We start from the raw sequence: 55,710 nt of genomic DNA on the forward strand, positions 1-55,710 counted from the left end.
CCACCGGCACATGGGGATCGGCGAGATAGCTGCTTTCGCCCATCACCAGCAGATCGGACAACAATGCGATGGAGCACCCGAGGCCGACCGCGGCCCCGTTGACCGCCGACACCAGTGGCTTGCCGAAATTGATGACCGCCTGGAAAACCGTTCGCGCCTCGGCGATCTGGAATGCTCGCGCCTCCGGGTCGTCGATCAGACGGCCGAACATGACCATGTCGCCGCCGGCCGAGAACGCCTTGCCCACGCCGGTGGTGACGACCGCCCGGACGTCATCGTCGGCCTCCAGCGCCTGCCAGATGCCGGCGAAGGCATGGTGCAATTCCTCGTCGACGGCATTGAGGGCGTCGGGGCGGTTGATGCTCACGACGTGTACAGCGCCGGCCTTCTCGACCAGCAGCCACGGGGCGAAGTCTTCGTAGCCGGACAACGTGGAGAGGGCAGACGAACTGGTCATTTCTGAGTTCCTAGCCTTTGTCGTTAGAGAGGATCGTCACGGCCGAGACAGCAGTGGGTCCACCGACGTTGTGCGCCAATGCTATTCGCGCGCCGTCGACCTGATTCTCGGCCTCACCCCGCAGCTGGTTGAACAGTTCGTAGCACTGCGCGACGCCGGTCGCGCCCGGTGGATGTCCCTTGGCCTTGAGCCCACCGCTCGGATTGACCGGGATCGAACCTCCGACGCAGTGTTCACGACCCTCGACAATCTTGTACGCCTCGAACCGATTAGCGAAGCCGAGATCCTCGTAGCTGATCAACTCCACCCCGGTGAAGCAGTCGTGGACTTCGGCGACGTTCACATCGCGCGGGGTTGTCCCCGCCATAGCCATCGCTGCTTTGGCCGCCCGCACCGTCGGCGGAAACGAGGTCATGTCCGGCTTGTGCTGGTGCATCACCCGGTCCATACCCAGCCCGACGCCACGAACCCACACCGGCCGATCGGTGTAGTGGTCGACGACGTCCTCGGCTACCAGGATCACCGCGGCCGCGCCGTCACTCTGCGGCGTGCAATCGTAGAGCCCGAACGGATCCACCACCATCGGAGCGGCCAGCGCCTGCTCGACGGTGATCTCGTAGCGCAGCTGGGCTTTCGGGTTCGACACCGCATGGAAGTGATTCTTGACCGCAACCATGGCCATGTGCTCCTTGGTGGCCGGCGATTCGTGCAAATAGCGTGCGACGTGCAAGGCGAAGTTGGCCGGCGCCACCAGGCCCAGTGGATAGTCCCACGCCGTATCGCGGGTCATGCCCGCCCATTCCCAGAACGTGGTGTTCGAGGCCGTCTCACGCACCTTGTCCGCACCCGCCACGAGCACCACATCGTAGAAACCGGATGCGATCGCCAAGGTGCCGTTGCGGATAGCGTCATTACCGGTGGCGCAGGCGTTCTCGACGCGGGTCACTGGGATGTCGGTGAGATCGAGGGTGTCCGCCAGAATCCCCGATGGGAAACCGTCGGTGGTCGACAGCTCGCCGAACCAGGCCGCCTCAATGTCAGACTTGTCGATGCCGTTGTCGACGTGTGACACACAATCGGCGTAGGCCATCGGGATCAGATCCTTGATACCCAGCGCAAAGTGTTCGGCGAAAGGCGTCATGCCCGCGCCGACCATCGCCACCCGCCTCACAGCGATGCACCTTGCGATTCGCGGCCCGGCCAGAACGCGTATCCGTAGTCGGGGATGCCCGCACGGGTGGCGATCCTGCGAAGGACGACCGAACCTGCCTGGCCGATACTCGACTCGCCGGCGACGGCGCCGGTCACCTTCAGCAGCACACGTACCGGGCTGTCATCGAGTTGGACAACCGCCAAAGAGTACGGGCTCGGCAGATCCGGAACCGGAATACGGATCGTGGTCTGCGTGTAGATGGTTCCGGTGCGGGGCAACGGCTCCAACCGGTACTCGGTGGCCAGTGCGCCGGCCGAATCGACCCGCGCGCGCGGTGGGAACACCGGCGCCGAGTCGATGCCCGGTCTCTCGTCGAATATTGCTGCCTCCCAGCGCAATTTGGGTTCAAATGCGCGAGCGTAGGCGGCCAACGAGATGGGAATCCCAGTGCCCTCGGCGGTGTTGGTTTTGGGCAGTTCACCCACGAGCGTCTCGTCACGCCTCACCACGGGCGCGATCACGGTGTTCGTCAGGTGCGCGACGGTCACCATCGACTGCTCGATCGCGAGAATCAGTCCGTCGGAGCGACTTTCCAACGCAGCCGCGATTAGCCGGATCACTCCGGCGGCTGAAGCGCTCGGGTCTTCGTGAGCGGCAACGGTATCGAAGCCCAACCCGAGTTCCTTGAGAGTCACACCAGCAACCACCGCAACGACTCGTGAGTCGGCGAGATTGAGGCGGGCCAGCGTCGATTTCACACCGACCTCGCGTTGCAACCGCGGATCGGCATAGGTGTGGCGGGCGCCGTCCTGGCCACGAACCAAGGTGGGCAGACTGCGATTCTGCCGGGCGACGGACGTGATGGCGGCACCGCCATCTCCCAGCAGAGCGGCCGCCGCACCTGCGGCGTTGTCAGAGTCGTCGGCGGCGATGACAAGCGTGCCCGCGTCGCCGGCAACAAGCTGGTCCAGCACCGCCGGAGCACCACCAAGCACCTCGGTGACCTGTACATCGGCAGGCAGCGATAGGCCGGCCAGCAGGACCGCACCGTTACCGCCCTCCAGTAACGGGAAGTCCCGCGACACGATCACGACACGATGCGCGGAGGCGTTTGGATCGGCGGCGCGCCCCGCTGCCACCGCCATGGTGAGAGCGTCTTCATCCGGACCCGGCACTCGCCGGTCGTGCTGACGCCATGGGGGCAAGTAGGTGCCCACAGATTGGATCTCACTCACAGCCGTCAGCCCTCGCTCGCATGCTATTCGGTATCCTTAATAAGGTATATAGTTATAGCATTCTGGGCAAGCACGGGCCGCACTGCATCAGGAATGACGAAAGGACCGCGGACCTGACACAGGACTTCTATCTGCCCCGTGCTGCTGCCGGCGTTACCGTCGACCCCTTGAGCGTGTTCGAGAAACTGACCCTCAGCGAACCCGAACTGACGGCACTACGGGCGTCGGTTCGGGACTTCTTGCGCAACGACCGCGCTGAGTTCGGCTGGCAGCCGACGGTCGACGCATGGATGACGCGATGGGACGAGGCCATCAGCGCCAGACTCGGCGACGCCGGCTTCCTGGGTTTGACCATCCCTACCGTCTACGGCGGACAGGGACGCAGCCACCTCCAGCGCTACGTCGTGACCGAAGAGCTGCTCACCCACGGCGCTCCGGTGGCTGCGCACTGGGTGGCCGACCGCCAAGTTGCGCCCGCAGTGATGATCTACGGCACTGACGAACAGCGACAACGGATTCTGCCGCGGATCGCGAAAGGACGCTTGTTCTCGGCGATCGGGATGAGCGAGCCGCAGGCCGGCTCCGACCTCGCCGCAGCTTCGACCAAGGCCAACCGCGTCGACGGCGGCTGGATACTCACCGGCAGGAAGATCTGGAGCAGCGGCGCACACCGCGCCCACCAGATAGTGGTGCTGGCTCGATCCAGTCCGGTCGAGTCACAGCAGCGGCACTCCGGCTTCAGCCAGTTCATCGTGCCGACCGATGCGCAAGGGGTACGCATCGAGCCGATCGTCTCGATGGACGGCGACCATCATTTCAGTGAGGTCGTATTCGAGGGCGTGTTCGTCCCCGATGCCGACGTGCTCGGCGAGATAGGGAACGGCTGGCTTCAAGTGACGGCCGAGTTGTCATTCGAGCGCAGCGGTCCCGAGCGGATCCTGTCCACCGCCCCTCTCATCGGGGAGTGCCTGTGCGCACTGTCGGAATCCCCATCGCCGCCGGACCGCCGCACCGTGGCCGATGTCGGTCACCTGCTGGCGCGCCTGATTTCCCTTCGCCAGCTGTCGATCTCGGTCGCACGCTCCCTGTCCGATGGTGTCGACCAGACCAACCGGGCGGCGCTGGTCAAGGATCTCGGTACCCGCTTCGAGCAGGAGTCGGTGGAGGCGGTCGCCGGTCTTGTCGACGGCCTTCCTCTGGAACCGCGGCTTCGCGCCATGCTCGACGCCGGCCGGTTGCACAAGCCGATGTTCACGCTGCGCGGCGGCACGAACGAGGTACTGCGGGGCATAGTCGCGCGAGGGATGGGATTGCGTTGAGTACGTGGCTCTCCGGTGGGGTGCTCGACAATGCACCAACCAACGATGACTCAACCGAGCTGCGTCAGCTCGTCGACGACATCGGTCGCCGGTCCTTCGATGCGCGCATCGGCCACCGGGGCCACCCCGACCACTTCGACGACGCCCTCTGGCGCGCACTGGCCGAGACCGGCCTGGACCGGCTGACCAGCACACCCGACCTCGGGGCGACCCCCGCCGACGCCGCGGTGGTTCTCCGCGGGCTGGCGCGCCATGCCGGGGCGGTACCGATCGCCGAGACCGACCTGATGGCGTGCTGGCTCGCGGGCGAAGCGGGGTCCGAGGCGCCACCGGGGCCGTTGACGGTCGCGATCGCGCGGGGCGCCATGTCGAACGGCACAATCGCCGGAACAGCGGCCCGGGTGCCGTGGGCGCAGCAGGCGGCCGCCGTCGTTCTGGCAGTGCGCACCTCGGACGCGCTGCACGTGGGGATCATGCATGAACCCGAGATCGAGGCCAGTCACAATCTGGCCGGCGAACCCTGCGGGACAGTCGAATTCGCCATCTCGACCGATCAGTTGATCGCGCTGCCCACGCCGATCGCCGACGAGTTGTCCTGTCGCGGTGCATGGGCGCGCTGCTGCCAGACGATCGGCGCCCTAGACGCCGCCGCCGAACTCACCGTTGCTCACACCCGGGAACGATCGCAGTTCGGGCGTCCATTGAGCGCCTTCCAGGCGGTGCAACATGCCCTGGCCAACATGGCCGGTGACATCGAACGCGGACGCGCGGTAACGACAGTGGCTGTCGCCGCAGCCGACGAATACGGTTTCGCCGCTCCGCAGACCCGCCACGCCGTCACGGTCGCGAAGGTCGTGCTCGGGCAGGTGGTCGATCCGGTCACCACGATCGCCCATCAGTTACACGGCGCTATCGGCGTCACCGCGGAACACCCACTCTGGCTAGCGACCTTGCGCGCGCAGGCCTGGATCGACGAGTTCGGTAGCACGACCGAGCATGCCCACCGCCTGGGCGCTGCCGGCATTGCGACGCAAGCCCTGTGGGACATCGCCATCCAGTGACGAGAACTCGAAGAACTCGCGCACTTCGTGCGACTTGTGCTGTGGTGCACGGGGACGCGTCGTCGAACGATGCCGCCGCCGACTTCATCTCAGCCTTCGGCGCGACCGTGTCTCGAAAGTGTCAACAAGAGTGTGACGGAAAGGAACCCGATGTCGTCCGCGTCCCGACCGACCGAAGAACCGTCCACCACCGCGGTGGTTTGTGTGGAGTGTCAGAACGGCGTGCTGGGACCCAACTCGGTGCTCCCGGCGCTTGGCGCCGAGACCAGAGATTTGGTAAGCAACATCGGTCGGGTGCTGACCGCAGCACGAAGCAGCGGGGTCGTGGTTATCCACGCCACCTTCGAGGGCCTGCTCGGAAGTGACCATGTCGGCTCGGCACGGATCTGGCGCGCCCTTGGGCCGGCCACCGAGGGGTGGACGCCCGGCAGCGCACCCACCCAAGTCATCCCGGAACTGCTGGGGCCCGACGACCTCGTTGTCGCCCGCCATCATGGGTTGTATCCGACTCTCGACACCGAATTGCTGCCAGTACTGGCCAGCCTCGGAGTGCGTACCGTCGTCCTTGCCGGGGTGTCACTGAATCTCGCGCTACCCTTCACCGCGGGCCACATGTCCCAGATGGGGTATCGGGTGGTCGTGCCCCGCGATGCCGTCGGCGGCACTCCCGCCGTCTACGCCGACTTAGCAATCACGCACACGATGGCGATGCTGGCCACGATCACGACGATCGAGGCGCTGACCGCGGGCTGGGCGTCGGGATGACATTCAAAGACGGAGCGCTTAGCACGGGTTCTGATCGAACGGTGCCGATTGGCTGGTTAAGCCGCCCACGGTTGCGAAGCAGATGTCCGCGTCGGGAAGTCGGCTGTGCGGGTCAGCTCCATCCGGCCCTCGAGCTGGAGGGACTGCACCGTGGAAAGCCTGAATGGCGTGCCAAAGACTGAGACAACTCGGGATGATGGGCCAAGGTCGGCATCGACACCAGGGACGTCCGGCGAGCAACTCGCGCTAGCAGTCCAGTGAACGGAGGACACCGTGAACCCAATCGACCTGAGCAGTTACGTTGTGGTGGACGACTTTTTCGGGGCACCCTACATCGACGTCGACGAGTGGCGCGAGTTACCGGTGCCGCATGGGTATGTGCACGGTGGGTTCACCGGCACCGACACCAGATTCGCGTTTTGTTATCCGCCGGCCGAGCTGTACCGGGGTCGGCTCTACCAGCCGTTGGAGGGCGCCAACGCCGGGCACGAGGATGTGGCGTCCCAGCCGCTGGGGGCGGTTACGGGCGGGGCGGAAATGGTGTTTCGGCTCGGCGGCTACATGGTCGAATCGAACATGGGCCACATCGGTGACGTGAAGGATGCCAGGGCCGGGGACGATCCGACGATCTATGGATGGCGAGCCGCCGCGGAGTCGGCCCGGTTCTCGAAGTATGTCGCCACCCAGGTCCTGGGCGCGGCGCCACGGCACTCCTATGTGTTCGGTGGCAGCGGCGGGGCGCGACGGTCACCATTGTGTCTGGCCTATGCGCCAGACGTCTGGGACGCGGCGATGCCGTTCATGGGCGACGACGTCGACGGTGATTACGGTGACTGGTCGCGGCCGCGGGATGGGACGCCCAACTTCGCGGCGATGTTCAACGCGCAGCGGGTGCTGGGAGACAAGATCGGCGACGTCGTCGACGCGATGCGGCCGGGCGGCAGTGGGGACCCCTTCGCCGGGTTGAACACTCACCAGCGGGAACAGCTCGCGACGCTCTACAAGCTCGGGTTCCCGCGTGGCGACGAGTTCATGATCAGCCAGCCGATGGGGCAGCTGTGGTTGTGGTGTTCGATGGCCGAACGGATGTCGCGTGAGGACCCCTACTTTGGGCGGTTTTGGACCGAACCCGGCCATGTCGGCTTCGACCAGCCTGAACTGCTGCAGGCCGACCTGATCGACACTCAAACCACCGTGACACGGGTGTTGACCGGCAATGACTTGGCCAATGACGAGCAGTTCGCGGGACCCCAGTTCGCTGCGCTGCGCATGCTGACCACGGTCTTCGGCACGATGCAGAACGCGATGGACTCGCCGCTGGTGATCCAGCTCGGCGACACCACTGGCGGCTATCTGCCCGGCGCCGGGGTCCGGTTCCTCGACGGCCAGGCGGCGGGTCGGCAGCTGTACTGCATGAGCGGCGTGGGCAACTCGCTGCTGCTCGACGGGGAAGGCGAAGCCAGCAACCTGCGTCTGACGGGCGTCCAACCCGGAGACCGGGTGCAGTTCGACAACCGGGCTTTTCTGGCCTACTGCTACTACACGCGTCACCACATCTGGGAATCGTTGGGCGCCGAGCAGTTCCGGCTCCGCGGGCTACCCATCTACGAGCAGTACCAGCAGCCTGAGTTGTCGCCGTTCATGGGTGTGCGCCATACCGGCCGTTTCGACGGGAAGATGCTGTGGATTCAACACACCCACGACTCGTCTCTGTGGCCGTCGCAGGGTGTCGGGATGAAGAACAACATCGAACGCGAGGTCGGCGCCGCGCGCTCGCGCCAGTGCTTCCGGTTGCGGTGGCTGGAAAACGCCGAGCACGTCCCGCCTTTCATGGCCGCCGCGCCGCCCAACAGGGCCAACAACACTTGGCTGGTCGACTACAGCCCACACGTCGAGCAGTGCTTGGCCGACCTCACGGCCTGGGTCGAGGACGGCATCGAGCCGGCCGAGACCGCCTTCGACCTCGCGGACGGGCAGATCATCCTGCCGCCGTCGGCAAAGGAACGCGGCGGCATCCAGCCCGTCGTACAGGTGACGGCCAATGGGGCGAAGAAAACCGAGATCTGCGCCGGGACGCCGATCAACCTCGAGCTGCACGCCGAGGTGCCCCCTGGCGCCGGGACCGTCATCTCGGTCAAGTGGGACCTCGACGGGTCAGGTGCATACCCGGTCACCCAAGAGGTCGACGGCGAGTCCGCCGAACTCACCCTCACCCTCGAGTGGACATACTCCAAGCCCGGCACGTACTTCCCCACAGCACTCGTCGAATCCCACCGCGACGGCGACATTGACGCCGCATCGCGACGGATCCCCAATCTCGACGCCGCCCGGATCGTCGTGACGGACGGTGGGGTTAGCACCTGATCTGAAAGCGCGGGCGGCAGCCCAGCTTCTCCCGATGTCAGCGCCCCTCGAAGTCTGGCCCGGCGGTGAAGAAGTGCCAGAAGGCCGACGAGTCGTTTCCGTCGATCACCCCGCACGACCTACGGCACAGTGCCGCAAGCCTGGCGGTCAGCGCAGGGGCGAATGTCAAAGCGGTGCAACGGATGCTCGGGCACGCGAAAGCGTCCATGACGCTCGATGTGTATGCCGACCTGTTCGATGAAGACCTGGACGATGTTGCCGCGAACCTCGACGTTGCGATCCGCAATGCTGCGGTCCGACTGCGGTCCGAAGGTCCAAAGGCCAGCGGCCAGCTAACCTGCGAATGATGATTTACATGCTGAGAATCGTTGTGGAGCTAAGGGTGGAGCTAAGGGGATTCGAACCCCATAGAGAAGCTGGAGAAATAGCCTGTGAGCTGCGGTGGATGTTCGATGGCGGTGTTACGCGACATGTCGGTGTCCTGCGGATATGCGTTGCTGTGTTACGCGACGTAACAGTGCTGGCCTACGGTCAGATGCCGGGCGCGGACCGCATGAGCGACCTTCCGCCCTTCAGGCGGAGGCGAAGTCAGGTGGAAGACGTTTATGCTGGTCAAATTGGACGAACTCGACCAATTCCGACGGTTCAGAGCACACAATCCGAACCGCATGGCGGATGCAGAGCGGATAAAAACCAACCCCCACACTGCCAGGAGCCGGCAGAATCCTTGAACAGGCACGACGCCGCCGTTTCGGCGGTGTGGGGGCGGTGGTTGAGGGAGCGGCTGTCGTCGCGGTTGTCGTCAAGATTGTGGTCAGTCAAACTCCGTCACGGTCGACTCCCCGCCCGGCGGCTCAGCCCTCCTGATAGCTCCAGCTGCGCAATCGTGCTGAAATCTCGTCGACATCTGCCATTGCGCCGGTGGCCACCTCGATCACAAAGTCGAAGCGCTCGTCTTCCGGCGCACTAATCCACTGAGCGTTGATGGCCAGGAATGTCCGGCAAGCTGTCCACGCAAGTCGTTTGTTGCCGTCCACCAGCGTGTGATTCCGTGCCAGCGAATGCAGCAGCGTGGCCACCTTAAGGTGGAGATCTGGGTAGGCATCCTGGCCAAACACCGAGGCGCGAGGCCGCGCCAGAGCCGATTCAAGCAACCCGTAGTCCCGGACGACGACATCCCTTCCAACGGCCTCTCGGGCAATTTCGAGCAGATCCTCGAGATCCAGGTAGTCAGTCACGCGTCCTTAAGGCGCTCCAAGAGCCCGGCCTCCTCGCGGACCACGCGCTGCAGCGCCGCGGCGACTTTGGCCTTGTGCGCCCGCCGGGCGATGTACTCGTCGATGGCCGACAGCGCAATAGCTTGCATCGATCGGCCTTCGGCGGCGGCCTGCCGGCGCAGCGCTTCTGCCTGCTGCTCACTGGGGCGCAGAGTCAAACCCATGACCTGGATGATGCCAGATTGATACCACCGTGCGCTGCGCGGAGGCACTCACAGAACTTGCAATGGCTTTGCACCAGCCTAATGCCCGTAGGTCGAGGCGATGTTGACGATGCTGCCGCTATATATTGGGCCGCCAGCACGCGCAGTTCGTGCTTCATGCTCAGGAATACCCCGACGACGTTCGTGGGGGCGCGAAAGAGCGGACCCGTGCTCCTTCATACCCGGCGATCCAGCCGTTAGGTCCGCAGTACCGCTGTACCAGTTCGATGGATGTGGTAACGCGGCCCGCGATCGCCATGGGGACCAACGGGTCTCCTGCGACAGAGCTGGCGTACCACAGCGACGTGAAACCTTCGGCTTCAGCCTGCTGTGCTTGCTGCACGATCTTGTCCGCGGACGAACCACCGCCGGTCAATCCGATCCGCATCGCCGGGGCTCTTCGCAGTTACCGCATCACGTGGGGGTACTGCTGGTGTGGATGCACATCGAACAGGTCGCGGTAGGAGGGCGGTTGGCGATCGCCCTCGTCCGTGATTCCGTACTTCATCGCCAGTTCCGCTCCGATCAACGTCTGGCCGGTGAGGTCTATGAGGTCTGGATCGTTGTACAACGCCCAGATCACATGCCCGGTCAGTTCAGGGGTCTCCGCGGTGTCGAGGATCCGACCGAACTTCTCGGGATTGCTGGCGATGATCGCGCGGACGCGATCCGTCAGCAGCGATCCCATCCAGATCGAGACTGTCGCGATTCCGAACTCTTTGAAGTCCAGTGCCATGTCCGCAGCCATCTTGTCGGTGCCCGCCTTAGGGACTCCGTAGGCCGGGCCGAACGCGTAATGGACCGCTCCCGATGACGACGTGAAGACGACCAGGCCCTTGCGCTGCGGAAGCATCAGCGGCGCCGCATACACGGTGGCGACGTAACTGCTGCGCAACCCGACGTTGAGAGTGTCAACGACGCTGAGCGGTTCCTCCCAGAACTTGGTCCTTCCCATCATCTCGTCGCGGATGGTGGCGGCGTTGTTGACCAGGATGTCCAGCCGGCCCTGTTCGCGCTCGATCTGCTCGAATAACGCCTTCACCTGCTCGTCGTCGGCATGGTCGACCCGTACCGCGATTCCCTTGCCGCCGGCTTCGGTGACGCTCTGCGCGGTCTGGTGAATCGTGCCTGCCAGTGGGGACTCGCCGGCGCTTTCAGTGCGACCGGTGACGTACACCGTGCAGCCATGGCTGCCAAGAGCATGTGCAATCCCAGCTCCGGCACCGCGACTGGCCCCGGTGACCAAAGCAACCGGTCTGCGCTCCGACATGCGTGCCCTCTTCGTCCACTCTTGACCGCACCCCCGCGTCTGCCTTGAATGCTATACGTACGTACAGTCCTTGCCCACCCCGACATGTGCTATACAGTTGTACAACGCATCGGTCTCGACGTTTCACGGGAAAGGCAATCTCAATGACGGACTCCGCTGTAGAACAGCTGCAGAAGCGCGTGCAATACCTCGAAGACCGCACGGCCATCCTGGACTGCATCATGAACCAGTCCCGCGGACACGATCGGCACGACTCCGAGTTGATGGGCAGTGTCTACTTCGAAGACGGTATCGACGAGCACGGCCCGGTGGTCAAACTCGGTCCCGAGTACGGCGAGTGGGCCAACCACGCCCACAGCCACGTGTTCGAGGATCACCTGCACAACATCACCACTCACACCTGTGAGATCAACGGCGACGAGGCCCACGCCGAGAGCTACGTCATCGGCGCCATGCGCGCGAAGGGCGGCAAGATCGTCTCGCTCATGGGAGGCCGCTACCTCGACCGCCTGGAGCGCCGCGACGGCGTCTGGAAGATCGCTCTGCGCCGATGCACGCTCGAGTGGATGATGAGCGGCGACTCCTCCGTCATGGCGTCCGGTGCCGTCAAGGGCTTCATCAAGGGCAAGTGGGACCGCACCGATCCGTCCTATACCCGGCCACTGAAGCTGGACGGCGAGCCGGTCGATCGGTGGTGACCGATCGACCCGTGGGGATAGCGGGGAGCCGATGAACCTCGAGGGCCGCGTTGCGCTCGTGACCGGCGGAGCCTCGGGCATCGGCCGCGCGACCGCACAGCGGCTCGCGGACGAGGGCATGCGCCTCTGCGTGGTGGACATCGACAAGGACGCCGCCTCCACGGTCGCCGAATCCGTCGGTGGGATTGCCGTGCAGTGCGACGTTTCCGATCCCGAACAGGTCGACAACGCGTTCGCTTTGTGCGTCCGGGAGCTTGGCAGCGTCGACCTGGCATTCCTCAACGCCGGCATCACGATTCACTGGTCCGGTGACATCGGCTCGCTCGATCTGGCCGACTACCGCAGATCCGTAGGCGTCAATCTCGACGGCGTCGTTTTCGGAACCGTGGCGGCGGTCCGTGCCATGCGTGCGCGTCGCGAGAGCATCGATGGTGCGATTCTCGCGACGGCCTCGCTGGCGGGAATCCTGCCCTGGCATCCGGATCCGGTTTACTCGCTGGGCAAGCACGGCGTGGTGGGATTCATGCGGGCGATAGCGCCGAACCTTGCCCCCGAGGGAATCTCGGTCCACACCATCTGCCCCGGGATCACCGAGACCGGTGTGCTGGGTAACCGGCGCCCGCTGGTCGAGCGCATCGGCGTGCCGGTGATGGAGCCGGACGCGATCGCCGACGCGGCCGTGCTGGCGGCTACGTCTCCCATCGAGGCCAGTGGATCCTGCTGGGTGGTCCAGCACGGAAAAGCCCCTTGGCGCATGGATTTTCCCGAGGTACCCGGACCGGACAACCGACTCAACGTGCCGGTGGTACGGCAAGCCCAGACCTTGGGTGGCTAGCCGAGGATGGCAGGCATGCTGTCCCAGCCCCGCACGGTTGCCGTCGGCGCCCGTACAGCGTTGTCCAGATCAATCGTCCAGTCGGGCCAGCGCTTGAGGATCTCCTCGAGTGCGACGCGGCCTTCGAGGCGGGCCAGCGAAGCGCCCAGGCAGAAGTGGGTCCCTCGCCCGAAGGACACGTGGTTGGCATTGCGGTGGATGTCGAATGTGTCGGGATTGTCGAATCGGCGTTCGTCGCGATTAGCTGATCCTGACATGAGCAGCAGTGCGCTGCCTGCCGGGACCTTCTGCCCCTGGTACTCAACGTCGTTGGCAACATAGCGGGCGATGTTCTGAACAGGAGGTTCGAAGCGCAGCACCTCCTCGACAGCGGCTGGGATCAACGATGGGTCTTCGACCAGCTGGCGTCGCTGATCGGGATGCTCGCCGAGCAGCTTGCCCAGCCAGCCGAAGAGCCGACCGACCGTTTCCGTTCCGGCGTTGGCGATGACGCCGAGGAACACCAGCAGCTCCTCCGAGCTCAATCGCCGCACCGTGCCGGACACATCCTCGAACTCCACCCGCAACAACTCAGTGACGAGATCGTCGGCCGGGTTCTGCTCACGCCATTCGACGTACTCACGGAACATGTTGCCGTTGAAATAATTATTCTTGCTCACCGGCAGCGGCTCACCAGGCTTGTTGCGGAGCCGGCGGCCCGCGACCGCGCGGACACTGCGCTGCAACGAGTCCGGAATGCCGACCAGGATTCCGACCACGCGCATCGGCATCTCGGCACCGAGGTCCAGAGTGAAGTCGAAGCGGTCTCCGCCGACGAGGGGATCCAGGCAGACACCACAGAACGCACGTATCTGGTCCTCGATGGCATTCATCTTTCGCGGGGTGAACGCACGGGAAACCAGCAACCGATGCACCGTGTGCAACGGAGGGTCTTCGTTGATGAATACACCAAACGGCATAAGGGCTCCGCCTTGACGACCTCGAGGATGTCGCCCTTGGCCGAACTCAGGTTGTCCACGTCCCGAAGAGCCGCCTCGACATCGGCGAAACGACTGAGCGCCCAGAAGTCGAACTTCTCGTTGTAATACAGTGGCGCCTCATCCCGCAGCCGCTTGTACGTCGGATAGGGATCAACGTCGATCTCGACGTTGTACGGATCGTAGGAGAGCCGGCTGTCGCCCAGAACCTGCATCGCTTTCCCATGTCCTTGCGTCAACACTCGATCGGATGTGCAGTACGATCGTACAGCACCGTGGCTCACCCGAAGGAGTGTTGATGGACCTCGGATACGTCTCGCTGAACACGCCTCGGGACCTCGCCCCCGGAGTGCTCGGGCGGGAGCTGGAGTCCCGCGGTTTCGAATCGATGTGGGTGGGCGAGCACCCCCAAATACCGGTCGCCGCCGCGAGTCAGATGCCCAGTGGTCTGCTCAGCGCGCAGAAGCGCATGTGGGATCCCTTCCTGTCGTTGATGGCGGCGGCTCAGGCGACCACCGATCTGCGCATCGGCACCGCTGTTGCCCTGCCGCTGGAGCGCGAGTTGTTCACGTTTGCAAAGGAAGTCGCCACTCTGGATCAGCTGAGCGACGGGCGGCTGTTGCTGGGCGTCGGCGTCGGATTCCGCCCCGAGCTCGAACTGTCTCAATCGATTCGGTGGTCCGATCGCTACCGAGCACTGGGCGACATGGTCGCCGCACTCGGCACACTGTGGACCGATGACGAGGCCGAGTACCACGGCGAGTTCTACGACTTCGATCGGGTGTGGTCGTATCCCAAGCCGCACCAGCGACCTCGTCCGCTGCTGTTGGCCGCCACCAGCGGCCCCAAAGCTACGCGTGACTGTCTGGCATGGGCCGACGGCTGGCTTCCCGGCGATGCGGCGTACCGGGATCTGCCTAAGGCGGTGAACGACTTTCGCCGCACCGCGGAGGAAGCCGGGCGCGACCCCGCGGCGCTGGATCTGACGATCATGGTGTGGCGGGAGCCCACCCTGGAAGTGCTGGCCGGCTACCGGGATTTCGGCTTCAACCGTGCCGTGGTTGGTGGCGGCCGGCGCGATCCGCATGATCACGCGGCGACACTGACTTTCCTGGATCGGTGCGCTGCGATGGTCGACGAACTACGTTCCTAAGCCGGCCGCACCGGCCGCACACTGGAATGGATCAGCTCGAGCAACTGTCCCTCCGGATCGCGCACCATGCACGCGAACCCGCCCCCCGGATCCGCGACGACGGTGCCGCCCGCGGCCCGAACTGCGGCCTGCGCGTCAGCCATGTCGTCCACCGCGAGGGACAGGTGCGTCAATCCGGCACCCACCATGGTGCGCTCGGGCTCGTCCGGGGCCGGGTACCCGGAGAAGGTGATCAACTGCAGGACAAAGCCGTTGTTCTGCAGGTAGGCGGCCTCGAACCCGATCGGCGCGGCCAGGCCGAGCAGGCCGGCCGCGACCTTGTCGGGCACCGTCAGCCGGTTGACCTCGGTGAAGCCGAGCGCCTCGTAGAACCGCTTGGACCGGTCGAGGTCGCGAACTCGCAGCCCGACGTGGCTGACGTTGACAGATGTCCTCATGGCGACCCTCAGATGCCCGCCGGGCCGGGACCACCGTGCATGTAGAGCGTCTGTCCGGAGCAGTAGCTCGAGGCGTCGGAGGCGAAGAACAGGACTCCGTAACCGATCTCGTCGGGCTCCGCGATCCGGCCCGACGCGTTGGTCTGCCCGATCATGTCGATGTCGAAGCTCTGCCGCTTGGCGTCGGACTCGAGACCGGGGGTTCGGACGGCACCGCAGGCGATGCAGTTGACGCGGACACCCTTGCGGGTCCACGCCGCGGCCATCGAGCCGGTCAGATTCTGCAGACCGGCCTTGGCGGCGCCATACACCGGCGCTTGCGGCATCGCCAGTAGGCCGGCACCTGAGGAGATGTTCACGATCGCGCCCTTGCCCTGTTCGATCATCGGCTTGACCGCGGCCCGCGACAGGTACCACGCGCTCGAGAGATTCAGGTCGAGGACGTCGCGCCACTCCTCGTCTGTCCATTTCATCATCGGCTTCGTCTGTCCACCGCCGGCGTTGTTGAGCAGCACGTCGAGGCGGCCCAACTGGTCGAGCGTGGTGTCGACCAGCGCACGGCACTGTTCGGCATCCGTCACGTCGGTCGGCACCGCCACAGCTCGCCGGCCGAGCGCTGTGATCTCGCCGGCGGTGGATTCAAGTGGTTCGAGCCGACGGCCGGCCAGAACGATGTCGGCACCACGTTCGGCCAGGACGAGCGCCGATGCCCGTCCAATGCCGGTCCCGCCGCCAGTGATGACGGCAACCCGTCCCTCCATCGAGAACCTGTCGTTCACAGCACCACTTCTCTTCCTGTCGTCGCGCCGACTGCAATACGACTGTACAACACAGGTCTGTCCGGTTCGGAGGGACCACGGAGAATCGGCCTTGTGTGTCTTCAATGCCAAGGGGCACTCGACATCTGCCCGCGCGTCGAGTAGACCAATGCCATGCCGCGTCCGACCAACGACGTCTGGGAAGTGCTCTCCACAGCTCGCTCCATCCGTCGGTTCACCGACGAGCCGGTCGACGACAAGACGCTCGACCGTTGCCTCGAGGCTGCCACCTGGGCACCCAACGGGGCCAACGCGCAGCTGTGGCGCTTCATCGTTCTCGATGCCCCCGAGCAGCGGGCGGCAGTCGCGAAGGCGGCCCAATTAGCTCTCAGGACAATCGAATCGATCTACGGGATGAGTAGGCCCGCCGACGACGATCACAGCCGCGCGGCGCGAAACAACCGGGCCACCTACGAGTTGCAAGATCGCGCCGGCAAACTCACGTCGGTGTTGTTCACCGCCTACAAGAACGAGTTCGCCTCGGAGTACCTGCAAGCCGGATCGATCTATCCTGCGATGCAGAACTTCTACCTCGCCGCGCGCGCCCAGGGCCTGGGTGCGTGTTTCACGAGTTGGGCGTCATACGACGGAGAGCAGGTACTCCGCGAGTCGATTGGCGTTCCGGACGAGTGGTTCCTCGCCGGGCACATCGTCGTCGGGTGGCCGCGCGGGCGGCATGGTCCGGTTCGCCGCCGTCCAATCGCCGATGTGGTGTTCCGCAATCGCTGGGATCCCGAGCACGCCGATATCGTCTACGGAGGGGGCGCCCGACCCCAGCGCAGCTGACCGACCAAGCGACACCGCCGAGTGGTTGCAGGCCGATGCCGGCGTTCTCGAACAGAATGTGTACGTCCAGGAGCTGTCCTGATCAAACGCGTTCGGGCAGCGAGTTCCGACGGAGCGCAGTTAGTGGTCGGGATCACCGATCGTGCGCACACGTCACGTTGGTCCTTGCCCCGACGCTATGCCAAGGTCGTCGAGCCGGACGTCAGCTCAGCGAAGGAGGCGTCCATGCAATCCGCGTAGTGCTCGATATCCGGTAGCACGGTCGGGCAGCCGTTGATACTGACGACCACGCGTCCGCAGTAGCTGATGATGTTGTGCATCAGCCCGCCACCTTGCATGAACGGCGACAATGCGTAGCCGGCGATCATCCGGGCGCCGACGAGGTAGATCGGGAACTGCGGGCCGCGCAGGGTGGACACGAGGGTGTTCGCAACCCCCGAGTTCTCGAGGTACTTCCCGAGGTGTGCCGCCATCCCGAAACGGATCGCGCCGACGAAGAGCGCGCCCGGCAGGAACTCGGCGTACTCGACGAGCGCACCTGGGCCCATCGCCTCGTTGACGGCCTTCGACCGGGCGCTCGACTCGTGCACGGCCCGCAGGCGGGCAACCGGGTCGGCGATGTTCGTGCCGAGCGACACGCGGACCACCGAAATCTGATTCGCCCCGCGCTGGTGGTCAGGGTCGGTGTGCACCGCGATCGCCATGGAGGTCACGAGCGAAGCGTCGGGCAGCTCGCCCTTGTCCAGCAGATAGCGGCGCATAGCGCCCCCGATGCCGGTGAGAACGACGTCGTTGACGGTGGCCCCCGGCACGAGCGCGCGTACTTCCAATATTGCGGCGAGGTCGTAGGAGCGGGCGTCAAAGTTGCGGCTGCTGTCCGTGTGCCCGTTGAACCGGGTGTGCGGCACGTCCCCGAAAAGACCATGCTCGTCCCGGTGACCGATCGACAGCAGCCGGGTCATCGCTGCGGGAAGCCGGGTCATCGCTGCGGGAAGCCGGGACAGCAAGGGAAGGCTGTGCGTTGCCGCGGAGACGAGTTGCGCCGGCCGACGGGCGTAGGTGGCCGCAGTGCGGGCCAGCAGGTTCAGCGACGACGGGCGTGATTCCGGGGTCCACTCGTCAACCGGCGCCGGCGCGGTGTCGGGGGTCAGGTCGTGCAGCGCGTTGACGATTCCCAGGCCCATCACCCCGTCGACCGCCGAATGATGCACCTTGAAGCACACGGCGAAGGCGCCTTTGGGCACTCCCCGGATCCTGCCGAGCCCGTCGATGAAGTAGCCCTCCCACGGCGGCCGACTCAGATCCATCCGCTGCTCATGCAGCCGCGACACCTGCTCGCACAGCTGCCGCCAGCCACCGGGGCGCGGCAACGTCAGGTGGTGCAGATGCCGGCTCAGCTCAAAGTTCTCGTCGCGCACCCAGTACGGGTGATCCAGATCGAACGGGACACGCGCGAGCACCGAGCGAAAAATACGGTCCGCGGCGAGTCGGGGGCCGAAATGCGAGATGACATCGTCGAAGGTGACAGCGCCGCCCCGCGCCGTCGACGGATCGTAGATCGCGAAGAAGGTCACATGCGCCGCGCCGGCGGTCTCGGCGTACACGAATGCGGCATCCAGGCCGCTCAGTTGCTCCACCCAGCCTCCGGTGATCTGTCAAGTCCGGCCAAGATCGATCCACCAGGATTCCCCGGGGCAGATTCGTTGACCCGTCTGGGCTCCGTTGTACACGCCGGCGGATCGCGAGGATGCGATATCGCTCGCCTTCTTGGGCGACATCGCCATCGCCGAGAACGGACCGTCGATGGCGACCAGCGTGACCGCCTCGTTCGACCCGGTGCCGGGATGGCTCCTGTCCATGGGAGATTGGCCTGACGGCACGAAGCCGCCGATGCCGCCAGTCAGTCCGATCCGCATGTCACATCCTCCGTTCTACGTGCACAGCCGGCGCCACCGCTACGGCACCCGGCGGCCCGCTCAGTCGCTGATCTGCGCTGCCGCTTTGCTTTCCGTGATCGGCCGGGCCAGTCCCTGCTCGTCACAGATGCGTTGCAGCTTGTCCAGCGTCTCCTCCAGACCCGGTCCGAGCCGGGTCCACGGAGTGAAAGTCGCCGGCAGGTGGCGCATTCCCTGGATTACGCCGATGCTGTCGTAGTGCACGGTTCCTTCGGGGTCACAACGGTAGTCCGGCAAGCGGTCGAGCACTGAGGTGACCATCGCCTTGAACACCGTCCTCGCGACGTTCGAACCGGCACAGCGGTGCACACCTAGCCCGAAGCTGAAGTGCCGATTACCCTTTCGGTCGAGGATCACCTGGTCGGGGTCGTCGAAAAGGTTGGGGTCACGGTTGGCCATGGCCCACGACAGCCACAGCCGCTCCCCTTCCCTGAGTGCGACGTCCTCGAACTCCATGTCGTCGGAGATCGTGCGTCCGTCACCGGGTGCGGGAGTGAAGAACCGCAAGAACTCCTCGGTGGCCGGATTGAGCAAGGTGTCCCGCGCCCGACTGAGCCTGGCGCGTTCGGCCGGATGCTCAGACAACCATTCCAGGGCGTGAGCCGTCAGCGCCGTGGTGGTGTCGAATCCGCCGCCGATGAGGAGATTGAGCATGCCCACCAGCTCAATGTCAGGCGGCGCCTCACCATCGATGCGCAGTCTGGCGAGCGCGTCAACGATACCGGGACGCGGATTGTCCCTGATCTCAATGAGATTGCCGTATAGGTCAACACCCATCGCCATGTAAAGCTCACGCACGCGGGCGGCATCAGGAGAGTCTGGCGGTGTGTACACCGAGGCGTGAGCCGGCTCGTTGTAGAGTGTCCACTTCTTCAGCGGTATACCCAACATCGCCAGCGTCAGCACCGCCGGCACCACGTTGGCAAGATCGTCGACGAAGTCGATGCGCCCTTCCTCGACGTGTTCGTCGATACAGGCGCGCACCACCTCGTCGACGAAAGGCTCCCACCGCTTGATCGCAGCGGGTGACAGATATGGGTTCAGCGCGTTGCGGTAATGCCGATGCTCGGGATCGTCCATCTCCAGCATGCCGCCACGGAAGTTCTCCGCCTCCACCATCGTCGGGATGGAGATTCCCTTATAGCCGCGGCGCGTGCCCGTGACATCGTGATCGTTCGAGATGTGTGGACAGCGAGCCAGTTCGAACACCTCATGTCCACCCGCGGCCACCCAGTGGCCGCCGTAGGTTTCGGTCCAGGCGATCGGGCAGAGCCGCTGCATCTCGTGGGTGATGTCGAGGAAGTTCTGCCGGTAGTCGGCGGCATGCCGGTCGAAGTGATAGCGGTTGTCGCGTTGTGCGGTCATTGCAACTCCCCGTCGATCACGATCGCTTGCTCGGGGCAGGACTGCGCGGCCTCGCGAACTCGTGCCTCGTACTCGTCCGGCACGACCTCGTCGACGGCGGAAGCGTGCCCGTCGACATCGTCGAGAACGAACCACTCCGGGGCGATCATGGAGCACAACGTGTGCCCCTGACACGGGCTGGGCTCAACCCGAACCTTCATCTGTTCCTCCATGGATGTGCTGTCCGATCGCGTCACTGGCCGGTGCGTCAGATCACTGCGCCACCGTTGACACCGATCACCTGCCCGGTGATGTAGCTCGCGGCATCCGAGCACAGGAAGCCGCACAACGCGGCGATGTCCTCGCCCGTGCCGAGCCGGCCCGCCGGAATGGCCTTCTCGAGGAACTCGGCCGGCGGCAGCTTGTTGTCGCGCTGCTGTTCACGCAGCATCGGCGTGTCAACGACGAAGGGCGGCACCGTGTTCACTGTGATTCCCTTGGCCGCGTAATCCAGAGCCACCGACTTGGTCAACGCGATGACGCCGCCCTTGGTGGCCGAATAATGCCCCTGCCGCGACGCGCCCTTCTGGCCGGCTGCCGAGGAGATCGTGACGATACGGCCCCACTCCGCGCCGACCATGTCCGCGACTGCGGCCTGCATGCACAGGAACGTCCCGGTGAGGTTGACCGCCAGATAGCGATTCCACTCCTCCAGCGTGATCCGGTCGAAACGGGTGAAGCCACCCAACGCCGCACTGGTGACCAAGATACCGACCGGACCGAAGGCAGTGCGCACGGCGTCGAAAGCGGCTGCGACAGAACCAGGTTCGGCGACGTCGGCCTGCACCGCCAGGGCCTGCCCACCGTTCGCGCGGATCTCGGCAGCCACCTTCTCGGCACCCCCGCCGTTGATGTCCAGAACGGCGACCCGGTGGCCACTACGGCCCAGCTGCACGGCGATCGACTCACCCAGGCCCGATCCGCCTCCGGTTACCACCGCTACCCGACCCACTTGGTTCATCCCCTCACACCTGGCTGTGCCGACGGCGCGTCGGCTGCTATGCAACTGTATAGCACACGGCGGTGGCGCAGATCACCCTCAGATTTTCTGTGGACCTTCCGCCAGCTCGAGGAGTTTGCAACCCGCAGCCATCGCATCCGAATGACCGAGGTCTGCGCCGACCAGCTCCTCCATCGCAATGGCGCGGAATGCAGCAGCATGAACGCCGCAGCCGAGCCCGAAGCCATGGCGAACATCCGGCCGTCCGGCAGGTTGGCTCCAACCACCTGGGTCAGCGTGCGGCGTGCCCGCTCGGCACATTCGCCGACGGCGCCGCGCACCTCGCTGCGATGGTTGGCCAGGGCCAGGAATTCGACCGTCAATGCCGTACCGGTCTGGTCACCGGCATAAGCCCATGCCGTCCGCGTGAAGCGCCGGACGGCGTCGCAGCACTCATCCGCGCCAGGAAGTGATCCATGAAGTCCTGGAGGACTGCGATGAACAGCTCGTCGAGCGTCGAAAAGTAATAGTAGACAAGGCTCTTGGCCACACCGGCCACCGAAGCCACCCGCTCGAACGTCACCGAAGCATAACCCTCGCCCAGCATGACTGTCTGCGTTGCCCGCAGGATCGCACGACGCCTCGCCGATCGGCGGGTGCCGGCACGGCCACCCGTCATCGCCACACTCTTACCGGCGGCCTCGGGACGACGTCTTGGCGGGCTTGCGCTTACGTCGCACCCCCGGTTCGACCGCATCGAGGTAACGTTCCACGGCCCGGACCACTTCGGAGTGCGCCGTCTCGACGCCGACACCTTCCTCCAGATTAAGGAACTTCGGAATGCCGGTGATCAACATAACCACCGCACTGGGCGACAAATTTCCCTCGAAGCGGGCGTTCGCCCCGAAGGCCCCGTTCAGCACCTCGATCTGAAGTTTCCTCATCCGCTCAGTCACGTCGGCGATCTCCGACCGGATCGATTTGCGGTGATTGCCCAGCGCCATGAACTCGGTGATCAAGGCGCCAGTGGCCTCATGCCAGCTGTACTCCCACATGGCGTGCAGCGGATCGTTAGCCCGCTTCTGCAGCGTGGTGCTCAGGTGCTTGAGATTGCGCTCGGAATAGCGGTGGATCGCAGCGAGGAAGATGTCGTCAAGCGAGGGAAAGTAGTACTGGACCAGGCTTGCCGTGACGCCGGCCTTCGCCGCCAGGGCACGGTAGCTGACGCTGGCGTACCCCTCCTCCAGCATCATCTTCTCGACGCAATCCAGAAGGGCGTCGCGGGTCTTCGACGTCTCTGCGCCGACGCGGCGCGGTGATGCGGCCATGATCCCCTCACTGTTGCAGACCCCGAGCATATTCCCACCGACCCTCAGCAGGAGACCCGTACACAGCTCGCCACACCACTATACGTTCGTACAGCACATGCTATATGCTCGTACAGACTTTGACGAGGAGGGTATGTGAGCGAGTTGTACTACGACCCGTGGGTCGTCGAGATCGACCTCGACCCCTACCCGACGTACCGACGACTGCGGGACGAGGCACCGGTCTATTACAACGAGCGCCACGACTTCTGGGGCCTGAGCCGCTATGCCGACGTCGATGCGGCGTTGCGCGAGCCCAACAAGCTGAGCTCGGCCAAAGGCGACATCCTCGAAGTGGTCAAGGCCGATCCGGTGATGCCGCCGGGCGTGTTCATCAATGAGGATCCGCCGCTGCACACCATCCACCGGGCCCTGGTGTCGCGGGCGTTCACCCCCAAGCGAATCCGGGAAATCGAAGACAAGGTGCGGACATTCTGCGTCGCGTGCCTGGATCCGATCATCGGCAGCGACCGGTTCGATTTCGTGCAGGACCTGGGCGCGGAACTGCCGATGCGGACCATCGGCATGCTGGTCGGCATACCGGATTCCGACCAGCCATCCGTTCGCGCGCACGCACACGCCGTCTTGCGCAACAAGCCGGGCGAACCCTTGCCCGTGAAAAAGGACCACTACTTCGACGGTGACATGTTCACCGACTACCTCGCCTGGCGAACCAAGAACCCGTCCGACGACCTGATCACCGAACTGCTCAACGTCGAGTTCGAGGACGAGACCGGCGCAACACGGCGACTCAGCACCGAGGAACTGCTGATCTTCCTCGCGGTCGTGGCCGGCGCCGGCGTGGAGACCACCGGGCGGCTGTTCGGCTGGATGGGCAAGGTACTCGGCGAAAACCCTGACCAACTGCAGGATCTCGCCGGAAATCCGTCTCTGGTTCCCAACGCCATCGAGGAGCTCCTGCGCTACGAGCCGCCGGGACCGCATGTGGCCCGCTGGGTTGCGGAGGACGTGGAATTCCACGGCCAGACCGTGCCCGCGGGCAGCGCGCTGCTGCTGATGCTCGCCTCTGCGAATCGCGATGAACGCCATTTCGACGAGCCGGACCGCTTCGACATCCACCGTCGGCCCGGCGGTCTCCTGACGTTCGGTCGTGGGGCGCACTTCTGCCTCGGTGCGCCGCTGGCACGACTGGAAGGCCGCGTCGCCCTCGAGGAAGTGCTGAAGCGATTCCCCAAGTGGGAGGTCGACATCGACAGCGCCCGCCGCTCACGGACCTCGACAGTGCGCGGCTGGGACTCGATGCCCACCATCATCGGCTGACTTGGAGCTATTCGATTGACAACCGTGAACAACCGCGTCGCGGTGATAACCGGTGCCGCACGTGGACATGGCAGAAGCCACGCCGAAGCCCTGGCCCGCGAGGGCTATGACATCATCGCCATCGACCGGTGTGCCGACATCGCCTCGATCCCCTACCCGCTGGCCACCCGCGAAGACCTCGACGAAACCGCGGGACTCGTCAAGTCCTTCGGTCGCCGGGTCGTGACGGCGGTGGCCGACGTGCGGTCGCTGGCCGACTTGCAAGCCGCCGTCACGACCGCCATTGACCAGCTCGGTGATAACGACGTGGTGGTCGCCAACGCCGGTGTCGTGGCGATCGGAAAGCCTGCCCCGAACGACGAAAAGCTCTACCGCGACATCGTCGACACCAACCTGAACGGGGTCTGGCACACCATCGCCGCGACGGTCCCTTCGATGATCCGCAAGGGATCGGGCGGCTCGATCATTCTTGTGAGTTCGATGCAGGGACTGGTGGGACGCGGCGGCGACGGCAGTGCCGCGGCCTTCGCCTATGCGGCCTCCAAGCACGGCGTCGTCGGCTTGATGCGCTCGGCCGCCAACGCTTATGCCGCACAAAACATCCGGGTGAACTCGGTACACCCTACCGGCGTGGGTACACCGATGATCTTCAACGAGCACATGGCCACGGTGTTCGCCAACAACCCACAAGATCTGGGTGCCATGTCAGGCAACCTGCTGCCGGTTCCGTTCGTCGACCCGATCGACGTCACCAACGTCGTGACGTTTCTGGTCAGCGAAAAAGCCCGCTACATCACCTGGGTGACCCTGCCGGTCGACGCTGGCTACGCGGTGATGTGACCCAGGAAGGAATTGCGTTCAATGACGAAGCGGATGGTCTTCACACTGTTGGTGATGGATTCGGTCGGCCACAATTTTCAGGGCGGCTGGCGCCATCCGGAGGCACGCAACCGGGAGTTCAAGTCTCTCGATCTCTGGGTGGATCTGGCCAAGAAGGCGGAGCAGGCCAAGATCGACGCTTTCTTTTTCACCGATGTCCTGGGAATTCAGGGAGAGTTCAACCAATCTCGCGACATCGTGTTCGAGCAGGCGGTTAACGTCCCGATCGGCGACTGCTCCATGCTGTTGCCTGCGCTGGCCCACGAAACCTCCTATATCGGCTTTCTGTACACGAGTTCGGTCATCTCGAAGCACCCGTTCATGTTCGCCCGAGAAGTGTCGACGTTGGATGCCCTGAGCGACGGACGGGTCGGCTGGAACATCGTCACATCGGCCAACGAGCGCGCGTTCCGCAACTTCGGACTACCGAGCAACCTTTCCCACGAGGAACGCTACAAATGGGCCGACGAGTATGTCGACGTCGTCTACAAGCTCTGGGAGGGCTCCTGGGACGTGGACGCCGTCGTCAACGACGCATCCCGTGGCGTCTACACAGATCCCTCGAGAATCCACGACATCCACCACATAGGCGAGCGCTACAGCGTCGAAGGCTTCAACCTCATGGAGCCCTCGCCGCAACGCATACCCGTGCTCGCGCAGGCCGGTGGTTCACCGGCAGGTCTCGACTTCGCCAGCAAACACGCGGAATTGATGTTCCTGTCCGCCTACACCCCGGAAACCATCGCGCAACAGATCAGCACGGTACGTGCCCGAGCGCGCGAACACGGCAGGCGCGACGGCGACATCCTGTTCTTGCAAGGCCTGATGTTCGTCGTCGGCTCGACCGACGAGGAAGCCTTCCGCAAGTGGCAGGACCTAGAGCAGTATCGCAGCCAGGAAGGCCAGGTCGCCTACTTCGCCGGCCTCTCCGGCACCGATCTCGGCCGTTTTAACCCGCAGACTCCGCTGGAGGACCTGCTCGACGAAATCCCCGGCATCCAAGGAGCTTTCCGGGCGGTGATCAACGCCTGGCCGGCCGGCACCAAGCCGACGGTGCACGACTTCCTGACCACCCTGTCCGTACCACAGATGGTCGTCGGCTCCCCGGAAACCATCGCCGCGCGGCTGGCTGACTATCAGGCTGCAGGTGTCGACGGCGTGCAGATCATGAACATCCTGATGCCGCAGAGCTACGACGAGTTCTTCGAACACGTGGTTCCGGTACTCCAGGAGAAGGGCCTGATGCAGAAGGAGTACCGGCCGGGAACATTGCGACAGAAATTGTTCGACACGGACACCCCGGATGTCTCGCAACACCATCCGGCCTTCGGCTACCGGGGGATGTTCAGCACGCCATGACCCACGTCCTGGTCTTGCTGGGAAGCCTGCGTGCGGCGTCGGTCAACCGCCAGCTGGCCGAACTCGCCGTCGAGGTGGCCCCCGACGGGGTCACGCTGACGTTGTTCGACCAGCTCGGCGAGTTGCCGTTCTACAACGAGGACATCGACGACGCGGACGTCGCCGAGTCGGTGACGGCACTGCGGCAGGAGGCCGAACGCACCGATGCGGTCCTGATTGTCACGCCGGAATACAACGCCAGTATCCCGGGAGTACTGAAGAACGCCATCGACTGGCTGTCACGGCCCTATGGCAAAGGCGCCCTGAAAGGCAAACCGCTCGCCGTGATCGGCGCCTCGCTGGGATCCTACGGCGGCACCTGGGCTCACGACGAAACACGGAAATCGTTCGCGATCGCCGGGCCCCAGGTGCTCGAGTCGATCAAGCTTTCGGTTCCGCTGACGACACTGAACGGCGTGCATCCGCGCGAACACGCTCAACTGGCGGACAAGGTTCGCGCTGTGGTCGCCGACCTGGCCGCCGAGACGCAGTAGCGTCACCGCGGGGTTGATTGCGTCACACGACGGCGACGGGTTCCTCGCCGGCCAGGGTGGTGCGGTGCATCAGCCGCACCGACGTCGGTTCGAATGGCAAGGCGCGATGCAACATTCCGGTGTTGTCCCACATCACCAGATCACCGCGGTGCCATTTGTGGCGCAGAGTGAACTTCGGCTGCGTGCACCAATCCTGCAACCGGTCCAGCAGCTCCCGGCCTTTGTCGGCGGGCCAGCCCACGACTTCGGCCGCGGTCGCGCCGAGAAGCAGAGCCTTGCGCCCGCTGCGTCGGCGCCAGACCAGTGGGTGCACCCGCGTCGGGACCCGATCCCAGACAGCACGCTCCGCGTCGGTGGCGTCCGGATTGGCCAGCGACTGTGCATGGGCGAAGCTGTGAACCACTTGTAGTGAATCGATCTCGTCCTTCTCGCCGTCCGACAACGCTTCGTAGGCGGCGTACGTGGTGGCGAACTCCGTGTCGCCCCCGGCGGGGTCGACCTCTCGCGCGGTCAGCAGGGTTCCCTTCTGCGGACGCTCGTCGGTGGCGCCGTCGATGTGCCAGTGGAAGTTGCCCTGCCGGAAGGACGCCAACAGGGCGTTGGTCTTGGTCGGGTCCAGCGTGATGGTCTGGATCTCCGGGTACTTGTGCTCGCCTGTCGGTTGGACGACCAGGGTGCCCATCATGCGACTCAAGGCGATGAGGTCGTCGTCGTCGATGTTGATCTCGCGGTAGACCGCGACGCCGTATTGGTCGAGGTCCTCCTGGGCTTTCCGGGCACCATCCGGTGTGGCAAGTTCGCGAACAGTCAGCCCGGTGATTTCGAGACCCAGGGCGGGAGTGATCGGACAGGAAGTTCCGGGCATGTCGACCTCCGGGTAGAGTTTGGCGATTTGTACAAGAACATCATATCCGCTGGCAGAGCGCAACCTCCAGGGCGGAACTGGCGTCGCAACTGCCAATCAGTCGTCGAATTCGGTGACTTCGGGTTCGACGCGATTCAAGAAACGCTCCACCAGCGCGAGGGTCTCAGCATGACCGGTGAAGGTGCCCAACCCCTCTTCTAGGTGGACCATCCGCGGGATGGCTCCCAGCAGGAAGACCAACGCCGGCGGAGGTAACTCATCCTCATCGAGCCCATAGGCAGGCCAGCGTCCGGTAACCGCCTCCACCACGGCACGGCGGACCCGCTCACCGCCTTCGCCGATGATGTCGCCGACGACCGGACGGTGATTGGCCAGGGCCACGAACTCCATCAACAGCGCCGTGCCGCTCCGGTTATTGGCGTACTCCCACACCGCACGAAGCGGATATTTCGAGCAGGCCGCCGCCTCCAGGCCCTCGATCACCCGGTCAGTACCACGACGAAGGACCGCGACGAAGAGCTCGTCCAGCGAAGGAAAGTAGTACTGGACCAAGCCGGCGGCCACCCCCGCCTTCGCGGCGACGCTGCGGTAGGTGACGGAGCCGTAGCCCTCCTGAAGCATGAGCCGCTCCGTGGCGGCCAGGATCGCCTGCAGCTTCTCGGTTCGGCGTGCGCCCGCAGACGTCATTTGCCCATCTTGCTACCGGCGACACCCGAGCGGACGAACCCGGCGCGCTTCGGTGTGCCACCCCACCAGAGCCATCACTGTACGATCGTATCGCCCGTGCCATAGGATCTTGTTCGAAGGAATGCAGCATGACCGTGCCATGGGACCCCGCGAGTAGGATGCGGTCGGCAGCGAGCTGAAGGTCCGCGGGATCGAGCACCTGCGCGTCGTGGACTGCTCGGTGATACCGACCATGGGCCGGAAACCTAAACGGTCCGATCATGGCAATGGCATGGCGTGCAGCCGACCTCATCGGCCGGGACCGGTAACCGCACTGCGTTTGATGCAGCGCCTACACCGAAAAGGTCCCGGGAACCTCGAGCCGGGAGTGGCTGCGGAAACATCAACGACTTGACGAACTAGGGAAAATCGGAGATCAGCAGCGACGCGGGATACCCTATGCAACAACGACGTTAACTGTCGCGGAGTACATGAGCTACTGGCTCGAGCACATCGCAAAACCGAGCATCCGCCGCGCGACGTACGCGACCTATAAAGGCTATGTGCGGCTGCACGTTGTGCCGGGCATCGGCAACCGGAAGTTGAAGTCTTTGCAGGCAGCGCATATCCGCGCTTGGCTCACCGGGCTGCAGACACGGTGCCAATGCTGCATGCAGGGCAAGGACGCTGCGCGGGCCTGCACGTCGAAGGCGCGGTGTTGTGTGCTCTGGCTACGCCTCAATGCTGCAATGATGTGCTGTCGGCGAGCTCGATCCGACAAATCCTGCGCGTTCTGAGGGCTGCTCTACAGGATGCGGTGGACGAGAAAAGCTGAGCAGCAACGTCGCTCGGCTCGTACAGCTACGCGTCACCGACGATCGGAAGGCGCGCTCGTTCACTCGGGCCGAGGCGCTTACTTTCCTAAAGACCGCAGAAACGAACGACTGTACGCATTGTGGGCGGTCGCGCTGTCAATGGGGTTGCGGCGAGGTGAGGCGCTTGGGCTCGAATGGTCGGACCTGGACCTCGACCGGGGGCGAATCACGATCAGGCGAGCACTACACCGGGTGGATGGTCAGTTGAAATTTGAGCACGCCAAAACCGAAGGTTCGGTGGCGGTTCTCCCACTGCCCGGGCCATTGGTGCCGATTCTGGTGAACCATCGCCGGCGGCAACTCGAGGAGCGGCTGGCTGCAGGCTCGTCATGGCGTGAGACGGGTTTGGTGTTCACGACGGCAAAAGGCGGCGGGACAGAACCCCGCAATGTCAACCGCATGTTCCACCGGTTGTGCGAGAAAGCCGACGTGCCTCAGCTCAGAGTTCACGACCTCCGCCACTCCTGCGCGACGCTGCTGTTCACCATGGTCCAGCGCCTCGTTTCCCAGCGGTGACCGGCCGTCCCATAGCCGTTTGTCATTGACAAACCCGGGTCAGGTTTTCCCATCGTTGACGACAAATTTGACGGCAATCTATCGCAGGAATGTGATTCGGCCACCGCGCCGGTCTGCGCTCGCCTGGCGTACGCGTCGCGTAACCGGTCACGGTTTTCGACGATCATGACGAGCTGGCCGGCAACTGCACGGCGTTGTCAGCGGCCAGCCACAGCACGAACCCGCCGAGCGTGGTGTCCACCACGACCCCGACGACGTCGTCATCGCCGTCTACCTCGAAGGCGTAGCCGATGTGCAGCGGGACCAGCCCGACGACACCGTTGGGGGCCGGGTACTGCGCGCGCATGTGATCGATTCTCGCGCGGGTGTCGATGCCTGGGCTGCGCGCGGACCCAACGGTGGCCAGGTCCAAAGTCCCTGTTGTTGGGTGTCCCGGGGAGGGCAACATGGTGCCCACGGTTAGGGGAAGCTATGACTGCACCACGGCAACCCACAGGTTGGTATCCCGATCGAAGCGGCGCGCCCGGCAGGGGCGTGGGCGCGCTGCAGCCGAAGGATGATCCGTTCTACGAGTACACCGGCCCGCTGGCGGACATCCTGCCTGGAGCGGTGCTGAAGACTCGCAGCGTTTCTTACCACATAATGGGCATCCCGACGTTGCTCGGAACCACGCAGCTGCTCTATCGGACGACCAGCCAGATCCTCAAGCCGACCGTCAATGTCACCTCGGTCATTCAACCGCTGGACCTAGACCTGCGCGACACGACGAAGGTGATCTCGTATCAGTCCGCCTACGACTCGCTCAACCCCAACGACGAGCCGTCATACGCGATCTCGGGCGGACGACCCACGCTCGGCGGCCTCGTGCCTAACGTCGAGCTGGGGGTCTTCGGTCCGTTCCTCGCCGAGGGGTACACGGTCATCGTCCCCGACACCGAGGGCCAGAGGGCGGACTTCGCCGCAGGCCCGGAGTACGGAATGAACACGCTGGACTCGATCCGCGCTGCGTTCAACTCGTCGACCATCGACAGCGACGCAAAGGTTGCGATGCTCGGATACTCCGGCGGTGCGCTCGCCACCGAGTGGGCCGCCGAGCTTGCACCGACGTACGCGCCCGACGCGCTCGATGTCAACGCGTGCTTGATCGGCGCGGCGATGGGCGGCGTGCTCGTCCACCCGGCGCACAACCTGCACTATGTCGAGGGAAGCCGGATCTGGGCCGGCGTCATGGCGATGGCGCTCGCCGGCATCGCGCGCGCGTTCGAGACCGATTTCACGCCGTATCTCAGCGACCGCGGCGTGAAGATCTACAACGGCATGCAGAATGCGTCGATCGTCGACGTCCTCGGCCAGTACCCGGTTCTGAAGTGGAAGGACCTGGCCAAACCCGAGTACCCGACTCCCGAGAGCATCCCGCTCTATGTCGAGACGGTCAACAAGCTGATCATGGGTACCGGCGGGGTTCCCGACCACGCTACTAAGCCAACGGTCCCGCTGTTTATCGGCCAGGGCGCCAGGGGTGAGCTCGAGGGCACGCCGGGCAACAAGCAGGGCATCGGCGCCGGCGACGGCGTGATGATCACTGGCGACGTCCGCACGCTCGCCCGCAGCTACTGCGCGAAGGGCACCACGGTCCACTACGAGCAGTACAACGCGCTCAGCCACGTCTGGAGCCTCGTGCCCTGGCTGCCGAACTCGATCGCCTGGATCAAGCAACGTTTCGCCGACCTGCCCGCACCGCAGAACTGTTCGTCGATCGAGCCGGGCAACAAGCTCGATCCGATTCCGGTTCCATTAGCAACTCATCCGCGCCCGGCCCGCCAAAGTCGCCGCGCGCCCCAAAGGAAATAGCGTCGCGCGGCGAGCGACGTCCTGGCCGGTGACATACAGCCGGGCGTGGATCACCTCGTGAACCATCGTGTCGTCGACAGCGTGGCGGCCAGTTTTGAAATGGTTCGACGCGATAGTGATACGCGGCCCGACTGCGCCGATGTCGGCGCCCATGTCGCGGCGGCACCGCGGTAGCGTCCGTCAAGCCGCGAACCAGAAAACCCAGCGACCATGTCCTAAGTCAGGAGAGTTCCTCTACGCCCACACCTGGACCTCAGAGACCTAACGAGTCGAAGCCACTCAAGATCTGGAACATTCACTTCAACTACCATCGACCACACTCCACCGCCGAAGGCCAGCCACCAGCATCACGACTCGCCACCGGCGTCACCAACGTGGTGTCCTCCCACTCCTAACGGGGCTTCGCCCCAGCCCGACGAGGCATGCCGTTGGTGGCGATAATTTGGGGCTCCGGTCGAGCGGGGTGCCAGTAAGAGAGGACTTCGGCGAAACGCCAAACTGCTTTAGTTAAAGGGCATTTGACCAAACTACAAGGATCTCCGGAAGCTTGTCCCCTCTATCCACCTAACATGCACGCCTAACCAAGCGTCGGCTTGGGGGCTTGCAGCTGCTGCACGTGCGCGCCTCCGATGTCCAATACGACCGAAGGATACGTCTTCCATAGCACAACGTTGGTGCCCCCGAATCCATTAGTCAGTGTCTTTTTCCGGCCGTCCTTGTAGGTAAAGGTGCCCTCTACTGTTTCCCAATCCAGTATTAGATTCGGCACATCCGCCTGCTTCTGCTCACCTTGAGTCAAGCACTTGCACCCAACGGCTTTGGTGGCGATCTCCAAAACGCCTGCCTCTGTTTCAATGGTCATATTGTAGGTCGTTGGGATGAATGTTGCGATTTCGCGTAGATATGCCCAATCATCGTGCACAATCTCGAAACTGCCGACCATGAAGTATTGCTTCTCATCAACGAGATAAAGTGCCAAATCCTTGTCGTTGCTGAGCTTAAACTCAGTCAGGCAGCCAAACATCTCATCGAAATGGAACCAAACATCGTCACACCATCCTCCCGCCTCCACATTGCTTTGATCTGGGCAGTAAAACCGTTCGCGAGCGCCGCAACCCTTCACGGCCACTTTCTGCCCATCAATAGTCAGCGTGCCTTCAACACGCCCCGCCCACAAGTAACCCTGGGCGCGCATGTGGTCCACATACACATGCATCTTCTCTTTGCCATACCACATTGGGTATCCAATACCGGCGTGAACCAAGTCAACGTGTATTCCACTTTGCTTGTCATCTACCGTGGCGTGCCATGTATGGTCGTTAAGGTTGCATACACAGTGGAACTCCCCCGCGATATCAAGCACGACCTCATTCTTCTCGCTGTCTGGTGTGATCGTGAGACTGCCACCCGGGTAAGGATGAAAGCCAATTGTGGTGACCTCTGGAAAGTCAGCAAGCTTATATATTGATCCAGGTATCGGAGCGACCCTCCCTACCTCCGTGCGAATCGCGAGGTTCCACATGTCCATCGGTTCCTTGCCGAATGGCATGGCTCCAAAGGTTCCCAATTTGTTGAAGCTTGCGATACCCATATCAATCCAATAATGTTTTTCGTCATCTCCCAGCAAATGCAGCATCCAGCCCCAGTCCATGAAGGCGTGCTCCGTTGCGTCTTCAGGAAGAAGGTGTGCGTCCTCCTCTAGGGTGACTTCAGGATTCTCGACAAGCATTGGAATGGCTCCTTTGAGCGGGTATTGGCTGATTTCAAGATCTGGCCCACTTCAGCATGGTTCTTCTATTTCCGCGCTCGGCCGCCAAGACCCAATTCTCGCTGCTGGAACGGCCGTAGGCTCTTATTGGCGGTCGGTCTCTCGTCCTCCATTCACAATGTGGATATCAACCTAGGCCCGCATCGTCGTACCCCCGTCGATGCACAGTACTTGACCGGTAATATAGGCTCCTTCGTCCGACATGAGCAGAGCCCCCATTGCAGCAATGTCAGCGGGGCGACCTACGCGCGACTTGATCGAGGCCGCGGCCTGGGCCCACTCGAGAAACTTGGGTGGAAGTTCTGCTTCAAGCTGCTGGGTTTTGTCGAAGATCTCGAGAGGTAACTCGAGAATGCCGAGTTCGGGATTGCTATCTTCCATGCAGGCGAAATTTGCATGAAGCCCGTCAAGTCCACCATAAGTCTTGACGCAGGTTGTAACCGCACCATCTGCGGATTGCTCGTCCGACCCATCAAGGTGGATAGCTATCGCCTCTCCGCCCGCCTTCTCAATCTCGCTGACCACGTCCTCCGCAGACGCCAGGTTGATGTCGCCCAGCACAACTCGGGCCCCTTCGGCAGCGTAGCGCCGCGCAAGTTCATTGCCGATCCCGCCGGCGCCCGCCACCAAGATCACCTTTCCATCCAGTCGCCGCATCCTGTTCTCCTCTTGTCTAGCCTCTGAAGGGCTCGCGTTTGTCGAGTTGATGGGTTTCTTCGGAGCTGAGGCCGGCACGGAGAGAACCCCAGAAAGTTTTCCGCGCGTTCACGGGCACGACCGGGACCCGTCAAACACGTGAAACCTCTTCTTCGGCTTCTGCTGCTCCCTTAACCCCGTAGTAACCGCGCTCAATGACCAGACGCGAAGTGTCTTCGGAAGCTTCCTCAAACCGGGCCACCCACTCTGCACTGATAAGCGTCTTGGCCATACCGTTGAACAGTGCGCCATAGGCCATTGCCATTTCCGGGTAGGTCTCCAGCGTGAGCTGAGCGTTGTCCACCTCGATGACAGTACGATCCGGTCCAAATTCAGTGAACTTCCACGAAAGAACTCTTGCCTGGAAGATCATGCTGACGTAGGCCCCTAAGACACGACTGTCGTTCACGTCGCCAGGCACACCCAACCAATCCCGCACGCCCTTGATGGCAGCTAATTCGCCGAACGCGTACTTGCCGCAGGGTCCGAAGACGCACTCAATGAGGTGCGCGACTTTCTTGCCATCCGGCTCGAAATCACGCAATACACGAATCGCCTCGACCGAGCCATACATCGAGAAGGAACCTCCACCGGCACCCATCAAAGTGAACAACTCCCCCGTGGTGAACTCGGCGCCGTAGGGGCTGTGGTAAATACCCGTAGTCAGGTGTTCGCACTCCGACTTCATCTCTTTTCTGGGGGTGACGTGGACGGGGTCAACCGAGGGACCGAAACTCTCCCAGGACTCCTCTGGCCGCTCGCGCTCCCCATACTTCCGCTTATTCTCGATCACCACGCGGCAGTGCATATCGCCGCAGCCCCTTCGCTCGCTCAGGTCATCGTAGATCTCGTCCGGGGCGGCCAGAGCGTTGATAAAGGCAGTCCCCCCCATGCTGGTGGCGCACATATCTGGACCGACAAGGGCGAACGGGCAAGTATCGAGTTCCTTCTCGACGCGATCACGCGAGAACTCATGAACGCGCCCGGCCATAAGATTGCCCTCGTCACCCATATCAGCGAAGACGGCGGCCATGTGCGCGCCAGCTACCTCGGATTCGGGAATATTGAACCTCGTTCTGAAGAAGTCCATCATCCCGGGGTCAGCCCACATCTGTTCCATGGCTTCATAGAACGTATCCTGAAGGGCCTTGTAACGCTTCCGGTCGTCAGGCTCCACGATGCGCAGCACATTCATGAAGCCGGTTGCCATCAAGGCCTTGTGGCGAAACAGATAATTGTAGGTCTCCTTATAGGCCACCACCTTATCCCATGGAGAGATGATACCTCTATAGAGGCCAAGTCCAGTTTCGTCGTCTTTACCCCTATAGGCCTGAGTTATGGGTATTGTGCCACCCGTCTGTTCCGCAAAGCCTGAGTCTTCCTGGCGTGAAGCCTCATCCTGCGCGCCTGATGTCTTTGCGTCCTGTGTTTTGATGTCCGCACCGCGAGCCGTACTCTCCTTAAAATCCTCCTTAGGCGGGTCGTGAATATACCTGGAAGCCAACGTTCGTTTTTTGGCCATTTTGATGATTCCTCTCTCACCATTGCAGAATCGCCGCAACTCACCGCGCCGCGGCCCTCGACGCCAGCTGCTCCCCGAAAACGCGCGTCGAGCACTGCTGCTAGGAAGCGCCCGACCGACTGCACGGGTCTGTGAGCTCGTCTTCCCCCTCGTGCTGTGTTCATGAACTCGATCGTTGACTATACAACTGTATAGCACCGGCCGTCGCCGCGCAACGGTCCGGTGAGAACGTTTGCAGACAATATGTGCGCGTCAAAGGACCGTGGCGAGCGCTGCCGGAGGCTGAATTACGCCTCTACTGCCAACACGGCGTCGACCCGCGAAGTCCTCATCGAAGACGTGGCCGGAGCCGACAAGGAGCTCGGCATCGGCGATGACTGCTCACCATGGCACGCCTCAACTGGGCGTCACCCCGGGTCGCCCAACCTTCCTGACCAGACCCGACGGTCACGCGGGCTTTGGCCGCCGCGGCGCGATAAGCGACGCTCGCAATAGCCCTCCTTCCGCATCAACCGCTGGACGCAGTTCAGCAGGACATCCCTCGTTCTTGAGTTCTCCGCGCCCACGCGCCGGGGCGATGCCATCCTCACCTCGCTGATCCGATTCGTATGCACCTTCCCGCTCGTTAGTATTGCTGTACATTCGTATAGTCCGATGCAATACTGCGTCATTCAGAACGACACACGCGGAATAAGGGGCAATGGCTCGCCGCGCTGAGGGGGCAGACATGGCGATCGATACCGACTTGGACGCACTCGAGCGAGATGTGTGCTACCGATGGACCGCGCGCAGTTCACATGGCCGGATGGCGAGCCGGGCTCTGTGTGCCGGCGTGTGGGGTCGCGCGCCAACACTTCTCGGAGTACCCCAGACCACAGCCTTAGTTTGGTAGTTCGATGCCATACCGCGGTTGGGATTCGTTTCGGTCACACGACGTGTTGGCGTCGCGGTGGCCTTCAAGCGGCACGGCGCCGGCTACATCAGGTTCCGCTGGCTACCGGACGATGCGCCGATACTGACGACATGCCTGAGGTCGGGGATGGAGAGCTCGCACCGATCGGCGCGGTCCGGCGTACGAAAGTCGGCCGCGCCGCCACCGAGCCTCTGCGCGAGGACATTCGGCTGCTCGGCGCTATCCTCGGCGACACCATCCGTGAGCAGAACGGCGAGGAGATCTTCGACCTCGTCGAGCGCGCGCGCGTCGAGTCGTTTCGGGTGCGGCGCTCCGAGATCGATCGCGCCGACCTGGCCCGTATGTTCGACGGCATCGATGTCCACCAAGCCATCCTGGTCATCCGGGCGTTCACCCACTTCGCGTTGCTGGCCAACATCGCCGAGGACATCCACCGCGAGCGGCGGCGGAACATCCACATGCAGGCGGGGGAGGCGCCGCAGGACAGCAGCTTGGCCGCCACCTACCGAAAACTCGACGCGGCTAACCTGGATTCAGCCAAGGTCACCGACGCGCTCACCGGCGCGCTGGTGTCGCCGGTGATCACCGCCCATCCCACCGAGACGCGGCGGCGGACCGTGTTCGACAGCCAGTATCGGATCACCGAGCTGATGCGGCTGCGGCTGCGCGGTCACACCGAGACTCCGGACGGCCGCGACATTGAACACGAGCTGCGCTGCCAGGTCCTGACGCTGTGGCAGACCGCGCTTATTCGGTTGCAGCGTTTGAAGATCCAGGACGAGGTCGAAACCGGCCTGCGGCTCTATCAAGCCACGTTCTTCGAGGTAATCCCGCAGCTCAACGCCGAGATCCGGGCCGCCTTGCGGGCCCGCTGGCCCGACACCAACGTGCTGGAAGATCCGCTAGTACGGCCCGGTTCGTGGATCGGCGGTGACCGCGACGGCAACCCCAACGTGACGGCCGATGTAATCCGGTTGGCCACCGGCAGCGCCGCGTTCACCGGGCTGGAGCACTATTTCGCCGAGCTCACGGCGCTCGAGCAGGAGCTGCCGATGTCGTCGCGGCTGGTGAAGATCAGCGACGAGCTGGCCGCGCTTGCCCACGCCTGCCACGAGCCGGTACCGTTGGATGAGCCGTACCGGCGGGCGCTGCGGGTGGTGCGCAGCCGGCTCACCGCGACCGCGTCGAGCATCTTGGATCGCCAGCCCGAACACCAACTCGACCTCGGCCTCAAGCGGTATCATATGCCGGCCGACCTGCTCGCCCATCTCGACATCATCGACGCGTCGCTGCGCGCCAACGGCAGCGCGCTGATTGCCGGCGAACGGCTGGCCAGACTGCGAGAAGCTGTGCGCACGTTCGGTTTTCATCTCTGCGGGCTCGACATGCGGCAGAACTCGGAGGTGCACGAGGAGGTCGTCGCCGAGCTACTGGCGTGTGCCGGTGTGCATCCCGACTACGCATCGCTTCTCGAGTCCGAACGCGTCGAGCTGCTGGCCGCCGAGTTGGCCACCCGCAGTCCGCTGACGCGGGAAGACGCCGAACTATCCGAGCTGGCCCGCAAGGAGCTGGCCATCGTCGCCGCCGCCGCGCGCGCGATCGACCTGTTCGGACCCGAGGCGGTGCCGAACTACATCATCTCGATGTGCCAGTCGGTGTCGGACATGCTGGAGGCTGCGATCCTGCTCAAGGAGGTTGGGCTGCTCGACGCCTCCGGCGACGAGGCTTACTGCCCGGTGGGCATCGTGCCTCTGTTTGAGACGATCGACGACCTGCAACGCGGCTCGTCGATTCTGGAGACGGCGCTGGACCTTCCCCTGTACCGCGCGCTCGTGGCCGCGCGCAATGACAGCCAGGAAGTGATGCTCGGCTACTCCGACTCGAACAAGGACGGCGGCTATCTGGCAGCCAATTGGGCGATCTACCGTGCCGAACTCGACCTTGTCGAGGTCGCGCGCAAGACCGGAATCCGGTTGCGGCTCTTCCACGGTCGCGGCGGCACCGTCGGCCGCGGCGGCGGGCCGAGCTACGACGCGATCCTGGCACAGCCACCGGGCGCGGTGAACGGCTCGCTGCGCATCACCGAGCAGGGTGAGGTGATCGCGGCCAAGTATGCAGAGCCACAACGTGCCTACCGCAACCTGGAGACGCTGATCGCCGCGACACTGGAGGCCACGCTGCTCGATGTCGAAGGCCTTGGGGGGTTCGCGGGTCCGGCGTACTCGGTGCTCGACGACCTCGCCGCCCGGGCACATCGCGCCTACACCGAATTGGTGAACGAGACAACGGGTTTCGTCGAGTACTTCAAGGCGTCTACCCCGGTCAGCGAGATCGGTGCGTTGAACATCGGCAGCAGGCCGACGTCGCGCACGCCGACGACGTCGATCGCCGACCTCCGCGCGATCCCGTGGGTGCTGGCCTGGAGCCAGTCGCGGGTCATGCTGCCCGGCTGGTACGGCACCGGAACCGCGTTCGCCGAATGGATCGGCGAGGGCGGCGACCGGCTCGCGGTGCTGCGAACTCTGTATGAGCGTTGGCCCTTCTTCCGCACAGTGTTATCGAACATGGCCCAGGTGCTGGCGAAATCGGACATGGGACTGGCTGCCCGATACTCGGAACTCGTTGACGACGAGGCGCTGCGGCGCCGGGTGTTCGACAAGATCGTCGCCGAACATGAACGCACGATCGCGATGCACAGGCTAATTACAGGCCAGGACAATCTGCTCGCAGACAACACGGCGCTGGCGCGGTCGATCTTCAACCGGTTCCCATACCTGGAGCCCCTCAACCACCTGCAGGTGGAGTTGTTGCGCCGCTACCGCTCCGGCGATGACGACGAGCTTGTCAAGCGCAGCATCCTATTGACAATGAGCGGGCTCGCAACCGCGCTGCGCAACAGCGGATAGGGAACCTCAGCCGGACGTCGTCGGGATGGGCGCCCGGTCCGAACTTTGTCGTCAGCGCGTCGACACAGCGCACGGGTCCGGGATGCTGCCGTCGTATTCCGGGGTGACGACCAGCGCGGCGTCCCGCTCGGCGGCTGCCCGCCGCAGCGTCGTACCTCTTCGGCCACCGCATCGTTGTGTCGACGTCTACGTTGTAGAAGGGCAGCTCCCCAACCGGTCGAACAGCCCACGGCTCACTTCTTCCGTAGCCGATTCACGGCCAGCTCAGCCAATTGAGGGTTTACCGACCCCGCGCGCAGATTTCATATCAGCACGAACATCTTGATGTCGGGCCGTTTCGGGGATCAGGTGACTTCCTGCGCCACTGCCGTTTAGGCGCACCCCGAATCAACGGCGGAAGGGTCCATGGGCACCTGCTGGGATGATGGCCTCGAGGGCGATGCTTCGAACATCTGCCGGACGCAGGCGCGCCAGCCGAAAGGTACGTGGGCGGAATCGACGTGCGCAAGTCGATCCGCTAACACCGCGAGTGCCAGTGGATTTGACACCAGCCCGACGTGGCTGCTGGGCACGGCGACGTTCTCGGTCTGGGCGCCCTCAACGACGCAGCTGCGCCAGTGCAGGAGGCCATCGGAGCGCGAGAAAATGGCTGTCGTGGGCACGGGCAGCGGCTGACGTAGCGCGTCGAGGACGTCTTCAGCGCGATCCGACACTCCGAAAATCTGGACAGCACTCTTGAAAAGTGCTGTCACACGCGTTCGCTCACCCTCTGCACGCCAAGGGGACCCAAGAGTTACCACATGGGGAACCTTGTCGGTGTGCTCGTGCGCAAGCCACCGGCACAGCAGCCCGCCGAAACTCCAGCCGACGAGAATCAGCGGTTCGTCGTGACGCTCGGCCAGCCGCTCCAGCCGTTGGGAAAGACCGTCGAGTATCTCGTCGGTGAGCCCGTAATTGCGGCCGAGCCGCCATCCGTGGACGTGAAAACCTCGTTCGCGCAGGTGGTTACGCATTCTTTTCGTCATGCCGTCGGTCGCCCCGAACCCCGGCACCACGAGAACGGGCCTACCCCGACCTAGATCGCGTTTCGGCAGTAGCCCAGACACGGCGCGGTGCATGCCCACCTCGGTCGCCCAGCGGCCCAACTCCGCTGCGGTAAGCTACGCGCTCGGCGTGGGGTTCTCGCGCCGAACGCCGTCTTCTCCAACGACCTCAGTCATCTCATACATGATGTTCTCCTCTAGCCGCGCTCGGCGCTACCGAATCGTGCTCCGGCGGGCCGGCGAGGTCACGTGTCGTCGCGTGCAACTCGTCGAACGCTGAATGAATCCGCTCCGTGAACAACTCTGCGTCCGGCAGCGTTCTCCCACACCCGTACACCGCGAAATTGAGCACTTTGTCGTAGCTCCACACGGTGGTGTTGACGCCCGCAGCGTATTTCAAATGGCCGCACGAGATGAAGTTCTCGATGCCCATCCCACCGATGTAGCGCTTCTCCCGCGGGCCCTTGACGTTGGACACCATCACATATCCGCTCAAGCGCGACCTCCGGGCCGCAGTGCGAACCGCCCTGAGCACGGGACGCAACAGGATCGGCGGGACAAGCGCGACCCAATCTTCGAACTGCACATGGCGGGCGGCCACCTGCGATTTCACCGACAAGGACTGCACATGAGCGGCCCGCAGGCGTTCCAGCGGATCCGCCAGGTGCGTCGGTAATTCAAATCGTCGAACCGTGACGGCATTCCCCCACAACCGGGTGTCGCCTTCCCTGCGGTTCTTGGCCGCGGTGTCGGCTATCACTGGACGGTCGGTCAGCATTGCCTCGTTGGCGAGGCACTCGCGAACCGCTCCAGCGACAATCGCGAAGACAACGTCGTTCACCGTCCCGGAAACGGTCTTCGCGATCTCCTTCACTTCGTCAAGGGGTAGCGAAACCCATGCAAAGGACCGGGTAGGCGTCAGCGGTCCGCGCCACGGGATCGTCGGCGCTCCCAACCTGGATGGTTGCCTCTTGAGCGACCCGCTCTTGCGACCTTTCGGACGTGCCTGCCGCATCGCTCGTGCCATCCGAGGCACCTCTCGTCCAACCTCATGCCATAGGTCGCGCGCGCCGTCCCGCAGCACATCACTGCGGCTTGGCGCCGCGGCGGGGCGTGGGACCGGCACAGCAACCGGCGGCGCATTCGGTTCGGGGCGCGACAACACGTCGAGCAACTCTGCGCACGTGCCGCCGTCGGCCATCGCATGATTCAGCTTCAGGACGCCGACCACCTTGGTGCCCTGGAAACCCTCCAGGAACCACAGCTGCCATGGAGGCCGGTCGGGCGGTATTCGTTCGGCGGCAAGTTCGCCGATCATGTGGCACAACTGCGTCTTGGTGCCGGGGTGGGGCAAGCGGACGTGCCGCAGGTGGTTGCGTACGTCGAATTCGGAGTCGACAACCCATACCGGCCGGTTGAGGCCGAGGGGCACCGGCTGCACTCGCCACTTCATCTGAGGAAGCACAGCCACCGCTCGTTGGAGCGCATCACCGATGCGCTCGAACTGGAAATCCTTGCTTGACGCCTCGTCGAACACCGCGATTTTCAATGTGTGCTGAGGTTCGATCCGGTCATCGAGGACAAACATGGTGTCATATCCCGATAGCCTGACCGTATCGTCGGACGACTGACTGATGTCCATCCTTCCGTCCTCTCCGCGGTACCGGCCGATGTGCGGCCTTAACCTGTTGTGCTCTACGCGGACCGAGGGTGCCAGCTCATGGCCTTGTACGTCTGTATAGCACAGGTGTGATCTACCGCACAATGCAGCCGCGTCGGCGGCGAAGTGCCGCGCACGGCCAGGCGGAGATTACGTGTGCTGGTCCGTGCTGACGAGGCGCGCCACTAGGTCCTTGCGGAGGATCTTGCCGGTGGCGCTGCAGGGCAACTCGTCGAGGATCAGGATCTCGCGGGGAACCTTGTAATTGGCCAAATGCTCCCGCACATGCTCTTTGAGCATGTCGGTTGTGGCCGACGCACCGGGTTGGAGGACCACGAAGGCGGCGAGCCGCTGGCCGAACTGCTCGTCATCGACGCCGATAGCGGACGCCTCCGCCACGGCAGGGTGGGCGGCAAGCACTTTTTCCACCTCGATCGGGTAGACGTTCTCTCCCCCGGACACGATCATCTCGTCGTCGCGGCCGACCACAAACAACCTGCCGGTCTCGTCGACATAGCCCAGATCACCGCAGGCCATGAAGCCGTCGTGGACATCCTTGGTTTGTCCGGATGTGTAGGCCTCGAACTGCGTGGTGGTGCGGGCGAAGATCTGGCCGATTTCGCCGCGCGGGACTTCGCGGCGATTCTCGTCGAGGATGCGAATATGCGTGCCGGGCATTAGCTTACCGGCGGTGTCGGGGGCCGTGCGGAGGTCCTCGGGCCCGGCAAGGGCGATCACCCCGACCTCGGTGGCGTTGTAGTTGTTGTAGATGACGTCGCCGAACTGGTCCATGAACCTCACCACAACATCGGGACGCATCCGCGAGCCGGCGGCACTGACGAACCGCAACGAACGCCCGCTGAACCGATTGCGCACCTCGTCGGGCAGTTCCATGATCCGGTCCAGCATCACCGGCGCCACACTCAGGCCGGTGGCGCGGTAACGGTCGACGAGTGCCATCGTGGCCGCAGCATCGAATGTGCGCCGCACCACCAGCGTGCACGACAGCATGGTCCCTAAGATCAGTTGTCCGAACCCCCATGCGTGAAACATCGGCGCGACCACCACCGTGGTCTCCTCGGCGCGCCATGGCAGCCGCAACAACAGCGCCGCTCCCTCGGTGGATCCACCCCCGGCAGAGCGCCGAGCGCCTTTGGGCGTGCCGGTGGTGCCCGAGGTCAGCAGGATCAACTTGCCCTTGCGGCCGGTCTGGGCCGGCCGCTGCCCGGCATGGCGCGCGATCAGCGTCTCCACCGTGGCGACGTCATCCGAGGGCTCGTCTGTCCAGGCGATGATGCGCTCGGTGTCCGGCTTTTCGCTGACCGTCCGATCGACACTGGCGCTGAACTCCTGGTCATAGACGATGACGTCGGGACGTTCCCGCAGCACCACGTCCGCAAGGGCCGGACCGGCAAACGACGTGTTGAGCAGCAGCGCGTCCGCGCCGATCCTCTCGGTGGCGGCGAGCGCATCAACAAACCCGCGGTGGTTGCGGCACATGATGCCTACCATTTGCGGTGTTCCGGCCGGCAACTGCTGCAAGGCGGCCGCGAAGGCGTTGGCGCGTGTGTCAAGTTCGCGATAGCTGAGCACACCGAGCTCGTCGATCAGAGCAGGACGATCGGGACAGCGCCGCGCCGACACGGCAATGCCGACGGTATTTGTGGCCCCTTCACGCAGCCTCGCCGCGGCCATCCGCAAGTACTTGTCGGGGCGCAACCCCACCAGCAGCCGCGCCTTCCTCAGCGCCCGCAGGGATTCCCGAAGTTCCGTAACCCGTTGTGGCAATGAGCGGCCGGACGACGTCACAGCAATCAGCCTAGGACAGGGAACCGGCGTTCGCGGGCCAGCCGGTCGAGGGCGGATTGCATCAACGAGCGGACGCGGGCGTCGACCTCGTCTACGTCGGGATCCCTTCCGAACTCAACGACGACGTCGATCGGCTCCAACACCTGTGTGACGATCTTGGCCGGCAGGGGCAGGTTCGGCGGATAAAACACGCTCAACCCGAACGGAAAACCGATGCTGATCGGCAGAATGTCGACGCGAAAACGCTTGAGACCCAGTCGCTTCGCCAGCCAATTACCCCGGGTCAGGAACAGTTGGGTTTCCTGGCCCCCGATCGACACCGCGGGCACAATGGGCACGCCGGCTTCAATGGCCGTCCTGATGTAGCCTGTTCGCCCGTTGAAGTCGATGGCGTTTTGGCCCAAGGTCGGCCGGTACGCGTCATAGTCGCCGCCGGGAAACACCAGCACGATTCCACCCGAGCGCAACGCCTTCGCCGCGTTTTCCCGGGTCGCGTGGATGATGCCGGCGCGGGGCAACCACCCTTCGAACGGTCCGACGAACACCTGGTTGTGGGCCAAGGTATACAGCGGCCGATCATATCCGAAGTTGTCATAGAACGCGGCGCCGAGGACTACCGCATCAACCGTCATCATGCCTCCGGAGTGGTTGGACACCATCAACGCACCACTCTCGGGCGGGAGTGATTCCATGCCTCGCACCTCTGCGCGGAACCACCGCTTGACGATGGGCCGCAGCACATTCATTTGCTGCTCGGTGAAGGCCTGATCCCACTGGCTGAGCTCTGGGCTGTCAGAATCGTTTGCGCTCAAAGCTTCTAGATGTCCTTGTCGTGTCGTGATGATCGACGAACACGTGGATCTACGCGTCTGCCGCTTCACGTACGTCGTTGAATGTGCCGTCGTCGGCGAGCGCGGCAATGTTGACCTGGTCGACGTAGCTCCAGACGATGATGTTTTGCGAGACCCATGCGCTATACGATCGTACAATAACAGTGGTACGTCTGTATAGCACAGTTCTTCGTCATGGGCAAGCGAGGAGCAGGCCGGCAATAGTTGTCGGCGCTTCGAATCGCGTGTCGAGTAAGCCGCCACCGGCGGCCCCCCGAGCACTCAATGGCGGCATGAGTAACCGCTGGCCCGCCCGACGAGACTCCTTGACCGCTGAGTCGACATGGTGCTATACAAACGTACAGTTCGAGGATTGGCCCGGGTCTGTCATGGAAAGTCCTTCCCGCTAATTGTTGGTGATGGATTCCATCGGTCACAACTTCCACGGAATCTGGCGCCACCCGCGCGCACGGAACCGGGAGTTCAAGACCCTGGACCTGTGGGTGGACTTGGCTAAGAAGGCTGAGCGGGCCAAGGTCGACGCGTTCTTCTTCACCGATGTCTTGGGCGGCTCGTCCAATAGCCAACGAGGCGATACTCGGCGAGGCATAACGGGGCTGTCGAACAGCTTCCCGGAACCCTTGGGAATCCTGAACAGTGTGTTGCGGTCGCCACCTCCCGCCTCGAGCAGCAGCACGCTCACGCCCGGATCGGCAGACAATCGGTTGGCGAGCACACAGCCGACGGACCCGGCTCCGGCGATGATGTAGTCAGAGCTCACCATTCAGTGTGCCCGTGCCCGCGGATTATGCGCTGATCCACACTCCGCCGTCGGCGTGCAGATTCTGGCCGGTCATCCAGTGGCTGTCGTCGGAGGCGAGGAACACGAAGATTGGAGAGACGTCGTCGTACGGATCCCCGATCCGCTTGAACGGGTTGTCCTTGAATGCGGCCCGCGCCCATTCCTGAACCTCGGGGCTGCGCTTGTGCAGTTGACTGTCGACGTTGTCGGTCCATCCGCCCGGACTGACGGTGTTGACCCGGATGTTGTATTCGCCCCACTCGCGCGCGACCACCCGAGACAGTCCGCGAATCGCTTCCTTGGCGGGCGCATAGCCGGCGTGGAATGTCGTGCCTTCGATGCCGCCCTTGGAGGAGGTGTTGATGATGGATGCGCCGGCACCGGGCTTGTCCCTCAGATGGGGAAAGCACAACTTCATCATGTGCCAGGTGGCGTATAGCGAGGTCTGCAACTCGATGTCGAGATCCTCCACGCTGAAGTCCAGGAAGCGGCGGAGATCGGTGATCCTGTGGGCGTTGTTGAGCAGAACGTCTATCGTGCCGAACCGTTCGACCGTCTTCTCGACGAAACGGACCAGTTCGTCGTAGCGCCCGACGTCGCAGCGCAGCGCCACGACCTCCGCGCCGTTCTCCTCGCAGAGTCGCTTCGTCTCCGCCAGCTTCTCTTCCTGGACGTCACAAATGGCCAGATTGGCCCCTTCGTGGGCGAAGCGGAGGGCGTGCTGCTTGCCCAGTCCGCTCGCGCAGCCAGTGATCACGGCGACCTTGCCGTCCAATTTGCCCATCAGTGCGCTCTCTTCTTCGAATGGTGTGGGCGGCCGTTCCCTATCCGGTGGGCGGCGGCTGCTGGAGGAACACGTCGAGGTGGCAGATCTTTCCGTCCTCGTCGAACTCGAAGACGTTCATGGAGTTCACGACGAGCTTGGTGTCACCGATTTGGTGGCGTTCTTCGACCTCGAAGTAGACGCGTTGCGGCAACTCGGCGATGCGCCGCACGGTGGTGTCGAAGGCTTGGGTGGCCTGCGCCCACCCGTTCACCATCTCGGTGTACTGCGCGAAATTTTGTACGTCGAGGAATGGACCGATTCGTTCGAACCCGTCGACTGCGATGAATTCGCCCAGTGGCGTCCAATCTTCGGGCGACTTCGCGGTGGGCACCAGCCGCTTCACGGTGTCCTGGTACTCGATGACCTTCTTCGTCAACGGCCCGTACTCGTTCATTGCTCGCTCTCTTCCTGGTGGGTAAGCGTGATGGCTTGGCGGGGACACGCCGCGACGGCGGCACGCATGTCACCCCAGTGCTGTTCGTCGGGGTGGGCGTCGGTGACGGTCACGACGTCCTCGTCGCCGAGGTCGAATACATCGGGCGACAGCTCGGCGCAAATGCCGTGCCCTTCGCACAGCCGCGGGTTCAGGTGGACGGTGACGCGTTCGGTCACATGTAGATCCCGCCGTTGACGTTGATCTGTTGCCCTGTGATGTAGCCGGCGTCCTCGGAACACAGGAACTCGCACGCGGCGGCGACATCCTCAGCGGTACCGACTCGTTTGAGCGGCAGCATCGCCCCGATGTCGTCCAGGCTGGCGGGCAGCGTGCCGTCCGCTTCGGCGGCGCGGGCCATTGGGGTGTCGACGAGTGCTGGCGGGATGGTATTAACCGTGATCCCGTTGCCGGCGAACTCGGCCGCCAATGCCCTGGTCAGTGCGATAACGCCACCCTTGGAGGCCACGTAGTCGGCTTGTCCGGGTGCCGCTGCTTGTCCGGCGGCCGAGGAGATGGTGACGACCCGGCCCCAGCCGGCTTCGATCATGTCAGGGACGGCTGCCTGCACGCAGTTGAAGGTCCCGGTCAGATTGATAGATAGCGTGCGGTTCCACTGTTCGATGCTGAGTTCGGTGAACGCCGCGTAGGAGGTGATGCCTGCACTGGTGACGGCGATGTGGATCGGGCCGAGTTCCTTGCGGGCCGAGGCGATCGCCTCCTGCACGCCCGACCGGTCGGTGACGTCGACCTCGTATCCCCGTGCGTCGAACCCCTCGTCCTGCAGTGCCGAGAGCTGCTGCTTGAGGATGTCACCCCGCAGATCGAGGATGGCGACCTTGTCGCCCCGCCGAGCCAAACGTCGGCTGATGGCGGCACCGATACCGGACGCTCCGCCAGTGACCACGGCGACTCTGCTCATGGATCCTGCTCTCTCTCTGTCGAGTGTCGTGTCAGTCAACCAGGGTGAGCACCAGGTGCAGGTTGCTCAGCCCGCGGACGATGAAGGTGGGGTCGTAGTCGAAGCGGCGCTGACCTTCAGGTCCATGGTCGGCTTCGGAGAGCGAGATGTCGCTGGTGCGGTCCAGGAAGCATTCCAGTGTGACGCGCCCCTCGGCGCGGGCCAGCGGGCCGCCCGGGCAGGAGTGGGCGCCGCGGCCGAAGGCGATGTGTTCGCGCACATTGTGGCGCCCGAGCAGACACTCGGTGGGCCGCTCGAAGCGGCTGTCGTCACGGTTGGCGGCCCCCGGGTGGATCATCACCGTGGTTCCGGCCGCGATGTCGACCCCGCCCAGGGTGGTCGCGACGCGGGCCATCCGGAAATCGCTCATCGTGGGGCTCTCCAGCCGCAGCACTTCTTCGATGAACTCGGGAATGAGCTTGCGGTCGGCTCGTAGCCGTTGTTGAATCTCCTTGTTCTCCGCGATGACTCGAAGTGCGGCGGCGAGCATCCGGGCCGAGGTGTCCTGGCCCGCACCGAAAATGAACGTCGCCGTACGCACGATGGCATCGACTTCTGGCAGCGAGCCGTCTTCATAGGTGGCGCTGGCCAACTGGGTCAGGATGTCGTCGCGTGGGTTCGCACGCCGGTCCTCGACGTAGTCCCCGAACTTCTGAAAAAGAAACTCCAGCGGGTTGACGGGAAGTGTCTCCTCTTGCCCGACGACGCTGATCGTGCTGCCCACCAAGACTTGCTGGACCTCCGGGCGATCCTCCTCAGGTACACCGAGCAGGTCGGCGATCGCCCACGTCGTGAACGGCTTGCCGTACTCGCTCACGACTTCGCACCGGCCGGTGCCCATGAAAGCGTCCATGCAGCGGTCAGCGATCCCGGCCAGCGCCGCCTCATTTTCCTTGAGCCGGCGCGGGGTGAGCAGTTTGCGCAGCAGGTTGCGTTGGGCTTCGTGGTGCTCGCCGTCCATGGTCACCATGAACTCGCTGAACGGCCATTGGTCGCGCGAGCTGTCGATGACCTCGGTGATGTCGGTGACTTCGGGTGACGGAGTGACAACGGGCGGAAAGGGTCCGCCCACCGAGTTGCACGACGAGTAGGTGGCCGCGTCACGGTAGACCTCGACCGCCTCGTCGTAACCAGTGACCGCGACCACCCCCCTGTGGGCCACGGGATGCACCGGGCATCGGGATCGCAGCGTGTCGAAGTATCGGTACGGATCGGTGACGAGCGCCCTGTCGGTGAAGAAGTCGGCGGCGTCCACGTCTACCCGGTCCGCGTCCGCCACCGCCGACGTTCGATTTCCAACAGGCTGTTCCTCGCTCGCCACCAAGGCTCCTTCCCATTCCGCAGGGGGCTACCGGCCCCGCTTGTACACTTGTATAGTCCATACGAGTGTAAAAGCGCAAGGCTTCCACCGGACCGGCCGAAATTCCGCCTGTGCAAGCTCATTTCAACTACAACGGGTGGCACACCCCACCGCGTGGCACGAGAGGACGTACGTGATGGCTCGGATGGATCCGCTACCGGTGAAGAGCTGGCCCCCCGAGATGCGCGATGCGCTGGCCGCCATGCCACCGCCGGGGGCGCGTTACACCCTTACCAGCGAGGGTCGCCCCAGCGGATTCAACGTCCTCGGCGCGATGGCGCATCACCCACGTTTGGCAAAGGCGTTCTTCACCCTGAACGCCCATCTGCTGTTGACCACCAGCCTGACCGAACGTCAACGGGAACTCGTCATCATGCGCGTGGCGGCGTTGAGGCAGTGCACCTACGAGTGGGCGCAGCACCTGTTCATGGCCCGCGATGCGGGCATGTCCGACATCGAGATCTCCTGGATCGCTTGGGGTCCGGACGCGCCGACGTGGAGCGCGGGCGACGCCTGCCTGCTGCGCGCCGTCGACGAACTCGTACTCGACGGGGTCATGGGGGATTCGACCTGGAAGGAACTCGCCGAGCACCTCAACGGTCAGGAGATTCTGGACGTCATCTTCACGGCTGGGTCTTACGCGATGTTGGCTTCGATGCTGGACAGCCTCGGCATCGCACTCGATGATGACCTGCGAAGCGGCGTCGCCGCGTTGACCGACCCGTCCACGACGACCGACGTTTGAAGGCGGCCCTGGCACTCGGAGGTGGGAAAGACGGCAGCCAATCGCCGGCTGGGCGCGGAGGCGACCCGAAAGCAGCTGCTCGACGCCGTCGAGCGGGTGTTCTTCAAGGACGGCCACGCCAAGGTGAGTTACCGGGTAGCGGCCGCAGGCGCCGGTGTGACTCCCGGCCTCGTTCAGTACTACTTTCCGACGATCGACGCCTTGTTCGCGGCCATGATCCGGCGTCTGATCGATCGAGACATCGCTCGTTGGAACGACGGACTGAAGAGCCGTTCTGACGAACCGCTGCGGGTGCTCTGGGAGTACAGCTGGAGTGAAGCCGCAGGAGCCTTCGGCACCGAGATGATGGCGCTCGGCGCGCGCCGACCCTCACTCCTACCCCTCATCTCGGACGGGACCGAGCACATTCGGAAGGTCCAACTCCAGGCGCTCGAACAGAAGTACCGCAGTTTCAGCTTCCTCGATGAAGTCTTTCCACCAGACGCGATGGTGCTCCTGGTGACCAGCATCCCCAAGGTACTTTCGCTGGAGCAAGGTGTGCAGGTGACGATGGCGCACCGCTCACTCATCAAGGCCTTCGAGCGCTATCTCGACACCGTCGAGCCCAAGACCCGGTCTCGGGCGGCCGGCTCGTCGGCACGCAGGGGCCCCAACAGCCGCTCGCCCCGACCGCGAGAGTGACGACCACGAAGCCCGCAGCGGCCCGCCGACTCTCGGCCCGCTACCCGGGTGCTGAAGACCAATGCGCTGCTTTCCTCCTACTCCCTCGGCAAGGCGCGTTTCTCTCAGGCGCGTCTCTTACCGCGGTCCGTAGGCGGCGCCGCCGTCGATGAAGAAGGGGTGTCCAGTCAGGTAACGCGAGGCGTCACTGGCCAGGAACACGATCACGGGTCCGAGATCGTCATCCGCGTCGCCGACATAGCCAATCGGGAACGCGGACTCGATAGTTTGACGATTCTCCGGGCTGATCGCCATCCACTCCTTCATCGGGTCGGTGACCACTGCTGGGTAGATCACGTTCACCGTGATGCCCAATCTGCTCCAGTCCGTCGCGGCTGCGTAGGTGAGCGACGCGATTGCGCCCTTGGCCATGGCGTAGTGGCCCAGGTTTGGCACTCCGCCCCTCGCGGCGCCGGAGGCGGTGTTGATGATCCGGCCCCAGGTCTGCTTCTTCATGTGAGGAAAGCAGGCCTGCATGAAACGCAGGCTTGCCACCGGACCCGAATACAGGGACGTCGCCACGACATCGTCGGTGAGCTCCTCCCAGGGAATCGGGTCCAGGCCACCCTGCGCATTGTTGACCAAAATGTCTACCGTGCCGTACTTCTCGACGGTCTGGTTGACGACGTCTTCGATCTGAGACTTCTCCCGAACGTCGCATTGCAGCGCCAGGCACTCCCCGCCAGATGCCGCGATCTCGTCCTGGACGCTCATCAGATCCTCGTAAACCAAGTCGCAGGCAACCACCTTCGCGCCGGCGGCGGCCAGAGCCGTCGCCTCTGCCTTGCCAATGCCCCGTCGGGCACCGCTGACGATGGCGACCTTGCCGTCCAGTAGGCCTCGCTGTCCCATGTCGTTCTCCTTCGATAAAGGTCTTATCGCACCGTCGGCTCCGGTGGGTCCACTAGGCCGGTACTTCCCGGCGCGTCGCTGTACGATCGTACAGCGTTGTGATCTAGTCTCGTGCCAATACAGCCGAAGGAGTTTCGTTGACCATTCGTGCCGAACCGACCAACCAGAAGGTCATGAACGTGAGCCACCAGGGTGAGCACCTGCTGCCGACGGGCGTCCGCGGAGCATTCGATCCACACTTCACCGCCGCAGTGCGGGCCTTCGCCAAGCTATTCCCGGGACCCCGTTACGGTGGCGGAGCATTGTCGGTCTACCTGCACGGCCGTCGTGTCGTCGACGTGTGGACCGGCTGGGCCGACCGGCACGGCACACGGCTCTGGACCGCCGATACGGGCGCCTTGGCGTTCTCGTCGACGAAGGGGTTGACCTCGGCCGTCATTCACCGGCTCGTAGATCGAGGACTGCTGTCCTACGACGTACCGGTCACCCAGTTCTGGCCAGAGTTCGGCGCCAACGGCAAGGCCAAGCTCACCGTGCGTGACATCATGGCGCATCGCGCGGGCTTGTCGCGCCTGACGGGCGTCACCACGACGGAACTGCTTGACACGCATCGCATGGAAGAGCGCCTTGCCGCCGCCCCAGCGGACGGCCTCGTCGGAAGATCGGCCCATCACGCCCTGACCTACGGATGGCTGTTGTCCGGTTTGGCCCGGTCGGTCACCGGTAAGGGAATGCGCGAACTATTCCGTACCGAACTCGCCGAGCCGCTCGACACCGACGGCTTACATCTGGGCCGCCCCGCACTGAGAGCTCCGACCACGGCGGCGCAAACGCTGTTGCCTCAAAGCGCCACGGTCAGTGCGGCATTCGACGTCCTCGCACCAAGGCTGTCCGCCCTTCCCCTGTCGGGCATGTTGGGCGCCCTGCACGCGCCCGGCGTGCTCGGGCTGCTGCAGGGGGACATGGGCTTCCTCGATGCCGAAATACCCTCAGCCAACGCCGTGGTGACCGCACGGGCCCTGGCGAAGACCTACGGTGCAATTGCAACGGTGGTCTGGGGCCGCAGCACCCACGCCCCAACCAGCCCTCCTGATACGTGCCGCCATCGGCCTACCGCTGCCTTAGGCCGTGCACGCGTGCCCTCTGCGCATGGACCCCCATCGGTTCACGTCACGCCGATCGCGGCCCCAACTCATCGACACGTAGGCCGTCCTAACTCAACCCTTCCGCCGAACATCACACCTCTTGCACTTAGGTCTCGGAATAGCAACATTTCGTCAGGACGATTTAAGATGGGCGGTATGGATGCTAAAGGCGCGGGGCCTGCGTGCCCCCGTTGCGGCCTGCCGATTGACGCGCCCCTTCCCGGCGACGAACCGCGCCGAGGTCGGCGCAGGATCTGGTGCTCGACTGCCTGCCGGCGGGCGGCGCACGCCGAGCGGGCAGCCGCCGAACGCGCCGGCACCGCGGTTCGCGTCATCGAGGTTCCGCGGTACTCCCCCGCGGTTGTTCGGCCGGTGATTGTCCCCCGCCCTCCGACGATTGAAGACCTCGAAATACACGTACTCAACGACCCCGACCACTGCGCCTGGGTCCTTGCTCAGATCACTGCCCGAGCCCGCAGAAAAGAGCTCGACAAACGAGTGTTACGAGCGGCCAGGGAGCTTGCACACGCACTACTTCCGAACGCCGCGAGGTACTAAAACCCATGTCGGGCCGAACACCTCAGGGACGGATTCGGGAGGATCTGCGTGAAAGTTGCGGCACCGCTAACGAGTGGCTTGCTCGAGCGTGTTGCGGTCGGCGATCCGCAACATGCTCGATGCCGCGGCGTGATCTCTCGACACTGTAAAGCCCGCCATGTCGGCGGGAAGAAAAGCACATCCGCGGGCAGCAGCGCCGATTGGCCGCATACGGCGCAGACCTCGAGCCAACGCCGGGCCGAATTACCCGAACGCCAGGGCTACCGCACCGCGAACGAGTGCTTCCACGCACGGGATGACCGACTCAAGAAATCAGCCCTTGGCGCCACCAGTAGTCAGCCCAAACGACGAGCCACGCTTCGCGGAGCGCGCCGTCGCAGTGATGCTCAGCATCCACTAATACGGCTCCAACACAGCCGATGTCGCAACGCAGAACAGATGGCCATCCGCCCACTCATCCGCTTTGGAAGAACGCACCGATGCGACACTCCCGAGCAGGTTCAAGTCCTTCCAATTTGGAATTGAACGCTTGTCGTTTCCGTCGTGGCTGGCCTGGCTAAGTGGCCATGATGGCCGCTGAAGCAGGCCTCTGGAACATCCTGTGCGCAGGATTGCTGAGCTTTCGGTCGTGTCTGTCGAGATCAGACTTCAGGGAATCTGCGCTTCTCCGATTCATTGAGCCGACGAAGGTTGACCCACCGCGCATGAGCATCGTCAGCATCGATACCGAATTGCTGTTTGACGTTATCAAGCGAGAGATAGATATCGTCCACATCGGCAGCCCGCTCAGCGTTTTCATGACGACGTTCGAAGTCTGCCAACGCCGCAAGCGCGATTCGGTACCTGGCGAGGTGAGACACTACGTCGGTGAGGAGCACGGCCCGCTTGCGCGCAGTTTCGACGACGTTCGGCATAGCTGAAACTGGGTACGGCCGCCGGCGCGGATCCAGAGCTTCTGCTTCCCTCACCACCATCGGACTGTAACGACTCTGGCCGCGGTCCTGCCACGGTCAAGGCTTAGCGTTTTGAGACGCAATCGGGCCTCGCGTGGCGGATTTCTCACGAGGTACCGCCAGACCGGGAAACAGCGGGAAATACTGGTGTGCAGCGATTTAAAGTCCGTGCTGCGCGCCGCGATACGCACGCGAAAAACTTTCCTCTGACCGTCGCCTTAGCTCTTCAGCCTTCGTACAGTGAGTCAATGAGCACCTCCATTAGTCGGCATGACCCAGTCGACCCGGTCACCCCGGCCGCCCGCGCACAACTGCTGACTGTCAAGGACGTCATCAACGCACTACGCATTAGCCGATCGTCGGTGTACCGGCTCTTCGACAGCGGCGAACTACCGTGGATCCAGATCGGGAGTAGCCGCAGGGTTAGGCCCTCGCGCGCAGCGCGGCCACAACCAGTCTTGCACACACTTGTGCCAATGTGCCACATGAGCAACGGGCGCTTCGTAGATGACACTTGTTGTATAGCAAGGCATTTGGGAAGGGTTGGGAACTGATGAAACGGGTTGAGAGAGAGCGAGGAAGCGTTGGGAAGGCGTGAGGAGAGTGGACTGTTGGGGGGTGAGCGGTGCGGTGCGTCCGGCGGCCAAACCATCGCCATCTGGTGGTGGGCACTCACCACGAGCTGTGAAAACTTTTGCACAAGGTGGTATCCGGCGGGGCTTACGCTGATGTCATTCCGCATTGATGGCAGGCGGGAAGGACGCAACGACATGGACAACAATGCCGACGAAAGGTGGCTCAGCCGCCAGGAACTCGCTGACCGCTACGGACTACCCGTCAAGACCCCCGCGCAATGGGCCTCGAAAGGAACCGGACCGCGCTACGCCAGGATCGGCCGGCACGTCCGGTACCGACTGAGCGATGTAACCGCCTGGGAAGCAGAGCGATTCGAAAGCCACGCACCTCGTGCGGCTCGACCCGGCGTATCCACCAAGCCGAACTCCGAAGCCGATGCGGGCACCACCGCCCAACAAGCCGAAGGTGGCGCCGCCAGGTGGCCACAATGATTCCCACCATTTACGACCTCGCAGACGCAGCGCGCATCCTGGGACTCTCCGAGTCCTACCTCCGATCAAAACTTCGTGACCGGACGTTCGCCGGCATGAAGCGTGCCGGACGATGGGCGATGACCGAGGCCCAGATCGAAGAAGCAATCGAGTCGATGTGCATTCAGGCACGGCCGGCCGACCCGCCCTCGCCGTCCGGGCTGTCAAGGCAGAGTCGCTATGGCCGACGACTCCATCAGCAGCACGGCGCTTGAATAACTCCTCGCGCAATGGATTGTCGAAGCGCCAGAGCACGAGGACTAACTGGCTGGTGACGTTGTCGATCGTTTTATCCGACATCAAGACATGCACCGACCGCACCACGTCCTGTGGCCATCAACCGTGAGGAGGTCAGCTCAGCACCGAGCCGATCGCGTCGGCAGCCACCTGCGCACTGCGGCGATCCAGGTGACCGTAGACGCCGATGGTCGTCTGGATGGACTCGTGTCCCAGATGCTGCTGGATGATCGGCAACGGGACGCCGGCGGCGATCATCCACGACGCACACGTATGGCGCAGGTCGTGCACCCGCGGAGACTTCGTCAGCCCAGCTGCCAGGGCGCGCTCGCGGCCCGGCTTCCAGCCGCCGTTAAAGAACTCCTGGGAGCGAACAGGATTGCCCGCGCCGTTGGTGAACAGGAATCCGGGCGCGGTGAGGTCAACGACCTCCAGCGCCGCGGACGGCAAGCTGATGGTCCGGACCGACTTCTTCGTCTTCGGCGGACCGATCTCCGGTCGGTAGTCACCGGAGTACTTCCAGGCCTTGGTGATTCGGCAGGTTTTGGCGTTGGCATCGATGTCGG

At 63.7% G+C, this 55,710-nt stretch carries 55 protein-coding genes and 5 pseudogenes; 25 read left to right on the top strand and 35 right to left on the bottom strand.

Going from position 1 to position 55,710, the window contains the following annotated elements; genetic code table 11:
* The 3 genes from ACLP4W_RS05160 to ACLP4W_RS05170 all read right to left on the bottom strand — a co-directional run.
* The coding region (locus ACLP4W_RS05160; RefSeq protein WP_442384770.1) for an enoyl-CoA hydratase/isomerase family protein at window positions 1-457 on the bottom strand (457 nt) is incomplete at its 3' end.
* Between the two features lie 10 nt (window positions 458-467).
* Window positions 468-1,628 carry a thiolase C-terminal domain-containing protein gene (locus ACLP4W_RS05165; protein ID WP_442384773.1) on the bottom strand — a complete coding sequence of 387 codons (1,161 nt, stop codon included), beginning with the start codon at window positions 1,626-1,628 and terminating at the stop codon, window positions 468-470.
* Window positions 1,625-2,845, bottom strand: coding sequence for an OB-fold domain-containing protein (locus tag ACLP4W_RS05170; protein ID WP_442384775.1), 1,221 nt, complete (start codon window positions 2,843-2,845; stop codon window positions 1,625-1,627). The genes ACLP4W_RS05165 and ACLP4W_RS05170 overlap by 4 nt, the downstream gene beginning before the upstream one ends.
* Window positions 2,846-3,012: 167 nt before the next feature.
* Here ACLP4W_RS05170 and ACLP4W_RS05175 point away from each other — a divergent pair, with 167 nt between their 5' ends.
* The 5 genes from ACLP4W_RS05175 to ACLP4W_RS05195 all read left to right on the top strand — a co-directional run bounded on the left by ACLP4W_RS05175 (window position 3,013) and on the right by ACLP4W_RS05195 (window position 8,701).
* A complete protein-coding gene (locus tag ACLP4W_RS05175) occupies window positions 3,013-4,164 on the top strand; it encodes an acyl-CoA dehydrogenase family protein (protein ID WP_442384777.1) in 1,152 nt (383 codons plus the stop codon).
* Window positions 4,161-5,225: an acyl-CoA dehydrogenase family protein gene (locus tag ACLP4W_RS05180; RefSeq protein WP_442384779.1), complete on the top strand. Its 1,065-nt coding sequence runs from the start codon at window positions 4,161-4,163 to the stop codon at window positions 5,223-5,225. The genes ACLP4W_RS05175 and ACLP4W_RS05180 overlap by 4 nt, the downstream gene beginning before the upstream one ends.
* A 150-nt stretch (window positions 5,226-5,375) precedes the next feature.
* Window positions 5,376-5,990: a cysteine hydrolase gene (locus ACLP4W_RS05185; protein ID WP_442384781.1), complete on the top strand. Its 615-nt coding sequence runs from the start codon at window positions 5,376-5,378 to the stop codon at window positions 5,988-5,990.
* A gap of 273 nt (window positions 5,991-6,263) precedes the next feature.
* Window positions 6,264-8,354 (top strand): hypothetical protein, encoded by a 2,091-nt coding sequence (locus ACLP4W_RS05190; RefSeq protein ID WP_442384783.1) that lies wholly within the window; start codon window positions 6,264-6,266, stop codon window positions 8,352-8,354.
* 65 nt (window positions 8,355-8,419) lie between these two features.
* Window positions 8,420-8,701, top strand: a complete 282-nt coding sequence (locus ACLP4W_RS05195; RefSeq protein WP_442384785.1) for a tyrosine-type recombinase/integrase — start codon at window positions 8,420-8,422, stop codon at window positions 8,699-8,701.
* Window positions 8,702-9,208: 507 nt separating this feature from the next.
* Here ACLP4W_RS05195 and ACLP4W_RS05200 read toward each other — a convergent pair.
* From ACLP4W_RS05200 to ACLP4W_RS05215, 4 genes and pseudogenes are all read right to left on the bottom strand, one after another.
* On the bottom strand, window positions 9,209-9,592 hold the full coding sequence (locus ACLP4W_RS05200; protein ID WP_442384787.1) for a type II toxin-antitoxin system death-on-curing family toxin: 384 nt from the start codon (window positions 9,590-9,592) through the stop codon (window positions 9,209-9,211).
* Window positions 9,589-9,795 carry a CopG family transcriptional regulator gene (locus ACLP4W_RS05205; protein WP_442384789.1) on the bottom strand — a complete coding sequence of 69 codons (207 nt, stop codon included), beginning with the start codon at window positions 9,793-9,795 and terminating at the stop codon, window positions 9,589-9,591. The genes ACLP4W_RS05200 and ACLP4W_RS05205 overlap by 4 nt, the downstream gene beginning before the upstream one ends.
* Window positions 9,796-10,034: 239 nt before the next feature.
* Window positions 10,035-10,222: pseudogene (locus ACLP4W_RS05210) on the bottom strand (LLM class flavin-dependent oxidoreductase); the annotation flags it as partial.
* Window positions 10,223-10,240: 18 nt separating this feature from the next.
* On the bottom strand, window positions 10,241-11,104 hold the full coding sequence (locus ACLP4W_RS05215) for an SDR family NAD(P)-dependent oxidoreductase (RefSeq protein ID WP_442365383.1): 864 nt from the start codon (window positions 11,102-11,104) through the stop codon (window positions 10,241-10,243).
* A 143-nt stretch (window positions 11,105-11,247) separates the two neighbouring features.
* Between ACLP4W_RS05215 and ACLP4W_RS05220 the strand changes: the two genes are divergently transcribed.
* Window positions 11,248-11,802 carry a nuclear transport factor 2 family protein gene (locus ACLP4W_RS05220; RefSeq protein WP_442384791.1) on the top strand — a complete coding sequence of 185 codons (555 nt, stop codon included), beginning with the start codon at window positions 11,248-11,250 and terminating at the stop codon, window positions 11,800-11,802.
* Between the two features lie 31 nt (window positions 11,803-11,833).
* On the top strand, window positions 11,834-12,637 hold the full coding sequence (locus ACLP4W_RS05225; RefSeq protein WP_442384793.1) for an SDR family oxidoreductase: 804 nt from the start codon (window positions 11,834-11,836) through the stop codon (window positions 12,635-12,637).
* Here the strand turns inward: ACLP4W_RS05225 and ACLP4W_RS05230 are convergent.
* A pseudogene (locus ACLP4W_RS05230) lies at window positions 12,634-13,829 on the bottom strand (cytochrome P450). The gene ACLP4W_RS05225 and the pseudogene ACLP4W_RS05230 overlap by 4 nt on opposite strands.
* A gap of 83 nt (window positions 13,830-13,912) precedes the next feature.
* Here ACLP4W_RS05230 and ACLP4W_RS05235 point away from each other — a divergent pair.
* On the top strand, window positions 13,913-14,767 hold the full coding sequence (locus tag ACLP4W_RS05235; protein ID WP_442384795.1) for a TIGR03619 family F420-dependent LLM class oxidoreductase: 855 nt from the start codon (window positions 13,913-13,915) through the stop codon (window positions 14,765-14,767).
* Here ACLP4W_RS05235 and ACLP4W_RS05240 read toward each other — a convergent pair.
* Together ACLP4W_RS05240 and ACLP4W_RS05245 are read right to left on the bottom strand one after the other, a co-directional pair.
* Complete coding sequence (locus tag ACLP4W_RS05240; protein WP_442384797.1) at window positions 14,764-15,204, bottom strand: VOC family protein; 441 nt, start codon at window positions 15,202-15,204, stop codon at window positions 14,764-14,766. The genes ACLP4W_RS05235 and ACLP4W_RS05240 overlap by 4 nt on opposite strands.
* An 8-nt stretch (window positions 15,205-15,212) precedes the next feature.
* Entirely contained in the window at window positions 15,213-15,983 is a 771-nt protein-coding gene (locus ACLP4W_RS05245) for an SDR family NAD(P)-dependent oxidoreductase (RefSeq protein WP_442384799.1), read from the bottom strand.
* A 153-nt stretch (window positions 15,984-16,136) separates the two neighbouring features.
* Between ACLP4W_RS05245 and ACLP4W_RS05250 the strand changes: the two genes are divergently transcribed.
* Window positions 16,137-16,808 (top strand): nitroreductase family protein, encoded by a 672-nt coding sequence (locus ACLP4W_RS05250; protein ID WP_442384801.1) that lies wholly within the window; start codon window positions 16,137-16,139, stop codon window positions 16,806-16,808.
* Between the two features lie 176 nt (window positions 16,809-16,984).
* Here ACLP4W_RS05250 and ACLP4W_RS05255 read toward each other — a convergent pair whose 3' ends face one another.
* From ACLP4W_RS05255 to ACLP4W_RS05285, 7 genes are all read right to left on the bottom strand, one after another.
* Window positions 16,985-18,445 (bottom strand): wax ester/triacylglycerol synthase family O-acyltransferase, encoded by a 1,461-nt coding sequence (locus tag ACLP4W_RS05255; protein ID WP_442384803.1) that lies wholly within the window; start codon window positions 18,443-18,445, stop codon window positions 16,985-16,987.
* Between the two features lie 18 nt (window positions 18,446-18,463).
* A complete protein-coding gene (locus tag ACLP4W_RS05260) occupies window positions 18,464-18,724 on the bottom strand; it encodes a hypothetical protein (RefSeq protein WP_442384805.1) in 261 nt (86 codons plus the stop codon).
* Between the two features lie 60 nt (window positions 18,725-18,784).
* Window positions 18,785-20,128: a cytochrome P450 gene (locus ACLP4W_RS05265; protein ID WP_442384807.1), complete on the bottom strand. Its 1,344-nt coding sequence runs from the start codon at window positions 20,126-20,128 to the stop codon at window positions 18,785-18,787.
* Complete coding sequence (locus ACLP4W_RS05270; RefSeq protein ID WP_442384809.1) at window positions 20,125-20,328, bottom strand: ferredoxin; 204 nt, start codon at window positions 20,326-20,328, stop codon at window positions 20,125-20,127. Before ACLP4W_RS05270 ends, ACLP4W_RS05265 begins: the two co-directional genes overlap by 4 nt.
* Before the next feature lie 47 nt (window positions 20,329-20,375).
* Window positions 20,376-21,128, bottom strand: coding sequence for an SDR family NAD(P)-dependent oxidoreductase (locus ACLP4W_RS05275; RefSeq protein ID WP_442384811.1), 753 nt, complete (start codon window positions 21,126-21,128; stop codon window positions 20,376-20,378).
* A 358-nt stretch (window positions 21,129-21,486) separates the two neighbouring features.
* The gene (locus ACLP4W_RS05280) at window positions 21,487-21,786 is read right to left on the bottom strand and encodes a TetR/AcrR family transcriptional regulator (RefSeq protein WP_442384813.1); all 300 of its coding nucleotides are present in this window, start codon (window positions 21,784-21,786) and stop codon (window positions 21,487-21,489) included.
* Between the two features lie 10 nt (window positions 21,787-21,796).
* Entirely contained in the window at window positions 21,797-22,435 is a 639-nt protein-coding gene (locus ACLP4W_RS05285; RefSeq protein ID WP_442384815.1) for a TetR/AcrR family transcriptional regulator, read from the bottom strand.
* A 135-nt stretch (window positions 22,436-22,570) separates the two neighbouring features.
* Here ACLP4W_RS05285 and ACLP4W_RS05290 point away from each other — a divergent pair, with 135 nt between their 5' ends.
* Genes ACLP4W_RS05290 through ACLP4W_RS05305 form a run of 4 tightly spaced genes read left to right on the top strand, consistent with a single transcriptional unit; the run spans window position 22,571 to window position 26,526 of the window.
* Window positions 22,571-23,755, top strand: coding sequence for a cytochrome P450 (locus ACLP4W_RS05290; RefSeq protein WP_442384817.1), 1,185 nt, complete (start codon window positions 22,571-22,573; stop codon window positions 23,753-23,755).
* A gap of 15 nt (window positions 23,756-23,770) precedes the next feature.
* On the top strand, window positions 23,771-24,595 hold the full coding sequence (locus tag ACLP4W_RS05295; protein ID WP_442384819.1) for a mycofactocin-coupled SDR family oxidoreductase: 825 nt from the start codon (window positions 23,771-23,773) through the stop codon (window positions 24,593-24,595).
* A 21-nt stretch (window positions 24,596-24,616) separates the two neighbouring features.
* On the top strand, window positions 24,617-25,993 hold the full coding sequence (locus ACLP4W_RS05300; protein ID WP_442384821.1) for an NtaA/DmoA family FMN-dependent monooxygenase: 1,377 nt from the start codon (window positions 24,617-24,619) through the stop codon (window positions 25,991-25,993).
* Window positions 25,990-26,526 carry an NADPH-dependent FMN reductase gene (locus ACLP4W_RS05305; protein ID WP_324440685.1) on the top strand — a complete coding sequence of 179 codons (537 nt, stop codon included), beginning with the start codon at window positions 25,990-25,992 and terminating at the stop codon, window positions 26,524-26,526. The genes ACLP4W_RS05300 and ACLP4W_RS05305 overlap by 4 nt, the downstream gene beginning before the upstream one ends.
* Before the next feature lie 22 nt (window positions 26,527-26,548).
* Here the strand turns inward: ACLP4W_RS05305 and ACLP4W_RS05310 are convergent, their stop codons facing one another.
* Both ACLP4W_RS05310 and ACLP4W_RS05315 read right to left on the bottom strand, forming a co-directional pair.
* On the bottom strand, window positions 26,549-27,391 hold the full coding sequence (locus tag ACLP4W_RS05310) for a TauD/TfdA dioxygenase family protein (RefSeq protein WP_442384823.1): 843 nt from the start codon (window positions 27,389-27,391) through the stop codon (window positions 26,549-26,551).
* Window positions 27,392-27,487: 96 nt separating this feature from the next.
* Window positions 27,488-28,078, bottom strand: a complete 591-nt coding sequence (locus ACLP4W_RS05315) for a TetR/AcrR family transcriptional regulator (RefSeq protein WP_324440681.1) — start codon at window positions 28,076-28,078, stop codon at window positions 27,488-27,490.
* A 157-nt stretch (window positions 28,079-28,235) separates the two neighbouring features.
* Here ACLP4W_RS05315 and ACLP4W_RS05320 point away from each other — a divergent pair.
* The 3 genes and pseudogenes from ACLP4W_RS05320 to ACLP4W_RS05330 all read left to right on the top strand — a co-directional run.
* Window positions 28,236-28,386, top strand: a pseudogene (locus ACLP4W_RS05320) (GMC oxidoreductase); the annotation flags it as partial.
* A 123-nt stretch (window positions 28,387-28,509) separates the two neighbouring features.
* Window positions 28,510-28,854: an N-terminal phage integrase SAM-like domain-containing protein gene (locus tag ACLP4W_RS05325; RefSeq protein ID WP_442384854.1), complete on the top strand. Its 345-nt coding sequence runs from the start codon at window positions 28,510-28,512 to the stop codon at window positions 28,852-28,854.
* A gap of 15 nt (window positions 28,855-28,869) precedes the next feature.
* Window positions 28,870-29,448 carry a site-specific integrase gene (locus ACLP4W_RS05330; RefSeq protein ID WP_324440679.1) on the top strand — a complete coding sequence of 193 codons (579 nt, stop codon included), beginning with the start codon at window positions 28,870-28,872 and terminating at the stop codon, window positions 29,446-29,448.
* Window positions 29,449-29,611: 163 nt separating this feature from the next.
* On the opposite strand, the gene ACLP4W_RS05335 is transcribed toward ACLP4W_RS05330, so the two are convergent.
* Entirely contained in the window at window positions 29,612-29,794 is a 183-nt protein-coding gene (locus tag ACLP4W_RS05335; protein WP_442384826.1) for a hypothetical protein, read from the bottom strand.
* A gap of 125 nt (window positions 29,795-29,919) precedes the next feature.
* On the opposite strand from ACLP4W_RS05335, the gene ACLP4W_RS05340 reads away from it, so the two are divergent.
* Window positions 29,920-31,299: a lipase family protein gene (locus ACLP4W_RS05340; RefSeq protein WP_442384828.1), complete on the top strand. Its 1,380-nt coding sequence runs from the start codon at window positions 29,920-29,922 to the stop codon at window positions 31,297-31,299.
* A gap of 577 nt (window positions 31,300-31,876) precedes the next feature.
* On the opposite strand, the gene ACLP4W_RS05345 is transcribed toward ACLP4W_RS05340, so the two are convergent.
* The 3 genes from ACLP4W_RS05345 to ACLP4W_RS05355 form a co-directional block, all read right to left on the bottom strand.
* Window positions 31,877-33,028: a hypothetical protein gene (locus ACLP4W_RS05345; protein WP_442384830.1), complete on the bottom strand. Its 1,152-nt coding sequence runs from the start codon at window positions 33,026-33,028 to the stop codon at window positions 31,877-31,879.
* A gap of 171 nt (window positions 33,029-33,199) precedes the next feature.
* Window positions 33,200-33,724: an SDR family NAD(P)-dependent oxidoreductase gene (locus tag ACLP4W_RS05350; RefSeq protein ID WP_442384832.1), complete on the bottom strand. Its 525-nt coding sequence runs from the start codon at window positions 33,722-33,724 to the stop codon at window positions 33,200-33,202.
* A 130-nt stretch (window positions 33,725-33,854) separates the two neighbouring features.
* Complete coding sequence (locus tag ACLP4W_RS05355; RefSeq protein ID WP_442384834.1) at window positions 33,855-35,285, bottom strand: hypothetical protein; 1,431 nt, start codon at window positions 35,283-35,285, stop codon at window positions 33,855-33,857.
* Window positions 35,286-36,308: 1,023 nt separating this feature from the next.
* Here ACLP4W_RS05355 and ppc point away from each other — a divergent pair.
* Window positions 36,309-39,104: a phosphoenolpyruvate carboxylase gene (ppc, locus tag ACLP4W_RS05360; RefSeq protein ID WP_442384836.1), complete on the top strand. Its 2,796-nt coding sequence runs from the start codon at window positions 36,309-36,311 to the stop codon at window positions 39,102-39,104.
* A gap of 371 nt (window positions 39,105-39,475) precedes the next feature.
* Here ppc and ACLP4W_RS05365 read toward each other — a convergent pair whose 3' ends face one another.
* The 10 genes and pseudogenes from ACLP4W_RS05365 to ACLP4W_RS05410 form a co-directional block, all read right to left on the bottom strand.
* Window positions 39,476-40,222, bottom strand: a complete 747-nt coding sequence (locus ACLP4W_RS05365) for an esterase/lipase family protein (protein ID WP_442384856.1) — start codon at window positions 40,220-40,222, stop codon at window positions 39,476-39,478.
* A gap of 103 nt (window positions 40,223-40,325) precedes the next feature.
* A complete protein-coding gene (locus tag ACLP4W_RS05370; protein ID WP_442384838.1) occupies window positions 40,326-41,789 on the bottom strand; it encodes a wax ester/triacylglycerol synthase family O-acyltransferase in 1,464 nt (487 codons plus the stop codon).
* 168 nt (window positions 41,790-41,957) lie between these two features.
* The gene (fadD12, locus tag ACLP4W_RS05375) at window positions 41,958-43,595 is read right to left on the bottom strand and encodes an acyl-CoA ligase FadD12 (protein WP_324444345.1); all 1,638 of its coding nucleotides are present in this window, start codon (window positions 43,593-43,595) and stop codon (window positions 41,958-41,960) included.
* Between the two features lie 26 nt (window positions 43,596-43,621).
* Window positions 43,622-44,428, bottom strand: a complete 807-nt coding sequence (locus tag ACLP4W_RS05380; protein WP_442384840.1) for a lysophospholipid acyltransferase family protein — start codon at window positions 44,426-44,428, stop codon at window positions 43,622-43,624.
* 634 nt (window positions 44,429-45,062) lie between these two features.
* Window positions 45,063-45,230 (bottom strand): annotated as a pseudogene (locus ACLP4W_RS05385) (GMC family oxidoreductase); the annotation flags it as partial.
* Between the two features lie 22 nt (window positions 45,231-45,252).
* Entirely contained in the window at window positions 45,253-46,032 is a 780-nt protein-coding gene (locus ACLP4W_RS05390; protein ID WP_324444332.1) for an SDR family NAD(P)-dependent oxidoreductase, read from the bottom strand.
* A gap of 40 nt (window positions 46,033-46,072) precedes the next feature.
* Complete coding sequence (locus ACLP4W_RS05395) at window positions 46,073-46,468, bottom strand: hypothetical protein (protein WP_324444334.1); 396 nt, start codon at window positions 46,466-46,468, stop codon at window positions 46,073-46,075.
* Window positions 46,465-46,686 carry a ferredoxin gene (locus ACLP4W_RS05400; RefSeq protein WP_324444336.1) on the bottom strand — a complete coding sequence of 74 codons (222 nt, stop codon included), beginning with the start codon at window positions 46,684-46,686 and terminating at the stop codon, window positions 46,465-46,467. Before ACLP4W_RS05400 ends, ACLP4W_RS05395 begins: the two co-directional genes overlap by 4 nt.
* A complete protein-coding gene (locus ACLP4W_RS05405; RefSeq protein ID WP_324444338.1) occupies window positions 46,683-47,429 on the bottom strand; it encodes an SDR family NAD(P)-dependent oxidoreductase in 747 nt (248 codons plus the stop codon). The genes ACLP4W_RS05400 and ACLP4W_RS05405 overlap by 4 nt, the downstream gene beginning before the upstream one ends.
* 31 nt (window positions 47,430-47,460) lie before the next feature.
* The gene (locus ACLP4W_RS05410; RefSeq protein ID WP_442384858.1) at window positions 47,461-48,723 is read right to left on the bottom strand and encodes a cytochrome P450; all 1,263 of its coding nucleotides are present in this window, start codon (window positions 48,721-48,723) and stop codon (window positions 47,461-47,463) included.
* 241 nt (window positions 48,724-48,964) lie between these two features.
* On the opposite strand from ACLP4W_RS05410, the gene ACLP4W_RS05415 reads away from it, so the two are divergent.
* Complete coding sequence (locus ACLP4W_RS05415) at window positions 48,965-49,573, top strand: carboxymuconolactone decarboxylase family protein (protein ID WP_324444340.1); 609 nt, start codon at window positions 48,965-48,967, stop codon at window positions 49,571-49,573.
* A 21-nt stretch (window positions 49,574-49,594) separates the two neighbouring features.
* Window positions 49,595-50,254: a TetR/AcrR family transcriptional regulator gene (locus ACLP4W_RS05420; RefSeq protein ID WP_442384844.1), complete on the top strand. Its 660-nt coding sequence runs from the start codon at window positions 49,595-49,597 to the stop codon at window positions 50,252-50,254.
* 117 nt (window positions 50,255-50,371) lie between these two features.
* On the opposite strand, the gene ACLP4W_RS05425 is transcribed toward ACLP4W_RS05420, so the two are convergent.
* On the bottom strand, window positions 50,372-51,145 hold the full coding sequence (locus ACLP4W_RS05425; protein WP_324444343.1) for an SDR family NAD(P)-dependent oxidoreductase: 774 nt from the start codon (window positions 51,143-51,145) through the stop codon (window positions 50,372-50,374).
* A gap of 173 nt (window positions 51,146-51,318) precedes the next feature.
* Here ACLP4W_RS05425 and ACLP4W_RS05430 point away from each other — a divergent pair, with 173 nt between their 5' ends.
* From ACLP4W_RS05430 to ACLP4W_RS05450, 5 genes and pseudogenes are all read left to right on the top strand, one after another.
* Window positions 51,319-52,848 (top strand): serine hydrolase domain-containing protein, encoded by a 1,530-nt coding sequence (locus ACLP4W_RS05430; protein WP_442384860.1) that lies wholly within the window; start codon window positions 51,319-51,321, stop codon window positions 52,846-52,848.
* 704 nt (window positions 52,849-53,552) lie between these two features.
* Window positions 53,553-53,768: a hypothetical protein gene (locus ACLP4W_RS05435; protein ID WP_442384846.1), complete on the top strand. Its 216-nt coding sequence runs from the start codon at window positions 53,553-53,555 to the stop codon at window positions 53,766-53,768.
* A 281-nt stretch (window positions 53,769-54,049) separates the two neighbouring features.
* Window positions 54,050-54,355 (top strand): helix-turn-helix domain-containing protein, encoded by a 306-nt coding sequence (locus ACLP4W_RS05440; protein WP_442384848.1) that lies wholly within the window; start codon window positions 54,050-54,052, stop codon window positions 54,353-54,355.
* Between the two features lie 216 nt (window positions 54,356-54,571).
* Window positions 54,572-54,739 (top strand): annotated as a pseudogene (locus tag ACLP4W_RS05445) (helix-turn-helix transcriptional regulator); the annotation flags it as partial.
* Window positions 54,740-54,864: 125 nt separating this feature from the next.
* Complete coding sequence (locus tag ACLP4W_RS05450) at window positions 54,865-55,122, top strand: helix-turn-helix domain-containing protein (protein ID WP_442384850.1); 258 nt, start codon at window positions 54,865-54,867, stop codon at window positions 55,120-55,122.
* A 136-nt stretch (window positions 55,123-55,258) separates the two neighbouring features.
* Here the strand turns inward: ACLP4W_RS05450 and ACLP4W_RS05455 are convergent.
* Window positions 55,259-55,710, bottom strand: a 452-nt coding sequence (locus ACLP4W_RS05455; protein ID WP_442384852.1) for a site-specific integrase, incomplete at its 5' end; no start/stop codon positions are given.

The organism is Mycobacterium sp. (assembly GCF_052145595.1).
Taxonomy (GTDB): Bacteria; Actinomycetota; Actinomycetes; order Mycobacteriales; family Mycobacteriaceae; genus Mycobacterium.

Bases quoted from the DNA above. Each gene is read 5' to 3' on its own strand.
- ACLP4W_RS05185 (WP_442384781.1), top strand. From the start codon at position 5,376: ATGTCGTCCGCGTCCCGACCGACCGAAGAACCGTCCACCACCGCGGTG.
- ACLP4W_RS05205 (WP_442384789.1), bottom strand. From the start codon at position 9,795: ATGGGTTTGACTCTGCGCCCCAGTGAGCAGCAGGCAGAAGCGCTGCGC.
- ACLP4W_RS05215 (WP_442365383.1), bottom strand. From the start codon at position 11,104: ATGTCGGAGCGCAGACCGGTTGCTTTGGTCACCGGGGCCAGTCGCGGT.
- ACLP4W_RS05220 (WP_442384791.1), top strand. From the start codon at position 11,248: ATGACGGACTCCGCTGTAGAACAGCTGCAGAAGCGCGTGCAATACCTC.
- ACLP4W_RS05225 (WP_442384793.1), top strand. From the start codon at position 11,834: ATGAACCTCGAGGGCCGCGTTGCGCTCGTGACCGGCGGAGCCTCGGGC.
- ACLP4W_RS05235 (WP_442384795.1), top strand. From the start codon at position 13,913: ATGGACCTCGGATACGTCTCGCTGAACACGCCTCGGGACCTCGCCCCC.
- ACLP4W_RS05240 (WP_442384797.1), bottom strand. From the start codon at position 15,204: ATGAGGACATCTGTCAACGTCAGCCACGTCGGGCTGCGAGTTCGCGAC.
- ACLP4W_RS05250 (WP_442384801.1), top strand. From the start codon at position 16,137: ATGCCGCGTCCGACCAACGACGTCTGGGAAGTGCTCTCCACAGCTCGC.
- ACLP4W_RS05260 (WP_442384805.1), bottom strand. From the start codon at position 18,724: ATGCGGATCGGACTGACTGGCGGCATCGGCGGCTTCGTGCCGTCAGGC.
- ACLP4W_RS05265 (WP_442384807.1), bottom strand. From the start codon at position 20,128: ATGACCGCACAACGCGACAACCGCTATCACTTCGACCGGCATGCCGCC.
- ACLP4W_RS05270 (WP_442384809.1), bottom strand. From the start codon at position 20,328: ATGAAGGTTCGGGTTGAGCCCAGCCCGTGTCAGGGGCACACGTTGTGC.
- ACLP4W_RS05275 (WP_442384811.1), bottom strand. From the start codon at position 21,128: ATGAACCAAGTGGGTCGGGTAGCGGTGGTAACCGGAGGCGGATCGGGC.
- ACLP4W_RS05280 (WP_442384813.1), bottom strand. From the start codon at position 21,786: ATGACGGGTGGCCGTGCCGGCACCCGCCGATCGGCGAGGCGTCGTGCG.
- ACLP4W_RS05285 (WP_442384815.1), bottom strand. From the start codon at position 22,435: ATGGCCGCATCACCGCGCCGCGTCGGCGCAGAGACGTCGAAGACCCGC.
- ACLP4W_RS05300 (WP_442384821.1), top strand. From the start codon at position 24,617: ATGACGAAGCGGATGGTCTTCACACTGTTGGTGATGGATTCGGTCGGC.
- ACLP4W_RS05305 (WP_324440685.1), top strand. From the start codon at position 25,990: ATGACCCACGTCCTGGTCTTGCTGGGAAGCCTGCGTGCGGCGTCGGTC.
- ACLP4W_RS05310 (WP_442384823.1), bottom strand. From the start codon at position 27,391: ATGCCCGGAACTTCCTGTCCGATCACTCCCGCCCTGGGTCTCGAAATC.
- ACLP4W_RS05315 (WP_324440681.1), bottom strand. From the start codon at position 28,078: ATGACGTCTGCGGGCGCACGCCGAACCGAGAAGCTGCAGGCGATCCTG.
- ACLP4W_RS05330 (WP_324440679.1), top strand. From the start codon at position 28,870: ATGCGGTGGACGAGAAAAGCTGAGCAGCAACGTCGCTCGGCTCGTACA.
- ACLP4W_RS05335 (WP_442384826.1), bottom strand. From the start codon at position 29,794: ATGCGCGCGCAGTACCCGGCCCCCAACGGTGTCGTCGGGCTGGTCCCG.
- ACLP4W_RS05340 (WP_442384828.1), top strand. From the start codon at position 29,920: ATGACTGCACCACGGCAACCCACAGGTTGGTATCCCGATCGAAGCGGC.
- ACLP4W_RS05345 (WP_442384830.1), bottom strand. From the start codon at position 33,028: ATGCTTGTCGAGAATCCTGAAGTCACCCTAGAGGAGGACGCACACCTT.
- ACLP4W_RS05350 (WP_442384832.1), bottom strand. From the start codon at position 33,724: ATGCGGCGACTGGATGGAAAGGTGATCTTGGTGGCGGGCGCCGGCGGG.
- ACLP4W_RS05355 (WP_442384834.1), bottom strand. From the start codon at position 35,285: ATGGCCAAAAAACGAACGTTGGCTTCCAGGTATATTCACGACCCGCCT.
- ppc (WP_442384836.1), top strand. From the start codon at position 36,309: ATGCCTGAGGTCGGGGATGGAGAGCTCGCACCGATCGGCGCGGTCCGG.
- ACLP4W_RS05365 (WP_442384856.1), bottom strand. From the start codon at position 40,222: ATGCACCGCGCCGTGTCTGGGCTACTGCCGAAACGCGATCTAGGTCGG.
- ACLP4W_RS05370 (WP_442384838.1), bottom strand. From the start codon at position 41,789: ATGGACATCAGTCAGTCGTCCGACGATACGGTCAGGCTATCGGGATAT.
- ACLP4W_RS05390 (WP_324444332.1), bottom strand. From the start codon at position 46,032: ATGGGCAAATTGGACGGCAAGGTCGCCGTGATCACTGGCTGCGCGAGC.
- ACLP4W_RS05395 (WP_324444334.1), bottom strand. From the start codon at position 46,468: ATGAACGAGTACGGGCCGTTGACGAAGAAGGTCATCGAGTACCAGGAC.
- ACLP4W_RS05405 (WP_324444338.1), bottom strand. From the start codon at position 47,429: ATGAGCAGAGTCGCCGTGGTCACTGGCGGAGCGTCCGGTATCGGTGCC.
- ACLP4W_RS05415 (WP_324444340.1), top strand. From the start codon at position 48,965: ATGGCTCGGATGGATCCGCTACCGGTGAAGAGCTGGCCCCCCGAGATG.
- ACLP4W_RS05425 (WP_324444343.1), bottom strand. From the start codon at position 51,145: ATGGGACAGCGAGGCCTACTGGACGGCAAGGTCGCCATCGTCAGCGGT.
- ACLP4W_RS05430 (WP_442384860.1), top strand. From the start codon at position 51,319: ATGAACGTGAGCCACCAGGGTGAGCACCTGCTGCCGACGGGCGTCCGC.
- ACLP4W_RS05435 (WP_442384846.1), top strand. From the start codon at position 53,553: ATGAGCATCGTCAGCATCGATACCGAATTGCTGTTTGACGTTATCAAG.
- ACLP4W_RS05440 (WP_442384848.1), top strand. From the start codon at position 54,050: ATGAGCACCTCCATTAGTCGGCATGACCCAGTCGACCCGGTCACCCCG.
- ACLP4W_RS05450 (WP_442384850.1), top strand. From the start codon at position 54,865: ATGATTCCCACCATTTACGACCTCGCAGACGCAGCGCGCATCCTGGGA.